Genomic DNA, 57,671 nt, shown 5'->3' on the forward strand with positions numbered 1-57,671 from the left:
GTCTATTGCTGCACATCACCCAAATATCCTTCATTACTTTGATAATAGGAGTACAAATGCTGCCGCGGAGTCTTTTAATGCTAAGCTGAAAGCTTTCAGAGCAATATTCAGAGGTGTTAGAGACACGAAGTTCTTCTTATACCGCGTAATGAAAGCGTATGATTTAGCGCTAGCATTGGGCGATATCTTTAATAAATGCAAGAGTAAAGAAGGTGCGTTAACCAAACTCGCGCTATGGCATCATCAAGCCGAGAATGCAGGGATAGAATCTTTTGAAAGTGTAGCAAGGTCTATTGCTGCACATCACCCAAATATCCTTCATTACTTTGATAATAGGAGTACAAATGCTGCCGCGGAGTCTTTTAATGCTAAGCTGAAAGCTTTCAGAGCAATATTCAGAGGTGTTAGAGACACGAAGTTCTTCTTATACCGCGTAATGAAATTGTATGCTTAAAAAAAGATGCCCCCCAAGAATTCAACTTGATCCCTATTTTCTCTCGACTCCCCAACTTTTGAACCTGAGCCAACCCAGCCCTGCCCTTCTGTTCTCATCCCGTGGGGAAACAAAAAAGCCTCAACTTTCGTTGAGGCTTTTTGTGAACCCACTGGTACAGAACTCGAACTCTTTATTAGAGGATTTACGGAGATTGAACCAATTGAAAGATAGTCCCTGTAAACATCATTTAGATTATAAGACGACTCATAGACATAAATCAAAATTGTGACTATTCATCTGGATGCCAACCCCAATCCTTGAAAACTGACCGATAATGTATTGTTCTGTATTCTATTTCTTCCTTTGGTTCTTTTCTCGAAATCCGTATTGGAATAGTATTATCCATTTTAGAAGCAACTATTCCATAATTGTTATTGATGGTACCTAACAGTTCGTGATATAGTGTATATAGAATTAACGTTTCGTGAAACCTTTCTATCCATTCTTCAAAGGATTGATTATGCAGTTGACTGTATGGGTCTTCTTTTACATAATTATTTAACAAAATGCTTCTACCCAATATCGAATATTGAGAATGAGCTATCGAGTTTCTGATTTGAAAACTGTAACAGTTTTTAAATGCGTTATATAGTTTTGGAATTGACTTCTTAAACCTGTCTCGAATTTTAGTGCGGATAATAACATCTCTCGTTCCTGTTGCCCCTTTTTCTCTACTGGTTGTTTGAAGCTTATAATGCCAATCGTAATCGGCTCCGACTGAAAGGCTAGCAAGTTGAAAAAATTTCTTAATAAATGTGTCCGATTCCCATATCTTCAAATAAATCAACATTTCTGTTTGTATAGATATCGCTTCATCAAAATTTAATCCGTCAATTTCCTCTCTTTTTTCTTCCCTATACTCTAAGTTTAATAAATGATTCTCTAAAGTTTCTAATGAGATATTATGTTTAATATATTGACCTATAAATGAATGGTGGGTGTTTTCTGAATGCCCCTCATGGTTAGGACCAAACATATAAGGACTCATTTTCTCTTCAAGATTATCCCAACTATATACGTCTGGATTATAAAATGCATTTAAATGGACAAGCAACAAATCACTATCATGTGTCTGCATCTTTAAAATAAGGTGATATAATTTTTCAAATTCTATTCGTAATTCCCTGTATTTGCTGTCTAACAGTTCCTTAAATAACATATCTATCTATGATTAAATATTAAATCAATTGAGTTCTTCTCCTTTCTAACACTTCTACAAGGGAGACGGTGAAAAATCCAGCCCAGAAAGTTCCGTTGCGAAATCTTTCGAAAATGATTCAAAATGATGAATAAGGGTTTCGTCTTTTAATTTACTTTGTATGTAGCTATCAAAAGACATCGAAGACATTAGGTAACTGTATATATCTTTTCCTGAATTATACTGTTGTTTCTGCCTACCTATCTCCTTGAAATAACTTTTCACTAAGTCTGTAAAGTTAGTTTTACTCCGTTTAAAATAATCATAGTATTCTATTAAAGTGTTTACATTTAGAATAAGCACAGGATTAACACTTTGAAATCTTTCCTTTATCTCTGTAAAATCAGTGGAACACTTCTCATTAACAAATGCATTTGTACCTAAAATATTATAATTGGTATCGGATGTAAGTAAGATTGGATAGATATTTAATCTTTTCACATTTTTAATTTTTAGAATGCCTGAAATTTCATCATAATTTTTATCGTCATAAAGCTGGTCTAATTGCTGTAGTATCTGATAAGCTCCTTTGTTTTTGCCAACTATTTCTTTTTTACTAAGCAAGTTCTCTTCTATTTTCTCCTTAAAACTTTCAAAATCGATATTTTCTAATGCTTTAACGTTTACATCAGTCATTTTTGATTCTATAACAAGCAGATTATCTGATGAGGTTTTTATGAGAAAATCTTGATATTTCTTGTCGCTATAAATTACTTGTTGTTTTTGGGAGAAGATTTTTTGGAGTAAGATTTTGCAAAGATAATTTTCAAAATACGCTGTGCCAATGTACGATTTAAAATTATTGAAGTTGCTTAATTTCCCACCAATTGGTTTGATATTTTTTTCGAAAATCCTATAAAAAAAGCCTTGGTCTACAGTGTATTGAAAAAAATTAAAATCAAGCATAATTAACTCATGCTCATTGCTTTCAAATAAAGGTCGTGGTATAATATCAAAATTCAGCGTTAATCTCCTTTTTTGTGTAATGTACTCTTTATTAATTGACCAATCTTTGAGGAAATAAGCTGGAACAGCTGTTTTTTCCAAAGCGAATTTAGCAACCTTTTTATCTGTATCAATGTACAATTCCATCAAGAATTTACTAATATTCCAAGGAGACGCCATCCCATAATCTTGACAAAATTTTATGGTTACATCCCTTAGTTGGACATCCTCGCTAAGAAATTTGCACATGAATGCAAATTTTATAAAATATGTTATTGGTCTTGTGGTTCTTATATAGTCTTGTTGTAATGCTCCTAATGCGAAAACATCTCTAAAACTCGTCAAATTACTTGCTGCTGCTGACTTATTATTATACTTTTCATTGAAAACCAGTATAGTTCTAAAAAGGTTGATAGCAAATTCTTCATATGATAAATCATCATCCTGGCTTTCGGAATAATTATTTAAAGCCTCTTTTATAAGTTCGGATAGATGTGGGGATGCAAAAAAACTACCTGTACTTAGTTTATAGTCAAGATTATTTACTGTTTTTCTAGCTAAAGACATTTGACCAAAAAGAACTTCCTCAAAAATCCTCCTATCATGTTCCTCACCCCCTAAATCATATATTATAGAATTTATATGAGCAATCTTTATAAGAATATTTTTAGTTGAATATTTTTGCAAAAATGAAAATGCATCATTGGGTAGTGATGATTTAAAAATATCCTGATAACCATATATAGCTTTTAAATTTTCCATTTCTTTCGTACCGTCTTAAAATTAACCAAGTTCCTTTGCGTTCTCAATGTCAAATATACCCACTTCTTATAATATACTAGAATATCTTCCATGACTTCGGTTCATCTCATGGAAGAAAATAATTATTAAGAATAATATTTGTATGCAGAATAGTTTTAGTGTAATTAAAATCCTTAGCTATGAGACATCCTTTGAACAATATCGTTGCCGAAATCCAAAAGCAGGAAAGGAAGTTGTCCATTGAGGCATCCAGCTTTATTGACGAGGCTTATAAAATGACGATTTACCTCCAAGAGTTATTGCGTGCTGTCAAAGAAGATATAATAAACGAGGGCTTTTCCAGTAAAGACGAAGAAATCATTTTCTTCAAACAGGTAAAACCAAATATTCTCGGCAAACTTATTTACTACAACAAGATATATCGGATTGAAACAGCTTGTCCCATAGACAATGGTGATTTGAACCAAAACTATTATGCTTTGCAGCTTCGGGGACTAACACTGGAATATAAGGAACATATATGCAATTCTGCTTTTTATCGGTATTGTCGTTCGGGAAGAACTGACAAAGACGAAGAATATTTTATACGTGGAAATATCAATTATTATGACGGTTTAAATAGTTACGTATTTGAAATCGACTCTAAATTTTCAACTTACTTTGATTACAAGGTGGCAAAAATAATAGCCAACGAATTAATCTATAATTATCTGACAACAAAGTTAAGTCCTGAACAAAATCCTGATGTCCTACTACAAAATGAAGAAACGAAAGATGTTTTTTGGACACAGTCAAAAAATGCCCTTATCGAATTAGTTTACGCACTCCATGCCTGCGATTCAATTTCGCATGGAAAAATAGGTATTCGGAAAATCAGCATGGTTTTCCAAATCTTGTTTCGTGTTTCTCTTAATGACATCCACAATAGTTTTCATCGAATGAAAACCCGTGCAGGCTCACGAACATTATTTTTAGACCAACTAAAATCCAGTTTAGAGGAATATATGGACAAAGAAGACAACCTCTAATCTTTACCTCTATTGAAGATAAAAAGAACAACATCACAGGTGCTGTTCTTTTTTTTGCCCATTAGCCTATATGTGTATATAGACAAATCCATTGCCTAAATGCCAAACTATCGAATTAGAAACATAAAGCCATTGAGAAACAGCGCTTTAAAACAATTGTAACAAAATGAAAAATCTGCCTTTGTGATAGACACACATCGGAAGACAGCCTCTGCCAAATGCTCCAACTTTGTCTGTAAGAAAACAATTAAAACATTATTGCTATGAATATCGACAGAATGGAGTTTATCGCATGGATGGAGCGTATCATGGAGCGTTTCGATATTTTGAAAGAGTATATTATCGACATACAGAAAGAGCGAAACAGCATTGACGGTGAAGAGTTACTGGATAACCAAGACTTACTTCAATTGCTTAAAATCAGTCACCGCTCTTTACAGCGATACCGCTCATCAGGCAAATTGCCGTACTACACCATTAGCGGAAAGTTATACTACAAACTATCAGATGTACATCAGTTCATCAGAGAAAGTTTCACCGCACCTCTACAACGAACAAAGGACAATCAATGACAAATTGCGCCATTCAATGACAGCTATTCTATAGCCGTACTTGCGTCAATTAGTTTTGGAAAATTATAACTTTTAAAAATCAATACGATGAGCGAACAGAACACAGAAAACCTGCAATATCCCGAACAACTGTCGGACGTATTGCTAGTGATGGATAAGGATAAAAAGAAAATCCAAGCCGTCACCGGCATTGGCAAAAATGGCGAATTGGAAACCGTGGATGCAAACAAGAAAAACCAAAGTCAATTCATGCGAGTGGATAAAAGTGGAGACATTTTCTCCAACTTCTTTTCCAACTTTTTGAGACAACTTAAAGACCCTACCCGCTTTTCCTTTTTCAAAGTTCCTGCACTGGAAGCTGTTGATACTGCCAAAGAAATACAGAAACAGGTTGAAGCTCCCACAAAAGAGGGTGAAAAGATTTTGGCAAAGCATGAGGTAAAAGAAGAGCCAAAGGAGCAACAACAGGAAGCCAAGAAAAACATGGAAACAGCTCAAGTAACACCTCAAACAAACGAATATCGTTTTAAGGTGGATGAACTTGATTGGGAAACTTTTAATAATTTGGGCTTGAGCAAGGAAAGGCTCGAAAAAACAGGCGTACTTGATACCTTATTAAAGGGATATAAGACTAATATATTGATGCCGATAAGTCTTAACCTCGGAACCGCCGTTACCCGTATGGATGCAAGGCTCGCTCTTCAAAGAAATGAAAATGGGACTGCCGTATTAACTATTCACGGTATTCGTAAAGAACCAAACCTTTCTACTCCTTTTTTTGGTCATGAGTTCACTAAAGAAGATAAAGAAAACCTGCACAACAATGGGAATATGGGACGTATAGTAGATTTAACTAACCCCAAAACGGGTGATAAAATACCATCCATCATTAGTATTGACAGCTTGACGAATGAGGTTATTGCGTTACGACAAGATTGGATGAAAATACCCAAAGAAATTAAAGGAATAAAGTTAAATGAAGAGCAAAAACAAATCTTGCTGGACGGGAAACCGCTTCCTTTGGAGGGTATGACATCTAAAAAGGGCGACACTTTTGATGCCACTGTTCAATATAATGCAGATAAACGTTTTATAGAATTCCTTTTTGACAGAAGCAATGCGAAGAAACAAAACCAAAACCAACAAACGAACCAACCACAGGAAGCATCGAAAACATTCAGAGGAAAAGAGCTTACCGACCAACAGTATGACAAGTTCAAAGCAGGACAAACCATTTTTGTAGATGGTCTTTTAGACAAAAAAGGGCAAAAGTATCAAGGCTATATCACCCTAGACAAAGAAACAGGCAAAACAGGTTTTTCCTTTAGCAATCCAAATAAGCTGAAAGACAAAATACAACCTGCGGAAGCCAACAAGACGCAAACTGCCGTCAATTCGGAAGGAAAAACCAACGAAGCTACCAAGAATATCAAAGAACCTTTGAGCCCTAAACAGCAAGAACCGAAAGACAAAATGCAACAGCAACAACAGGAAACCCCAAAAATTTCTGCTAAATCCAAAGGGATAAAAAGATAATCATTACAAAAGAGCATGTATTATGAAAGCAATAATTGCAGAAAAACCGAGTGTCGCCCGTGAAATAGCCGCCTTATTGGGAGCCACCGAAAAAAAGGACGGCTACCTGACAGGTAATGGCTATCAGGTTACATGGGCGTTGGGGCATTTAGTCGGATTGGCTATGCCCGAGGATTACGGACTATTGGGTTTCCAAAGAGAAAACTTGCCCATATTACCCAATCCTTTTCTACTGACGGTACGAAAGATAAAAAGAGACAAGAGCTATGTCCCCGATAGCGGGGCAGTAAGGCAGTTGAAGATTATCGAGCAGGTTATTAGTCGTTGCGATAGCATCATCGTAGCTACAGATGCTGGACGTGAGGGAGAACTCATCTTTAGGTATATTTATGACTACTTGAAATGTAGCAAACCCTTTCAACGTTTATGGATAAGTTCCTTAACGGAGAAAGCAATTAAGCAAGGCTTTGAAAACCTAAATGATGGAACCAATTTTGACGGTCTATATCATGCGGGACAAGGACGGAGCCAAGCGGATTGGATAGTAGGTATCAATGCTTCGCAGGCATTGAGTATTGCAGCTGGTCATGGCGTCTACTCGCTTGGTCGTGTACAAACTCCAACCCTTGCCCTAATTTGCAAACGATATTTAGAAAATAAAGAGTTTTCCATCAAAAAATATTGGCAAATACAGTTAGAACACCGCAAGGAGTTTGTGGACTTCAAGAGTCTTTCTAAAACCAAATGGGACGTCAAAAAAGAGGCTGAGGATAAACTTAAATCTGTTCAAAGAAACGCTGTGGCAATCGTCTCTGGAGTAGAACACAAAACTGTTTCGGAACCACCACCACTGCTGTTCGACCTTACTGGATTACAAAAAGAAGCAAATAAAAAGCTAGGGTTTTCCGCCGAAGAAACATTGAACGTTGCGCAAAGTTTGTACGAAAAGAAGTTTATTACTTATCCTCGAACTGGAAGTAAATATATTCCCGAAGACTTATGGTCAGAAATCCCTCCATTGGTAAGGGCATTGGAGACAAAGACGTCCTGCGAAGAAGCAGTCGGAAAAGTAAAATGGGGGCGTTTCAATAAGCGTATCGTAAACGATATAAAAGTAACTGACCATCACGGATTACTAATCACCGAAAAAATTCCGTCTGCATTACCTGCAAAGGAAGATGTCATATACGATATGATTGCCCTGCGATTACTAGAAGCAGTATCTCACACCTGTTCCAAAGAAATAACTGATATTACATTACAGGTTTCGCATTACGATTTTGCGTTGAAAGGATGTAAAATTGTTGAAGCTGGCTGGCGTGGTATCAGGGGAAATTTCACAGAAGAAGACAACGAGCCTATACAGGAATTACCCGAAATAAGAGTTGGTGATGAACTGAAAATAAAAACTGCGGAAGTATTGGAAAAGAAAACCAAGCCACCTATGCTTTACACCGAAGCTAGCTTATTGTCCGCAATGGAAAATGCTGGAAAGGAGATGGAAAACGAAGACGAACGGAAAGCTCTACAAAGTATTGGTATTGGTACACCAGCTACAAGAGCGTCAATAATAGAAACGCTTTTTAAAAGAGATTATATCAAACGTGAAAAGAAATCACTTGTTCCCACGCAAAAAGGAATACAGGTTTATGGGGCAATAAAGGACAAACGAATTGCTGATGTTGCCATGACAGCCGAATGGGAAGTGGCATTGCATAAAATTGAAAATAATGAGGCAGATGTCACTGTTTTTCACAAAGCTATGGAAGCATACACTTCATCCATTACACAGGAGCTTTTAAATGTGAATATTGCTAAAGAAGAACAGCCCGAATTGACCTGCCCAAAATGTAAAACGACCAACCTGGTCGTTAGAGAAAAGGTTGTCAAGTGTCCCAATGAGTCTTGTAACTGGCTTCAATTCCGAAATATTTGTGGGGTTAAGTTAGGTCTACCTGAAATAGATAGTCTAGTAAAAAAAGGAAAAACCAACCTTATCAAAGGAATGAAAAGCAAAGCAGGAAAAAAATTCGATGCCTACATCACTATGAACGATAAGGGAGAAACCTCTTTTGAATTTGAAAAAAACATTTATAAAAAGAAATGAATACCACTATTATAAACCGTAAAGAAATAGAATGTCTTATTTATACGGTACGAGATAAACAGGTCGTGATTGATAGAGACCTGGCTTCACTTTATCAGGTCGAGACCAAAATACTCAACAAAGCCGTAAAAAGAAATACCGAGCAGTTTCCTGATAGCTTTTGTTTTCAATTGGCCGAAAAAGAAAGTGAAACTTTGAGGTTCCAGATTGGAACCTCAAACACAGGTTGTGGTAGACGACGTCATTTAACCTATGTATTTACTGAACAAGGTATCGCTATGCTGTCTGCTGTATTGCGTAGCGAAGTTGCTGTAAAGGTTAGCATTGAAATTATGAACGCATTTGTAGAGATGCGGAAAATATTGATAGGCAACGCTGCGTTGCTTTCACGGGTGGATAAAATCGAATTGAAACAAGTTGAGGCTGATGGGAAATTTGAGGAAATCTTTAGGACATTGGATAGCGGTAAACTCCAGAGTGAAAAAGGAATATTCTATGATGGTCAAATATTCGATGCTTTTACGTTTATTTCCAATTTTATCCGAGGCTTATAAAAGTCAATTGTTTTTATTGATAACTATTTTGACGACAAGGTACTTACCTTACTTGAGAAACGTGAAAAAACAGTATGTGCGACCATCAACACCAAAATTATCAGCAAGAAATTGCATCTAAATGTGCAACGGTAAAACAGTCAATAGTAATCTATTGAAATGCATACTTTTGCCCACGCCCATGTTCGCTTCCTTATTATAGACGCTACGGAACTTTACCATATCGGAGCATCATTGAAAGATTTAGGTAAGAAATGGTTTGTCTTCTCCAAAATGGATGCAGAAGTAGGTAAAATGCTTAGCTTTTTTAATGACATATAATGTGAGGGATAGAAGCGGCATCCTTTTATGGTTCTTAAATATTAACATAAGATATAGCGAATAGCCTGAGCCGCTTGCATTTTTTAAACTGTCTATTAGAGCTTGAAAAATGCAAGCTGCGGCACACCCAAATAAAACTACATTCTACTTTTCATCCTGCTCGCCCATTCTCCTTAAAAGTTCCTCGCGAAGCGCATCAAGGAATTTTGTACGGTTAATCTTCCGGTTTCTCAATTCCAAATAAGTCTGATAGAAATTCCCTAGGTCAATCCCAAAAACTCTTTCAGAATATTTAGCTATCTTTCTTATGTCGTTTTTTCCGTTGTCAAGCGCACCTTGATAATGTAGAGCATAAATCAATTCAATCAAGGAAGCTTTGGTACCCGTCCAATTCAATCTTGGCATGTCTTTCGATAATTCTACTTGTTCTGTGTTTTTATATAGCTTGTCTTCAATATAGACTTGTATCAAATCGTTCGCCATTATCTTGGCGACCTTATAATCATGAGAAGTAGAAAAAGTCATATCAGACTGAAAATAAACGGTATCTACACATAGCTGAATGTCTTGTTTACCTCGCACGAAGTATTTTTCATCGAGGAAAGAATTATTGCTCCGGTAATACATGTAGAAATCGAGATTATTGTCAAAGAACCTTTTTAACTTTTTCAGTTCTTTTTTGAGGTATTTCCGAATGGGCTTTGCTCCATAAGGCTTTTTTGTTTCGATTTTGTAAATGGCATTGTGGTAAATCAGACTTGCTACGAAAACCGGTTTAACATGCTTGAAAAAATGTATTTCCTCCTTTTCGCTAATAAATCCCGTTTTCAATACGAAAACTTTAAGTTCTGCGGTTTTACGCAACACGACTTCAATAGCTTTTTCATAAAAAAGCAAAGAATTATCCTGCTCATAAGTCAGTTCTTTTATTTTATTTTCTAAATCTTCTCTCGCTTTTTTATAAAATTTATCCATTTTAAAAATACTTATATTTAGACTATTATGTTATTATTTATTTGGAGTCGAATAATGATATAACTACATAGAATTTATTGTCTTTTTTTATTCTTTTGCTCATATTGTGCATGTAGCTGTCCGCAAGCAGCTTCTATTCCCGAGCCGAATTGTGTTCTTCTCGAGGCATGAATACCTTGAGATTGTAATTGCTCAACAAATTTTGATACGCTTTCTATTGATGGTTGCTGATAAGCAGGATTAGCTCCAAAAGCATTATTATATCGAATAACGCTGATATGGTACAGTTCTGGACGATATTGAGACTTTACTAATTCAACAAGTGCGTTTAGATGTTCATTTGTGTCATTCAAATTTTTTATCAATAAATAAGCTAGGTAAACCTTGCGATTAAAAGTCTTAACATATTTGTCCAAAACAGTAAGATTATCAACTAAGGAGAACTTTTTTTCAAGAGGAATTAACTCTGCTCGTTGTTTTGAGAATGGTGAATGAACGGATAGTGTGATTGTAACATTAGGATACTCTTGGACCATTCGTTCTAAATTAGGAGCAAAGCCAACTGTTGAAACTGTAATCCTTCGTTGCGAAAGCCCGCCGTAACCCTTTGTTGTGAACGCCTCAATAGCAGTAAATATATTAGGGTTGGCAAGTGCTTCGCCCATTCCCATAAAAGCAATACTGTCGGGTAATTTTTGTTGCCAATGCGGGTGAAAAACCTGTGCGCAAATCTCATCAGCTGTAAGGTTTCTCATTAACCCCATTGCGGCAGTAGCACAAAAAGTACAACCTAGTCCACATCCACATTGCGATGAAATACACATTGATGTCCAACCTGTCTGATAATGGGAAAGTACAGTTTCTATTTTTGCTTTTGATTTCGTCTCAAATAGTACTTTTTGCACCTGTTTAGAACTGTGGCTTTCTATTATGGTAAGTGGTATGGGGGTTGCTCCAAATTGTGATATAAGTTGGTCACGTACAGGTTTAGGCAGTTCTTTTGCATCTTCAAAATTTAAACAACCTCGTTGCAATGAGTAAACTAATTGTTGGAAACGATATGACGGTATGCCACTATTTTTCAAATACGATTGTATATTTTCTAATATGCCTCCCGTTGGCGGATTGGGTAATAATCCAGATACATTCATTTTCATAATATTTAATTTCTATTTTTTTATAGTTGTATTGTGCGATTGATATTTATTTCCTCTAAAAAAGTTTCATCATGAGAAATGACAAGTAATGTCCCTTTATATTCGTTAATAGCATTAGATAATATTTCTAAATTCTGAATATCCAAATTATTCGTTGGTTCGTCTAAAACAATAACATCGGGCGACTGGTTACTAATATTTAAACAGCATAACATTAAACGCATTTTTTCTCCTCCGCTCAAAACACTGCAAGGTTTATCCCAATCATCTTTGGTAAATAAAAAGCGGTTTAATCTCATTTTAACTTCATGTTCCTTCAATGCAGAAATATTAGATTGTTGTGCCTGTTCGTAAATTTTTTGATTATTGTTTATTAAAGAATAATCTTGGTCAATATAAATTATTTTGCTTTTCGCAATAAAAATACTACCGATTTGTGGTATGAGATTTCCTATAATCAATTTTATTAAAGTCGTTTTACCAGAGCCATTGGCACCCTTTACACCAATACGTTCTCCACTAGAAATTTGAAAACTTTGGCTTTCATTCCATAAATATTTTTCGTTTTTATAAGCAAAATTAATGTTATCTGCTTTAAAAATATTTTTGCCTTTATGCAGCTTTGAATTATCAAAATCGAGTTTCATTTGCTCGGTTTCAGAAAGAGAAAAACGTAAGTTTTGGAGTTCTTGCTTTATATTTCCAATTTTTTCTGCATGAATACCTTTTAGTTTTGCAGTGCTATTTTCTGCATTGTTTCGCAAAGTGTTCATCATTATTCGTGCAACCCCCGATTTCTCTTGTTTACCTTTTCCTCTGCTGTCTAACTTTTGTTGTCGTTCCAAAGTTCCCCGTTCTTTCTCTTTGGCTTTCTTCAATTCTTTTTCTTTGCTTTGAATATCTTGGTTCAAAGCATTGGCATCAATCTTTTTCTGTTCCTTATAAAAATCATAATTACCACCATAAACTTTAATTCCATTTTTGTTCAATTCGCAAACAGTATCTAAAAGATTTAATAATTTTCTGTCATGGCTTATGATTATTAAAGAGTATTTAGTTGATTGTATGAAATCATACAACAACTGTCTTCCTAAAATATCCAAATGATTGCTTGGCTCATCAAGCAAAATCAATTCGGACTGATGAATGGTAATCCCAGCAAGGAAAACTTTTGTTTTCTGTCCACCACTCAATGTTCACATTTTTTGAGATAAGTCCAAGTCGGATAATTGCCAATACTGCAAAGCCTCAATACAACGGTCTTCTATAGTCCAATCATCGTTCAATATGTTGAAATTGTCTTCGTTTGTATTTCCATTTAGAATTTCTGCTAAAGCATTTAACTTATCTTCAATTCGTAAGGCTTGTGCAATCGTCAAATGATTGAATTGTCCGAAAATTTGAGGAACATAATAAGGTTCTGTATTAATAGCTATTTGTCCGTAAGACGGTTGAAGTTCTTTTGCAATAATTTTGAGCAACGTAGATTTTCCAACTCCGTTGTTTCCGATTAAAGCAATTTTACTGTGATTATTTACTGAAAGATTAATTTCGCTGAACAGTAAATCTTTATTAAGATGTGTATATGATATATTTTGGATAGTAAGCATGATTTCTTTCTTTAAAGATGAGAAAATAGAGCAACCGTTTTGCGGTTGTCACTCTTATTTGTCTGAAAGAAATAACTTATTACATATATTGCTTACTTTATGCTTGCAAATATAAAAAATAATTTTAAAATATCCATATGTAATAGTGTTTTTTTTATATTCATTTTTGATAAGTGATAAAAATGACTACATTTTGCGGAGCTTGATAAGTAAAAAAAGATACACTAGACTAATCTCAAAATTCTACAGAAAAGCTTAAAAAACCTCTTAAGTTATTGTTTCATTTCTCATGTTATTGTACCAAATGCTGCAAATCAGGGTCATTTTTGATACGTTCTAATTCGGTTTCCACGACCTGAACAATATCTATCTTGACTTGCCTGTAATTGGTTTCAATTTCCTGCTTCATATTGTCCGTTCCGTTTTCATCGGTAAAGGATAATATCTGCGGTATAATTTTGTAGGCTTTGGTTTCGGTTGCCAATTTTTCATTGTCCATCACGATTTCGGCATGAAAGATTTTCTGTTCGATGCGCTCATCAAAATTGTCAGCAACTGCTCCCACGAACAAACCCTGTGTTAAGGTGGATATTTTAGAGGCAGGTATCAGACTGTCTAATTGAGTAGATATAGAAGTAGATTTATCGTTACGGTTGATGGTCATACTTTGACGTTTCTGCAATACCTTGCCAAAACGTTCACTTAGGTTCTTTGCAGTTTCCCCTACCACTTGACCAGAGAATATATTACCAACAGTATTTTGAATTACTTTACTTTCCTTATCTCCGTAATCCCTTGTCAGTTGCGAATAATCTTGAAAGCCCAAACAAACAGCCACCTTATTGCTACGTGCAGTTGCGATAAGATTGTCCAACCCCCGAAAATATATAGTAGGTAATTCGTCTATGATAACAGAACTCTTTAGTTGTCCTTTTTTGTTGATAAGCTTTACAATTCTTGAATTGTATAATCCCAAAGCTGCGGAGTAAATATTCTGACGGTCGGGGTTATTTCCAACACATAGTATCTTCGGTTCTTTGGGGTTGTTGATGTCCAATGAAAAATCATCTCCTGTCATTACCCAATAAAGCTGTGGGCTTATCATTCTTGATAAAGGAATTTTAGCGGAAGCAATTTGTCCTTGTAGTTGGTCTTGCGCTCCACCTTGCCATGCATCCATAAACGGAGAAAGATAGTTTTCTAAATCGGGATAAGAAGTCAGAATGGTAAATACATCTGAATATTTTTTATTCAGTAATTCAATGGCGTGTGGAAATGTACAATATTTTCCATCCTCATAAATTTTCAGAAACCATATAATAGCAGCAAGCAATATAATAGGGCTTTCGACAAAGAAGTCGCCTTGCTTCTGTATCCAGCTTCTATTCAGATTTAGCATAATAGTATAAGCCGCTTCATAGGCATCGGATATATCGGTCATAAAGACGGGATTAAGCGGATTGCAACGGTGGCTTTGGCGCGGGTCGTCAAAGTTGATGACATAGAACTTGGGCTTTACTTTGTATTTATTCGTATGCTTCAATAAATGATTATAGGCGATGGTAGAAAGGTCATCGAATTTGAAATCGTATATATACATCGAAAAACCTTTTTCGATGTGTTGTTTGATATAGTTGTTTATAATGGCATACGATTTCCCTGAACCTGGAGTTCCTAATACTATGGATGCCCTAAAGGGATTCACTACATTAATCCAACCGTTGTTCCATTTACCTTTGTAATAAAACTTCGTGGGCAAGTTAACCGAGTATTCATTTTGCATCAGGTTAGTTTCCTGCTGGAAGCTCTCATTCTCATTATTAAAAACATCGTCCATCAGGTTGTTTCGGAGCAGTCTGCTCATCCACACGCCCGCCATTAGCAGAGTAATATATCCGATACTCGTCGTTAAGATGTAAAGTAATGTGGCGATTCCTGTGGATAATTTCAATAGTGGTGTGTTGAGAAAAAACAGAGCAACCCCGATGACTAAGGCTGTATAAATCTTAGACCATGTTATCTTCTCATTCTTTACACCTTTCGTACCCAAACAACTTAATGCTAGTAATGTTAATGCAAATATTTTGGTGTAAAATGTGTGTGCGAACAGCTCTGCGGTATGGTTGAAATTGATAAGTATCTTACCAAGTATTTCCAATGTCCAGCTACGTTCAGCGAAGAACCCGTAACAGAACCAATAAAAGTGCATCAGTACCAAAAGAATACTTACGGCACGCATAAAAGCCATTATTTTGGCTAAACCTCTCAAATCGTCTTCTCCTTGCATATTTAAAATTTTAGTGATGCAAGTGAATTTAGAGGCTATAACTATTCGTTACCTAGATACGAGGTTAGATGGCTCTTTGTGGCAGAATTTGGCTTCAATCTAGTCTTCAATAGTGAAAAAAAATCTTTATCACCTTCCTTGTCATTGTTTTTTTTATTCTTTTTCATGCGGTTGGTAAAGTCTTGTTACTCGTAATGTTCATTCTCTGTATTGGGTAACAAATTAGTCTGTATATTTTTATACTTTCGTATATTGGGGATTTGTGCATGATTATAAAAACCATATGAAGAAATTTATATACTATCCGAATTTAGAACCGCCAAATACTGAATGGCTAAAGTTTTCAATTCTTTATTTGGAAAAAATTGAGAGCATTGTACCATATGGTAGGCAACATTTAATTTCAGACGATTACAGAAGACTATCAAACGAAACTGATTTGGTCGAAATGTACTCACCTGAATTTTTGCAAGGAGAAAGAGCTTCTATTAAATCAATTGAGGAAGCTGAAAAATTCTTGCAAAATCCTTATGGAAGAGGTCCATTAATGAATCGAATCAATATTGAGAGAAGTTGGCGAGATGAAAGAAATTGGACGTATCAAATTTTCGCAGAGAAATTTTCTTATCAATTTGGGGAATTTTGCGAAAGAGAAAGAATTGGGAGAAGAAATGGAGAAGGTTTAATACTGCCCAAAGAATTGGCTTTTTTATTTATGACACATTTGGCCCAAGAAATTTCATATGAAAGAAATGGTTCAATTATAACTGACAATATTGAATTCGACAACTATTCAAATTTTTCAAGAGTCTACAATCCAGGAACGAGTAATAAAAATAAGTTTATGAAAGGAATAATAAACTTACTTGTTCCTGCAAATATTTCAGACATAGGATTTGACAGATTAATTGAGTTTAGAAATCAAAATAGAGAACGAATTACTACGTTTAATAATCAAATTAACCTCTTGGAGGAATCCATTGGAAATGGAATTACGGAAAGACAATTCATCGATAGTTTTAATGACATTTATTCTGACTTAACAAGAGAAATCGTACTAATGGGAATTGGACTTGCTTCAATACCGTTTGCAACATATATGCTAATTAACAACCCTCAAGCTTTATCAGCAGAATATTCAAAAGAAATATTGGGCGCTTTAGGATTAGGATTAGGAGGAACTTATGCTGTAAAAAGAGCACTTTTTGATACGAGAGAAAAAAGGCTCTGTAAAAAATATTTAACCAATCTCAAGCGATTAAAATAACAAACGGGCAACTTTATACAGGCGGATTTCGGATTTTATTGATAAAACGAACATCTTATCTTCAAAAATCCGTACTGCGCTTATATTTGAACTTAGTGTGCAATAATAAAGAAACTATGTCGTGTAAAAGAGGAAAAGCATCTCCAAGCAATCATGTTAAATTACAATTATTTGCAGATTCTGGTGGATATTGTCAGAATCCAAATTGTAATAAAAACCTGTTTATCACTGTTGGAGAAAGCGATTTCCACATAGCAGAAATGGCTCATATTTTTAGCGCAAGTGATGGAGGCCCCAGAAGTGACTCTAAACTTACCAAAGAAGCAAGGGGGGAATTTGAAAATTTAATTTTACTATGTCCTAATTGTCATACATCAATTGACAAAGCAGATACTGAATATCCAGATAGTCTAATCAAAACTTGGAAGAAAGAACACTCAAATAAAATAAATGAAATCTTTAATATTAAGCTTTGTAATGACAGAGAAGAGGTTTGGAAATTGATAAACCCTTTAATGTTAGAAAATAAATTTGTTTTTGAAACCTACGGACCAATGACCGATGAAAGGTTTAATCCCGAAAGTGAAATGCCAAAAGAATGGAATCGTAATATTCATAAAACAATTCTACCAAACAACAGGAAAATTTTAAATATTATTGACAAAAATTATAGCTTACTAGACAAAAACGAAAAAAATATTTTTGCAAAATTCAAAACACATGTTAAAGATTTTGAAGCTAAACACATAAATAAAGAAGACAGTAATGGAACTATGTTCCCAATTGAAATGAACAACATATTTTTATAACATGCTAAATAATGCACCAAATTGGTTAATAGAAAGTATTGGAAAACATGACCATGTTTTATCTGTGAATATAGGTCCTGATAATGTAATTAATATACAAAGAAAAGAAGGAATTCCATTAAGGGTCGCAGCGATTTCATCAAAAGTAACAAACTCTGCTACCGTTATTAAAGTTGTCAAAGAACATTCTTTCGAATTTTTACTTAATATTCCAAAAGATGCATATACAGCCGGCGAAATATTTGAGTATTTAGATTCAAAGCAAATTAGTTACGGCGGTTTAGGTGACTTATATAGGGTTTTATCAGAAGATGAAAATTGGCCATATCAACCCAAAGAGGTTTCTTTCATAATAAGAGGTCTTGAACAACATTCTAAAGTTTCATCTGTAAAACGCTTGGACGATAGAAGATATTTTATCACTAGAAACAGTCTACCACCCGTTATAATTGTAGCATTAAATGATTATGATTTAAACACTGAATCAGTGCGAAATGGAAAACAAGTTTATAAAGCTTTTGATGGTATACTTGCTTCAAATCCTAACGCAAGAATAACTGGAGGCGCAGAAAGTGTAGCAGAATCTTTAGGGGTTAAAATATATACTTGGAGACAATTATTAGGTGCATTAAATAATATATGGAAAACATCCTAACTTCTTTAATTTCAGTACTTAAAACATTACCAAACAACAAATGTTATTTGTTCGGTTCATCATTACAAGAAGATAAAAATTTAAAAAGTGATATTGATATACTTATTCTTTACAGAAATGAAAATGAACCTAAAATTATAAGAGAAAAACTAGACCCTATACTATTGTCATTCCCCATACATATTATATTTTTAACATATGAAGAAGAAGTTGAATTAAATTTTTCTCAAAGAGTAAATGCGATATTGATTTGAAGTAAATGATATATCATAAGCCCTTTCTTTTCTTCTTCTTTTTCATGCGGTTGGCAAACGCTTGTTCCTCGTAATCTTCACCTTGCGCGTCGGACAACAATCCACCGAGTCCGTCTATCAATCCGAAATCATCGGTCAGTTGCTGTTTATTCAGAAAATCAAAAAAACTATGTATTTCTTCGTTTTCATCTGCAATACTTTTACCAGTAGTTGGTAAATTAATATTAGTTGTTTCACTTCCATTTTGCCGTTGTTCAACAGACTGCTCTTTCCACCAGTCATTAAAGACATTAGCTGATAGGTTTTTGCCTAATTGCGAACCGTTCCAAACGGTACGGCTTTCGTGGTCTATAAAGGTCATCCCATAAATGCGCCCCTCATCGTTGCGACGCACAACGGTATTTATTCCTTGCTCCATCAACTGTTTTTTAAAAGCAGCTTCACCAGTAGCGGTGTGCATCGTTATCTTGATGGTGTTTTTAAGGATGGCTCTATTGGTGTCACCTTTCATCTTTTCTTTAGAATGCGCAAAATGTTTCTGTAAGGCTTCTAATCCAGCATACTTCCCAAAAAGTGATGCTTTAAAAGGATTACTGACTTTTTCTCCGTTTCCGTTCAGGGCAAAATATACAAGCCCGCCTTTGGGTTGTCCGTTTAGCTCTCCTTTTACTTCCTCTGCCGCAATATTGAAAAGCGAAAGCAAAGCATTGTAAGCTCCGAGGCTTGGGTATTGATAATACTTTGGTAAATGTCGCACCACCGAAGCAATTTGACTCTTGATATCTCCACCACTGTAATCGACAGGACGGAATACCAATTCGTTTACTTTGTCCTGTTTGTCAGTTGCTGGTATTAGATTATGTCTTTCTTCCAAATCCCGACAAATCGCCATTGACCGTGGATGGTCGTAACTATCAGGTATCTTTTTTCCGTCCAAGCCCACACAGACAGTTACGATATGGATGTGGCTTCGTTCAATATCAGTATGCTTGAAAATTATGTAAGGTTGGTTAACATACCCCATCCGTTCCATGTACTCCTGCGCCATTTCGACGAATTGTCCATCGCTGACCCTATCCGCAGGATCAGGGTTTAGCGAAATGTGGCGCACAGGTTTTTCCGTCCTTATGTTTGCAGACAGATATGGTTCAAAACACCGATATAAGTAATTAGTAGAGTAATTATTGTCCAAGGTTTCAGGTATTCTATTCAAGAGCAATAGCTGCCCATTTTCGCTGTCAATCTTCTGTTGATTATAAGAAATTGCACCATACAGATTTCCACCCTTTCCAATCTTCGCTATCATTTTACTTATCTTTTTGCAGGTGTTTTTTCTCAAACTCCTGTGTCAGTTCAATCACTTTTCGGCATAACTCCGCCATTTCTGCGGTCTGTTTTTCCAGTTTAAAGAGGTAAGCTGATGCCTTTTTCTCGGATAAATTGCGGTAAAGTATTTTTACAATTTGATTGTAGTTCACCCCAACGGCTCTGAACTGACTATAAAAATTGGTCAGCCTCGTGTGAAAATCGACAGCATCCATATTGATTTTCAACGTCTTGACTGTCTTCTGAAAGATGCAGGCAGTAATAAAATGTGCCATTACTTTCATTCCCGACTGTTCAAATAAGGTATGGAATTGTGCATTTTCCATATCATTTAAACTAATCGAATAACGGTGGATAGCAGGGTCTTTTTTAGCCTTGCGTCCACCTTTTCTTATTTGATTTCTCTTATTGTCTTCCATATCTAAATCCATTATAAAATCATAAACCCCGACTTCGGAGGGTGTTTTCCAGCCCCCTGCAAGGGCAAGTTGTTTTTAGCTGCGGAATTTATTTCGAGCAGATAAAAACATAACTTGCTCTGTTCGGGTGAACAGAAAATCCGCCCTGCGGGACGGATTGGATAAAGCGATAAAAAACGGCTTTGAGCCGTTCCATCTGTTGCATATATCAAGCAATGATTTCTCCATTCACCTATTGCATTAAAGCCATTACAAAGTAAAGACACCTTTTTCAAAGCATTATCCTATTGCACACTGCCAAGGACTGCCTGCAAGTGCCAAACCCTACATTAACAAAGTAATGGAATGAATTAACCTGCTTCTTTGTAATTGCAATCAGGCAAGCTTGTTGGCGAGCATTCGTTCCCGTTAGCAATTCTGAAAGACGGAATGCAAGATTGCTGGAAAGTTAGACTGCTTGATGGCGTCCAATCTGGCTGGCAGGAATAGCTGACCGATAGCACGACGGTTATCCTCTTGTTATGCCATCGAGCATGACAGCAAACATGCCATCAGAATTGTGGACTTGAAAGCAGGAAGGCTGGAACGATGGCAAAATAGAAGACCTGACCGCCTGAAAGAACACCTGCAATCTGGATTGACTTACAGCATGATGGCATTGCTTCATGCAGGACGGAAAACCTTATAAGAATTGAAACTTAAAATTAAATAATAATGGAAACAAAAAACAAAACAAAGTTCATTGCTTTCTCCAGCCAAAAAGGGGGCGTGGGGAAAAGTACCTTTACCACAATCATTGCAAGCATACTTCATTACCGCATGGGATACAATGTGGTTGTATTTGATTGCGATTACCCACAGTACAGCCTTTGCCAAATGCGGGAACGGGATTTGAAAGCAGTCATGCAAAACGAGGTAATAAAAAAGTTGGCACATCGTCAATTCTCTTCTATTAACAAGAAAGCGTACCCCGTACTGCAAAGCAGGGCTGATAATGCTTTAAATGATGCAGAAGCATATTTACAATCTTCGACTATTCCCGTGGATATGTTTTTTTTCGATTTACCAGGAACCGTCAACACTTCGGGTTTGCTGAATACATTGGCAGGTATGCATCATATTTTTTCTCCGATTACGGCAGACCGTGTTGTCATGGAAAGTACATTGAGCTTTAGTGATGTACTGACGAATGTCTTGATGAAGCAAGGACAAACTTCTATTGAAACCATTCGGCTATTTTGGAACCAAGTCGATGGTAGAGAGAAGTCACATCTGTACGAAACCTACGGAAATGTCATTAACGAGGTGGGGCTGCAAGTGATGGAAGGTCGAATTTCTGACAGCAAACGTTTTCGAAAAGAAAGCGAGGCTACTGCAAAAACTGTCTTTCGTTCCACTTTATTGCCTCCTGATAGAAGATTGATGAAAGTCTGTGGATTAGATTTATTTGTCATCGAATTTTTAAAAACTGTCAAATTATAATCGTTATGGAGAACAGGAAAAAACAGGATGCACCAATAAACGAAGATTACCTTATGTCTATCATAGCGGGGCAAAAAAAAAAACCTGAACAGGAGTTAGCAGCCCAAGAGCCAACAGCAGAGTCAATAAAGGAAACAACAGTAGAAAAGCCTGTAATCAAAGAACGTACCCGACAAAAACGGGCGTCCGATGTAGGTTATGGAGAGCGTTTTCTTAATAGCCACAACATGACCCGCCGTGGTGATAAAAGTATCTACATCCGACAGGAATATCATGAACGACTTTCCCGCATTGTACAGGTCATCGGTGATGATAAGATACCGTTATATGCCTATTTGGATAATATTCTCGAACATCATTTTGAACTGTTTGAGAAAGCTATCACGGAGGATTTTAATGAGAAATTTAAACCCATTTTTTAGCTATGGAAATATTGATTCTTGTGTGCCTTATAATTGTCATCATTCTTTTATTGAAAGACAAAGTGGTCATCTATAAAACGGTGCGAAAGCAGGTTAAGCCAAAAGAACGAATGTCCGACCTACCAGATATTATGGGACTTCCGAAACAGATAGAACGCCACACAGTGCCAATGAATACCACTAAAAGCCAATCTGATGAACGAAGCGATATACCTGATACTTTTGAAACAGAAACCTACGAGAAAGGTTTTGAGTGGGAAAATCCGCAGAGAGAGGAAGAGCTGGATGAAGTTTTTGGAAATATGCTCGATTTTGAAGATGAGGAAGAAGAATGGAGTGAATATGAGTATACGAACAGCGACAATGAGTTTGCCACAGGGGTTACCTTTGATGAACTGACTACCGTGGGGGCATTGTTACAGCAAGAAGTGCTGGAGCCTGCCTTGCAACAAAAAGCGGTGGATATAGTTCAGCGATTACAGGGAACTGAATTGTTTAGTCTGCTCGAAAACTCAATGGAGGGCGCTTCGCAAAGGATTGCAGCGTTGTTGGATAAGAGCTTCTCCGCCGAAACAGATTTCAATTCTTCCGATTTGCGGAAATATGATGTGGGTGATTTTGACATTGGGGAATTTGTCTGAAAAGGCAACTTCCCCTTATCTTTTAATCTAAACGGTAACTATTTCCCAAGCATTCTTATCAATTGTTTTTAATAAAGCGTTAAACCTTTCTTTATGAATAGCAATACAGAGTAAATCAGTTGGACGTGAAAAGCCCACATAAGCCATTTTAACAGAACTCTTGTGATGAACTCTATTATCTTGGAAATTGTTCCCTAAGAATTGATTAGTTAATCTTTCTGATTCGTAATTACTATGGTAATATGACTCTAAATATAAAGTAGCACAATGTGTTTGTCCTTTTACTGCGTGAATACTCGTGATTTCAATTTCAATTCCATTTTCCTTGTAATGATTCGTAACTTCTAGTTCTGTTGTATTAATAATTGGTATTCCAGTTGTGTCACTATTAATAAACGTTGAACTTTTCGAAAGTGCTAATTCAGAAAATATAGCAAAGAAATTAGAGGTATATACTTTAATTCCATTCCATACATCATCTATCTTCCCTTTGATTATCCCAATCGACCAGTTATAAAGATTTAAATTCAATTCCTCATATTTTAGAAAATCTCTTTCTCTAATGAAATCAATTAGCTTTTTCTTGGTATACGGTCGCCCGTCCAAGGTGTTGATGTTTTCCAATCTCAAGATTTTCAGGAAAGCGCTTAAAATATTTTTTCTTAAAGGTTCTAATGTTTTTTTGTTCTTATCATAGAATAATAAATAGCTTTTCAGGCAGTCATAATCCTGTTTTGGCTTACTTTTCTCTTTCTTATACCCTTTATGATAATCTTCTAGTCGTAATTTAGCTATATTTTGGCGGCTGATATTATCCTCTTTCCAATCTGTATTCCAACAAACAACCTTAACTAATTTATCGGGATTAGTAAAACTGTTATTTTCTTTATTTGTCTTCACGATTCGAGCAAAGTGGGGAATAAGATTGCTGATTGTATCATTTTCAAATATCAAGATATGGGGTTTTATAACACACTCATTAAGCCCGACAATATCAAAATTAGCATCGCTATACAAAGCAAATCTTTTCACCACGTCAGCTATTGGCTTACTAAGTCGTTGGCTACCACTTAATCTTAAAACATCTGCCCTATCTATCCAAACATCTGTTGCTTTAATTGAACTATAAATAGCCTGATTCTTGTCTCCAATTCGTTGGATTATCGAAATACTGCTACCGCCATCATGAAAAATCTTCTCTAATAAATTATATTGGTGAACGTCCATATCCTGCATTTCGTCTACAAAAGCAAAAGGGAAACGCTTTTGCAAAATTTCTTTAATCAATGGCTTCTTGTATAAATAGAGTTCCCCAAAATGATATGCATAGTCAAAGGAGATTATACCCTTTTTTAATGTTTCAAGAATTATTGCTTTTAATCCAATAAATTTTTTATTCTGATTGTTCTTTAACAGAACATCATTTTTACTGTTTTTGATTTCATCAGTTATGAAATCGTAATATAATCCGCGGACTTCATTTTCTATAAGCTGCTTACAAATTTCTTTTACAAGAGTGCTGTCACCATTTGCTTCAGCAGTAGCTCGATTGATATGTCTTTGATAAAACCATTTTGTGGGCTGCTCATAATTTTTATCCCAAGCAATGATATTAAATAGTTTTACTAATTCTTCTTGGTATCTTTCGGTATCAATCCAATTTAATTTCTTTTTAAACCCAAGATTATAAAACGGCACAGCTAAAAATTCATCAACAAAACCCTGTATTGTTCCAACAAAATTAGGATAGGAAAAGAGTTTTGGGCAATGTCTCTGTATTTTATCTTTTATCTCGTCAATTGCTGCATTAGTATGAGAAATAACGAGTATTCCTGAACCATCATAAAAAGGGAGCTTCTTCTCTAAAATTACTAATTTTGCTAATAACGCTGTTGTTTTACCACTTCCTGGAACAGCTTGTAAATCTATTGTGCTTAAATTTCGAATAAACGTTTTTCGTTCTTCGTCAAACTTTTTACCTATAGGCAGAAGTACACTTTCAGCATATCGAATATCCTCATCTGTTATGTTAATTTCCTGTGGCATATTGGATAGCTTTTATAAGGTAATTAACAGTATCATTCTCATCAGAGATTTTGATTGTTTTTTTTGAAATTTCTTTTTTTTCAAATCCGCTTAAATCTTCGTCAATTGCATTGGCAATTTGATAAGCAATTTCAGTCTTTTTAAGTCCTTTGTTTATCAATTTTTCAGCAAGTGATTTTTCAAAACTAGTATCCCAATCTGTTCCTGTGTGAATTGCTTTTACAGCGTTCTGAAAGGTCTTTGTTAGTCCTTTAGATTCAAATAATGAATATTCCAAAGTCCATTTTGGAGCAGGGAAATACTTTACTTGTTGTTCTGCTTTTCCAATTATATCCGCTAGTCTTTTATCGGTTTCTTCTTTAATAGTTTTTATTTCTCTCTTTAAATACTCGTACTCATTCTTACCTTTAGAATCCTTTACTGGCTTACCATTTTCATCTAATTTTAGCGTTTTTTTATACTCTCTAATATCGGAATCTGTAATAATAGCCACAGGAATTGTCATAAAAGGCTCTACATTTCTTAAATAAATATTAGCATAATGGTCAAAGCCAGTGTGTCCAATGTTGACAACAGAAACCCCTTTTTCAGTGAGATTAATTCCGATAGATTTCGCTATACTTGGAATAAGGATTTCTTCTGCCCAGCCCTCAACTAAGATTACCCCTTTAGCAAAAAACAAATTTGCCTTTGTGGTATCAAGAAATTTTTCCAAGAACTTATAGTTGTCTTTATCTAGTTTAGTGTATGTTGCACCCATTGGAAAGGCATAGCCATTGCTGCAAACTATCAGGTTTTCAAGTTTTAATTTGGAGGCTAAATTGGGACTATGAGTGGTTAGGATAAGTTGAATGGCATCTTGTTTTTGAAAAGCTTCTATCACTTGCATTTGTGCTTGAGGGTGTAAATGAGCCTCTAATTCTTCAACTAGCCCTAAGCGCAAACCGCTCCAGTTTGATTTGTTCAAATGAAGTAATTCTGCTGCCATAAATAATCTATTCAATGTTCCTAAACCTGGATTAGGTTCATCTTTAAGAAATAAAGTCAGTTTTTCAAGGATGCTTTTTATGTCATTTGAAGAAGCATTAAATTCAGTTTCATAATTATTACCGTAAAACCCTTTAATGTAACTATCAATTTTGTCTTTTATTTGTTTTCCATCCTGTGGCTTATTCGATTGTTCTACACCTATTTCATCAATGGTTTTAACTTCAAATTCACCCTTAAAATAATTTTCTAAATCTATTTTAAGGGTGGAAAAAATCTGTACCAATTCATTCGTATTTTCTTTCCCTTTAAATGCTTCATCACCCAAAAGAATTTGTGATAACCTCGAATTTCGTTTGGCAATCAGTTCATTTTCGGCATCTCTTAGCGGTTTTAAATATGTTGCTTTTAGATACTCTTTAGCTTCTGCTGTTAACAAATAACCGTCCTCATCTACACCTGCTTTTATATCAGCAGGAAGTATCTTTTTACCTTGCCTTTTTACATCATAATTAATTTTTAAAAAAGGTTCTGTGTCTTCTCCTGTACCTAGCCAACCTAACCATTCTGTAAAATTTTTTGCTTCGTCAGGTGTTAATTTCTCAAAAGTTAACTCAATTCTAAATCGACTTGCATCGTTATGGAAATCTTTATCCTCTACTCTGATATAATCATAACTATGAGTTTTAAGGACAAGCTTTATAGCATCAATAATTGCTGTTTTACCAGAATCATTTTCTCCAATAATTACATTCAAACCTTTGATAAGGTTCAAATTTAAATTCGGTTTTTCATGGTCAATTTCGCCCTCCGAACCGAATTTCCTAAAATTCCAAAGCTTTATGTTAGATAAATACACTCAATAATATTTTAATGGGTTTATATAGTTCTCTAATATAGAAATTAATTCTCTAGTGGAAGCCACCAACTGCCAAGTAATACCACTAAAAGACACATCGTAATTGTGCTTTCATTTCCATGACACCTTTGTTTTGAAGCCCGCAATAAGCGGGGAAATCTTAACAATAAATTCAGTTTAATCATGGAAAAACAAAGCAAAAAAATGTTGCTGACAAGCATTGCTTCGCTGTCGGCACTAGGTGTATTCGCACAGGGAAACGGTACAGCGGGTATCACCGAAGCCACACAAATGGTTACATCCTATTTCGACCCTGCAACCCAATTAATTTATGCCATCGGTGCGGTAGTTGGACTTATCGGCGGAGTAAAGGTGTATAACAAATTCAGTTCTGGTGACCCTGACACCTCGAAGACAGCAGCAAGTTGGTTCGGAGCCTGTATCTTCTTGATTGTAGCCGCAACAATCCTACGTTCATTCTTCCTTTAATCTATTGTTATATGAATAATTACAATATCAATAAAGGCATTGGAAGAACGGTGGAGTTCAAAGGGCTGAAAGCACAATATCTGTTCATTTTTGCAGGGGGCTTACTCGGCGTACTTATCCTCACCATGATACTGTACATGGCAAATGTAAACTCTTACATCTGTCTATTTATTGGGACTGGTGGTGCATCGCTCATCGTATGGCAGACATTCTCACTGAACGGTAAGTATGGAGAACATGGTTTGATGAAGTTTGGCGCAAAGAATAGGCATCCCAAATACATCATCTGTCGCAAAGCTGTACATCGCTATTTGAAGTTCACCACTAAACCCGATGTCGTATGAGAAATACAGGAAAAGCCACAACGCTAGAAAGCAAGTTTCCATTGCTGGCAGTAGAACACAATTGTATCATTTCAAAAGATGCGGACATTACGGCTTGCTTTCGGGTGCATCTGCCCGAACTATTTACAATTGCATCGGCAGAATATGATGCTATTCACTCGGCGTGGCACAAGGCTATTAAGACTTTACCCGATTACACTATCATCCACAAACAGGACTGGTACATCAAGGAAAATTACGCACCTGATATTGCACAGGACGAATTGAGTTTTCTCGCAAAATCCTATCAGCAACATTTTAACGAACGTCCTTTTCTAAACCATTACTGTTATCTGTTCCTCACCAAGACAACAAAGGAAAGGATGCGGATGCAGAGCAACTTTAGTTCACTTTGTAAAGGTGTCCTTATCCCGAAAGAAATAAGAGATAAAGAAACCATCCGCAAGTTTATGGAAGCAGTGGCGCAATTTGAGCGTATTATAAACGATAGCGGTTTTGTGAAATTGGAACGCCTTACCGAAGATGATATTATTGGTATAGAGGATAAACAGGGATTGCTGGAACAATACCTTACCCTTTCCAGAGAAGCGGGAACCGCTATGCAGGACATTGCTTTAGGCAGCGAGGATGTTCGTATCGGTAACAAAAGGCTGTGCTTGCATACCTTGTCCGATACGGACGACTTGCCCACGACAGTATCAGCGAATACCCGTTATGAAAAATTGTCCACCGACCGTAGCGATTGCTTGTTATCCTTTGCTGCTCCGGTAGGCTTACTCCTAAGCTGTAACCACATCTATAACCAATATTTATTTTTGGATAACAGCGATGAGAACCTCCGAAAGTTTGAGAAATCTACACGTAATATGCACTCTCTAGCAAGGTATAGCAGGGCTAATCAAATTAACAAAGAGTGGATAGAACGTTACCTCAATGAAGCCCATAGTTTCGGTTTTTCTTCCATTCGAGCGCACTTCAATGTGATGGCATGGTCGGATGACCCAACAGAGCTTAAACAGATAAAGAACGATACGGGTAGTGCATTGGCTTTAATGGAATGCAAGCCACGGCACAATACCGTCGATGTTGCCACGCTTTATTGGGCAGCAATGCCAGGCAATGCAGGTGACTTTCCGAGCGAAGAGAGTTTTTACACTTTCATTGAACCTGCTCTGTGCTTCTTTACGGAGGAAACCAATTATCAGAGTTCTCCATCACCGTTCGGCATTAAGATGGCTGACAGACTTACTGGCAAGCCCATCCATTTGGACATATCGGATTTACCCATGAAAAAGGGCATCATCACGAACCGCAACAAGTTTATCTTGGGGCCGTCAGGTTCGGGAAAATCTTTTTTCACCAATCACATGGTGCGTCAATATTATGAGCAAGGCGCACACGTGCTTCTTGTAGATACAGGAAACTCGTATCATGGATTGTGCGAATTGATTAAGGGAAAAACCAAAGGAGAAGACGGAGTTTACTTCACCTATACCGAAGACAACCCCATTGCATTCAATCCATTTTATACGGATGATGGTGTGTTTGACATTGAGAAACGGGAAAGTATCAAAACATTGATACTGACTTTATGGAAAAGAGATGATGAACCTCCAACACGTTCGGAAGAAGTGGCGTTGTCCAACGCTGTAAGCGGTTATATCGAACGTATCAGGCAAAGTGATGATTATCCCTCGTTTAACGGCTTCTATGAGTATGTGCGAGGCGACTACAGAAAGGTGCTGGAAGAAAAGCAGGTGCGTGAGAAAGACTTTGACCTTGCAAATTTCCTGAACGTACTGGAACCTTACTATAAAGGTGGCGAATACGATTACTTATTGAACTCCAATAAGCAACTCGACCTGCTTTCCAAACGCTTCATTGTGTTCGAAATTGATGCGATAAAAGACCACAAGATTTTATTCCCCATTGTGACCATAATCATTATGGAGGTTTTCATCAACAAGATGCGCAGGCTTAAAGGTGTGCGTAAACTGATATTAATCGAAGAAGCGTGGAAAGCCATCGCAAAAGAGGGCATGGCAGAGTACATTAAGTATCTGTTCAAAACGGTAAGGAAATTCTTTGGTGAGGCTATAGTCGTAACGCAGGAAGTGGACGACATTATCCAGTCACCCATCGTCAAAGAAAGCATCATCAATAATAGCGACTGCAAAATCCTCTTAGACCAACGCAAATACATGAACAAGTTCGATGACATTCAGGCAATGCTTGGACTTACTGAAAAGGAAAAGTCTCAAATCCTTTCCATCAACATGAACAATGATGCAAGCCGACTTTACAAAGAAGTGTGGATTGGACTAGGTGGTACACATTCCGCTGTATATGCTACGGAAGTGTCGCTTGAAGAGTACTTCGCCTATACCACGGAAGAAACCGAAAAAATGGAAGTCATGCAATTGGCATCTGAACTTGATGGCAATGTCGAACAGGCTATTAAACGTATTGCCCTCCAAAGGCGAGAAAAAACAAATAATTATTAATCATTAAAAAATCAGAACAATGAAGAAAGCAATGTTACTGGTGTATACGGCAATAATGATTGCCGTTACACCATCCGCTAAAGCCCAATTTGTGGTAACTGACCCTGTAAATCTTGCATCGGGCATTATCAACAGTGCCAACGAAATTATCCAAACCTCATCCACTGTATCGAATGTGGTTAAGAATTTTAACGAGGTAAAAAAGGTCTATGAACAGGGCAAGGAGTATTACGACAAACTACAAGCCGTAAACAATCTTGTGAAAGATGCCCGTAAGGTACAGCAAACTGTTTTACTTGTGGGCGATGTGTCCGAAATGTATGTGAAGAACTTCGGCAAGATGATGAATGACCCCAATTTCTCACCACAGGAATTATCAGCAATTGCCAATGGTTATTCAACGCTCCTTAACGAAAGTGCGGAGCTGTTGAAAGAGTTGAAACAGATTGTTTCCTCGACTTCTCTTTCACTGAATGATAAGGAACGTATGGACATCATCGACAAAGTTTACAAAGAGGTAAAAGATTATCATAGTCTTGTTCGCTATTATACCAACAAAAATATCTCCGTGAGCATTTTGAGGGCTAAAAAACAGAACAATACCAAAAGGGTGCTGGAGCTGTACGGTACTGCTGAACAAAAATACTGGTAGGCTATGGAATGGGATAATCTTCATGAACTCCTGCGCTCTTTGTACGATGAGATGATGCCTTTATCGGCAGAAATGGCGGCAGTGGCAAAAGGAATTGCTGGATTGGGGGCATTGTTCTACGTCGCCTTAAAAGTATGGGAGGCATTGAGCCGAGCAGAACCAATAGACGTATTCCCTTTGCTCCGTCCTTTCGCCATCGGGCTTTGCATTATGTTCTTCCCAACAATTGTATTGGGTACAATCAATGCGGTACTAAGCCCCGTTGTGAAAGGCACACATGGTATGCTCGAAAATCAGGTATTTGACCTAAACCAACTCCAAGTGCAGAAAGACCAATTGGAACGGGAAGCGATGCTTCGAAATCCTGAAACAGCTTACCTCATAAGCGATGAGGACTTTGATAAGAAACTGGAAGAATTGGGGTGGTCACCGTCTGATTTGGCTACGATGTCGGGAATGTACTTTGATAGGCAAGCCTACAAAATCGAGAAAGCAATAAAGGAATGGTTTCGCAATTTACTGGAAATACTTTTTCAGGCAGCTGCACTCGTCATAGATACAATACGTACATTTTTTCTCGTCGTGCTATCCATATTGGGTCCTATAGCTTTTGCGATAAGTGTATGGAATGGTTTTCAGTCCACACTTACGCAATGGCTGACCCGATATATCAGCGTTTATCTCTGGTTACCGATATCCGATATGTTCAGTTCCATATTAGCAAAAATACAATCGCTGATACTGGAACGGGATATTGAGATGCTTGTCGACCCGAGTTATATCCCTGACACGTCGAATACCGTGTATATCATTTTTATGATTATCGGTATTGTGGGCTACTTCACTATTCCTACCGTAGCGGGTTGGGTTATCCAAGCTGGTGGTGGTGGAAACTTCATGCGAAACGTAAATCAAACAGCATCCAAAACAGGCAACATTGCAGGTGCGGGAACTGGAGCTGCCGTAGGCAACATCGGTGGCAGATTAATGAACAAATAATAAACATTGATAAAAAATGGAATTTAAAACATTAAGAAATATAGAAAACAGCTTTAAGCAAATACGGCTGTATGCCATTGTATTTGCTGTACTCTGCATCGCAGTGGTAGGATATGCCCTTTGGCAATCCTACCGCTTTGCGGAGTTACAGCGGGAAAAGGTTTATGTACTGGACAACGGCAAATCGTTGATGTTGGCTCTTTCGCAAGATGCCTCCATTAATCGACCTGTTGAAGCAAGAGAGCATGTAAAACGTTTCCATGAACTCTTCTTTACGCTCGCACCTGATAAGAATGCCATTGAAAGCAACATGAAACGTGCGTTCAACCTTGCTGACAAAAGTGCCTTTGACTATTACAAAGACCTTTCGGAAAAGGGGTACTACAACCGTATTATTTCAGGGAACGTGCAACAACGTATTGAAGTAGACAGCGTGGTCTGTAATTTCGATACCTACCCTTATGCCGTAAAGACATATGCCAAACAATTTATTATTCGGTCAAGCAATGTAACGAAGCGTAACCTTATAACCTCCTGCTATCTCGTGAACTCTGTCCGTTCGGACAATAATCCACAGGGTTTCAATATCGAAAAATTCAGCGTATTGGAAAATAAGGACATAGAAGTCATCGACCGATAAAAAGATGAGCAATGAAAAACTTAGGCACAAGAATAAATAATTGGTTTGAAAAGCTAGATGGACAGTGGCGAGCGATGCCTGTTAAAAAACAACAACGCTATACGATACTGCTCTTTATAAGCTATGCGCTATTGTCCACTATCGTGATTCTTAAAGTATGTTATGACGTTAGCAAGTCCGATAGCAGCCTAATAATAGAGCATATCAAAAACCCTGTTATACAGAAAAATAAGTCTTTGGTTTATCCACTGGACAGTTTGTCAACAATTTTAAAACGTAGAAATTATGGAAGATAACGAAAACAAAAAAACAATTTTCCTGGTCAAAGACGACCAGAAAACTGGAACAGATGCACCCCTAGACGGTGCTGGAAACAAGAGCCAAAAACTAAAAAAGCCTATCATCTTTGCTCTTATGGGCGTGGTATTCTTTGGCTGTATGTACCTTATTTTTAAACCATCATCCGACAATAAAAAAGTTGAAGATATTGGTTTGAATGATGCCGTACCGCAGGCTACCAATGCAGTACTTCAATCCGATAAGCAAAAGGCTTACGAGCAGGAAATGCTCGAGCAGAAAGAGCAAGAAAGGCGTAACTCGCTGACGTCTCTTTCTGATTACTGGAACACGGAAAGTAGCATGGATGAAGAAGTTGATTATCCTGATGAGGATTACAAAAATGGTAGCGGTACACGCAGAACTAGCAATCCCGCTCTTAACAGTTACCGTAATGCCCAAAGTACGCTAACCACGTTCTATGACAACAACGATTACGAAACACAGGAACTCCGTAAACAGATTGAGGAACTGAAAGAGCAATTGGCAGAAAAAGAAGTACCGCCTAACACTACCGTTCAAGACCAGTTGGATTTGATGGAAAAATCATATGAGATAGCTGCGAAATATCTGCCGTCAGGCAATCAGGAGCAGCTCAATAATGTGGACACTACAACTGTTTTAACGAAGAGAGATTCCCAAAAAGAACACTTTGTAGCATTTGCGCCTGTAAGAAAAAATGCCGTATCTGCATTGTATAGGGAACCGACCGACAGTGTTTTTTTGGCAAGCTGGAAAGAAACCCGAAATCGAGGTTTTTATACGACAGGAGTATCAGAGCAGGTTATCCAACCAAAAAATAGTATCAGAGCGGTAGTACAGGAAACACAAATTGTGACTGGCGAGAGTGGTGTAAGATTACGTTTGTTGGAAACAGCAAGTACGGCGAGCAGAACCATTCCGACTGGAACGGTACTAACGGCGAATGCTAAGTTTCAAGCTGGCAGATTACAACTAAAGATAACATCCATCGAATTTGAAGGCAACATTTTTCCTGTTGATATAACCGTGCATGACACGGACGGACAACAAGGATTGTTTGTGCCATATTCACCTGAAATGAATGCCTTAACGGAAATCGCCTCTAATATGAGCCAAACATCGGGAACCAGTATCATGATGACCCGCTCCGCAGGACAGCAAATGGCGGGTGATTTGAGTCGTGGCGTGGTGCAAGGCGTTTCGGGGTTTTTCTCCAAAAAAATAAGAACCCCGAAAGTGACCGTCAAAGCTGGTCACCAATTATTCCTTGTTTCAAAAAAATAATGTTCAACAATAAAATAGAAAGAAAATGAAAGCACTATTTAAAAGTCTTTTGGCGGTGGTTTGTTTAATAGCCTTTAATGCCAATACAAATGCACAACAAATTGCATCCATTACAAGCAAGTTAACTATGGGCAAAGTAGAGCCATACGAAATGCAGGTAACGTATAACAAAACTTCGCACCTGATATTTCCATCTGCAATCCGTTATGTGGATTTGGGAAGTGACTATTTGATTGCGAGCAAAGCAGAAGATGCCGAAAATGTACTGCGTATAAAAGCTACTGTTAGGGATTTTGAAGAAGAAACCAATTTTTCGGTTATTACCGATGACGGTCGGTTTTACAATTTCAACATCTTTTACAGTGCTTATCCTGCCTCAATGAATTATGATTTGTTGACCATGCAAAAGGCATCGGACAGGGAAAACGGAAATGATGTGCTGTTTGAAGAATTGGGCAACAACTCGCCATCGCTGGCTGGGTTGTTATTGAAAACCATTTACAATCAGAATAAAAGAGTTATCAAACATATCGGTTCCAAAAGCTACGGCATACAGTTCTTATTAAAGGGTATATATGTTCAGGGCGGTAAGTTTTATTTACATACGGAATTGAGCAATAAAAGTAATGTGCCGTTCAATATCGACTTTGTGAATTTCAAGGTAGTGGATAAGAAAGTCGCTAAACGTACCGTTGTGCAGGAAAAAGCGATGACCCCATTGCGTATATATAAACCACTGGATGAAATCGGGGGCAATACGGTAGACCAAAACGTATTCCTGCTAGACCAATTTACCATCACTGACGACAAGGTTTTGATTATCGAAATCTTTGAGAAGAACGGTGGCAGACAGCAAGTCCTGCAAGTGGAAAACTCCGACCTCGTACATGCCAAACTGATAAACGATATGCACCTAAAGATTAATTAACCCTAACAGAAACAACAATGAGAAAATACATATTTGCCGTAATGCTTGCAATTCTAAGCATTACGGCTGTGCAAGCGCAAAGGATGTCTCCCAAACAAAAAGGGCTGGAAGTAAACGTTGGTATGTTGTCCAAAGAAATCAGCGACAATTACTATCTGAATTTGACCCTGACCGTGAACGGTAAGAACGGAAATCACTGGATTTGGGGTGTAGAATACACCCATCGGTTAGCAGATTACAGGGACTTACAAATACCGCTAGAAGTTTATACAGGTGAAATGGGTTACAGCCTCCAATTGTTGGGGGATGTAAGAAAGATAATTACCTTAAACGCTGGACTGACCGCCGTTGCAGGTTACGAAATCATTAATCACAACAAAGTAACGCTATACGACGGGGCAACAATCCTTAATAAAGAGAATTTTATTTATGGTGCAGGTGGACGGCTCTCGTTGGAAACCTATCTTTCCGACCGCTTTGTGCTACTCCTGCAAGAGCGTACAAAGTTAATCTGGGGTACAGATTTAAAACAGTTCCGCCCATCGGCAGGTGTGGGACTAAGGTTTAACTTTTAAATAACTAAATGATGAGAATTCTAATTAGAAGATACAAGCAACATTTACAATCAACGTTTATGTTTGCTGCTATGTTGATTTGCTCGGTGGTATTCACTTCATGCGAAAAAGATGAATTGGAAGTACAACAGAATTATCCTTTTGAGTTAAAGGTCATGCCTGTTCCTGGAGAAGTAAAAAACGGACAAACCGTTGAAATAAGGGTCACGATAGAGCGAAGCGGAAACTTCAATGACGCCAATTATTCTATCCGCTATTTCCAATTTGACGGACAAGGTACATTGCGGTATCACGATGAACTACCTTATCTGCCTAATGACCTTTATCAGTTATCAGCTATGCAGTTCAGGCTGTATTACACTTCCCAATCCATCGTGTCGCAGTCTTTTGATATATGGGTTTCGGACAATTTTGGAAATGAAAAGCAAGTGAGCTTTCAGTTTAACAGTAAAAATTAATGAAAAATCCTGCCACAATTCGGCAGGATTTTTCATTAAAGAAGCCTCTTATTACATCTTTTTTCGTAAATTCAAAAAGTAAAAATCTAATAGGTTATCGTTATGATTGCATCATTAGTTATAGGTATACTGTTTTTAGTTGTGGGATTGGGTCTTCGTTATTGGGTTAACCGCAGGAAGTTTTATAGGCGCAGTATCACGGGAGCCGAGGGCTTTTCGAGTTATGAAAAGTCGGTTGGCATTAAGTTTATAGAACGTGTTGGCAAATGGGTAGCTTATGCCCTGATTATATTTGGAGTATTGTCCTTGTGGGTCTATTCACGTGAGAAAAAAGAAATAGTTTCCCAAAACACGGAAGTACAAAAACCAAGATAAATAATAATATATATGTGAACGGAACGGGTCTTTATGGCTTGTACCGTTTTTTTGTACAAAATGCTCTCGCATTAAATCCATAATCAAAGACAGTTGTTGTATAAGAAAAACTACTTCGTTATCTTTGTTGTTGAAAATATAGAAAAAATCTTAAAGTGTTTTTACTTTAAGTCCCACATTGAAAACTGGTAATTTTTAAGACTACGGGACAGATAAGGAAGAACGCTCATGCCTATGGCGTGGGCGCTCGCTTATTCGTAGTCGGGTATACCAGTGCCTCAATGTCGGTAAGTGTAGTTGCCTGCGCTTTTTTTTATCGCAGCACTCCATAATAAATGAAAACAACCGTCAACATGGAGACTGAAAACATAAACCCAATTACTGCCGCTTTTATCAATGATAAAAGCCCCATCATGGATGCTATACATGATAATCTTATCACGTCAAGTATTGATGTTATATTTCGTTCTGATAATATTGCAAATGGAGTTAAGCTGTTATCTTCATTGAAAACAATTCCCGATGTTTGTATTATCGACCTCGACTTTTCTGATAAGGACATCGCCATGCAGCTACGAGAATTAAGAAGTCAATATTCAACAATGAAGTTTATCGCTCATAGTGATATTGATGATGAAAAAGTCATTAAAATGCTTTTTGAATTTGGTTTTTCAAAATACGTCCTGATTGGTGAGGATATGAAAAAAGCCATTGACGATGTGGTCAATGGCTAATTATCTCATGGGGACGCTTTGCTTTGTTAAAAATTATAACTCATCTTCTACATTTAAAATTTTTCGAAACTTTGTTTCAAGTTCATCAATTTTTTGAGGAAGACTATTTTTTAATTCGTCTGATATTTTTGACATATCTTTAAGATATTCCTTATAGGAGTCTCCTGTTAAACTACGACTCTTAAGTCTGTCTTGACGAAATCCAAAATCCCAACCTTTGTCCCAATACTCATTAAACACTGCATCAATATATGTACAGAGTGATTTTGGAAAAAAAAGTTTGTTAAGGAGATAGAAATTTCTAAAGTCATACAACGCTGCGCTTGCTCGTTTTGCCCTTTCTTCACTTTCTTTTTCCCCATCCTCAATTATAGGATGCATAAAATTCGTCCAGTTAACCATTGCCGAATGAAGTTCAACCAACTTTTTATAAAGTTCTATAATAATTTTTGCTCTTTCTTGGTGTAGAAAAGCGAATTGAACTTGATGTGTAATATTTGCTTTTGCAAGTTCAGATTTAATTGGCTCTATTTTCAAAGACAATTCTTCACTTAGTGAGCTTTTATACACTTCCATTTTTTCTTGAAAGTCTTTTTTCACATTTTCAGTCAATCGTGTTAACTCTTCTGCTGTTGATAGCTTAGCGGTCTCTTTCCCTAATTGATTAAGCCATGATTTGTAAAACAAGAAGTAGGATGCAATCAAAAATAATATTAGCTCGATTACTATTTCAATAAACTTTTCCATTATTATAATTTAGTACAAAGCGTCATATCCCTTTTCAGTTAATCTCAAACATTCTAATGAACCACTTTCGTATGTAATCATTTCTTTGTCAATAAGATTTTGTATAGCGTCATTAAATAGAGACTTCTCTTTAGGATTTAAATTTTGTAATAAACCAAAATTTAGCTTCTTTAACATTACAATACTACCTGCTCTTGAGTTCTGATCTTCAAATTCAGATAATATTTGTTTCTCAATATCATCAACAGACATACTTTTTTGATATAAAGCATCAAATCCTCCTTGAGTTAGTCTGATACACTCTATACCTTGTGTGCCATCTTCATAAGTAATATACTCTTTTGTAATTAAGCTATTTATTGCATCGGCTGCTTGGTCTTGTTGCTTCGGGTTCAGCTTAGATAATAGCCCGAATCTCAAATTTCTTAAAGGTATAATTTCATTAGTTTTTAATTTTCCTTTTTCGAATTCATTTAGTATTAGTTCTTCCATAAAATATTAGTTTAAGCTTAGGACTAAACAATTTTTGAGCCTCCAATTGAAATGCGTCTTTTTGGCAGACCGACACAACTTACGCATGTCACTATGGCGCATTAATCATCTTCAATGTAATTCTTATATGACTTTATTTCAATATTAACCCCTTTTTTAAAACTAGAATAATTGGGATAATGAATATCCCACAAACCAACTCGCAACCTGTTTGTAAAAATGCAAGTTTAAGGAATGGTGAAATGGCGGCATTTTGCAAAATGGTTGCTCCGTTATATTGCAAAAAGACAGTTCCGACCATAGGAATGGATCTGTCTTTTTGCCGACCGATTTTTCAATTATAAACAATGAGAACCTATTTTTACAAGCGACCGCCTGTAGCAGCCGCCTGTAGTTTAAAAAATATGTTTATGAGCTATAGAATACATAACCGCCATCACTCCAGTAATCGCCGCAAAACAAGTCTCTAGCGTAAGCCTGATAATCGAAGTAACGTTTTGCAAAATCTGGCAAGTCAATTTCTTCAACCAATTCCATTGCAAAATTTTCTTCACTATCATATTCACCGACATAGTCGTTTTCAAACAAGCTTATCAAGTCGTCTATATACTCTTCCGCTAAGTTGTGATGACCATTGTTACACCATATTAAAAACGGTTCTTTTTGGCTTTCGTCCATATTCTCGAAAGACTCCAAAACCTTAAATACATTATTACTTAACCAACATTCGTCAATCAATCCATTTGGAATATTTTCATAATCCTGAAACATAAATTCGGGGTCTTCTTCGTCTTGGTGGAGTTCCCTGCAAGCTGTATAAAATTCTTCCTTATCAGTATATTCGGATAGTTTTAACCACTTCCCGAAAATTGAACCCTCATTGTATTTTCGATATGTTCCGACATATACACTCGCTTCCGATATATTAATTTGCTGTATCATTTCTTTGCTGTTTAATTTTAATTTGTTTTTTGATTTATTCGGCAATGAGAGGGGGTGCTGTTTTGTTTCATTACCATTTCCAATGCTATTAATCTTCATACCTGACATTTTTTTTATTCGTTTAAAGGGTCGGAGTATGCTATGTTTCGTTTCATGAGCAAATCAAGGTTAGTGTTTAGCCGACACAAGGTTTTGGTAAAAGAATACTACCCAACGGGTGGAGATTTTTTGCCAAACTCGCCATGACCTTGAGACGGGGTTTAGAACACGGATTACCTTTGCTCTTGAAATGGGACAATAAAAGCATACAGGCTCTTTGGATAAAAATGTGGAAGCAATAAAGATGGCATTGTGTAAATGGTTCACAATGGATATAAAACACAATTCATTTCACTGATTTTTTGAAGAACAGAGATTTGAGGATGGAGTAAACAGGGAAGCGCATGGGACGATATTTTTAATTTTCTGTCCCAATAGTAGCTATAAGCTCTTTTACAGCGAGGGTATTGTAGGTGGTGTAAGTAAATGTGCTTAGGCTACAGAAAAATATCATGTGGCTATGAAAGCCACATGAACAGAGATTGGAAGCATGGAGCAAACGGCGAAACGCAAGGGCGACATTTTCAATTTTCTGTTCCAATAGTAGCTATAAGCTCTTTTACAGCGAGGGTATGTGGCTGGTGTAAGTAAATGTGCTTAGGCTACAATATAGATGTGTTCAAAGCCAATTAATGCCAAGTAGTTCTACTGAAAGACAGAGGCGAAAATCCTTTCCGACAAGTCTTTAAGTTTATCCGTTCAGGATAATCCTGTATGATAACAAGTAAAAAGAGTTGAAGATGGAGAGCGGAAAAAGTAAAGAATTAAGTCCTGAAAGGGTTATGGAAATCTTGAAAAAGAAAGGAACTCATGTAGATATTGAGGAAGCAAAAATAATTTTAGAGTTTATTAAAAAGATTGCTCACATAGCGGTTAATCAGTATCTTAGGGGATGTCTTTAATGTCGAACATGAAAAGCCTTTATAATGAGAAAAGCAGATTTATACATTCGTGTATCGACCGATGAACAGGCGGACAAGGGGTATTCGCAACGTGACCAAGAAGAACGTTTAAGGAAGTATTGCGAAATCAAAGGCATTCCAATAAGGAACGTTTATATAGAAGACCATTCCGCTAAGTCTTTCAAACGACCCGAATGGCAAAAATATTTATCGAACCTACGCAAGTCGAAGAACAGTAAGGCTGGGGCATTGTTGCTATTTACTAAATGGGACAGGTTCAGCCGAAATGCAGGTGATGCCTATCAGACGATTAACCAATTGCGTACATTCGGTGTAGAGCCAGGAGCTATCGAGCAACCCTTAGACTTGACTATTCCTGAAAACAAAATCATGTTAGCGTTCTATCTTGCTGCTCCAGAAGTTGAAAACGACAGAAGAGCACTCAATGTCTTTCACGGAATGCGTCGTGCAAAGAAAGAGGGAAGATATATGGGAACGGCTCCATTGGGATATATCAACAAAATATCGGAGGATAAAAGGAAACATATTGCCTTACATGAATTTGAGGCTCCTGTTTTGAAATGGGCATTTGACCAGATTCTTGCCAATAATTTTAACACGGAACAGATATGGAAAATGGTAGGAGAAAAAGTTAATGGAAAAGGTAGGTTTAGCAAGAACAACTTTTGGGTAGCCTTACGAAACCCCTTGTATTGTGGTAAGATTTTCATTCCTCCGTACAAAGAAGAGCAGGGACATTTTGTAGCTGGGCAACATCAACCACTAATCAGTGAAAAGATGTTTGCCGACGTTCAAGATATACTGGATGGAAGAAAAAGGGTAATTAAGCCTAAGATAGTGGCGATGGAAAACTTGCCTCTTAGAGGCTTTCTTAAATGCCCTAAATGTGAACGGATGTTGACAGGAAGTGCCTCAAAGGGGAAAATGGGGAACTATTACAATTACTACCATTGTAGTTCCTCATGCGGTACAAGATTTAAGGCAGAAGTCGCTAATGAAGCTTTTGTAAAACAACTACGGTATCTATCGCCAAAGGCTGGTATGGTAGATGTTTTTATTGAAGCCTTTATAAACGATTTCAATAAGCAAACGAAAGCTCAAAACAGTGATAGAGCTAATATCATAAAAGAGATTGATACGCTGAACAAACGCTACCAAAATGCACTTCTAAAGAATGCTGACGGAGAGATGGACTATGACGATTTTCAGGAAGTAAAGAAGTTAACTAAGGGTAGGATTGAGAAATTGGAGAAGCAATTGAATGACTTAGCTTCGGTAGGTACTGAAATTAGAGACTTGGTAGCTTCGGCTTTAAAAAAGGTCGCAAACATTGATAGACGCTATGAAAACGGCGATATTGAAGAAAAAAGGGTAGTATTGAGTTCGATGTTCCCCGATTTCTTGGTATTTGATGGAACACAACATCGAACCGCACGAATAAATTTGGGGATAACACTTATGTACCAGAATACCAGTAAATTACAAGGTAAAAAAAATGGGACAAGTCTATCGTTTTTAGACTTGTCCCAAGATGTGATCCCGCTGGGATTCGAACCCAGGACCCATACATTAAAAGTGTATTGCTCTACCAGCTGAGCTACAGAATCTTTTTACTCTTCGTTTCGAAATGTCTTTCGTTGTTTGGAGTGATGCAAAGGTAGATAAATCCTTTTAAATAGCAAACTATAGCGCATCTTTTTTTACGTATTTCCCCGAAACTATTCAGTTAGAAGGAATTAATTTTTCCTTACTAATTGAAAAAATTCACAAAAGCTTAAAATAGGAACATTGTTTTTATTCATATATTCGTTTAGTCATCCACAAAGACCATGATAAACGGCTCGACCATTACAAAAGTTGCCTTTGCAAGCCTCTTCCACACATGGAACAGGAAGGTCTATCACTATGCCCTAAGCAAAACAGGGTCTTCTTACATTGCTGAGGAAACCGTACAGCGCACCTTTATCAAACTTTGGGATAACCTACAGCATAAGAATATCGACGTTAAGGTCGAAGCACAGCTATTCATGATTACGCGTAGCGTGATGTTGGATATCATCAAAGAAGAGCGCAGACGTCAGCTAGCCATGAGCCGTCAGGAGACAAGAGAAGAGCTCAGCCCTACTCCATTCGACCACTACCGACTAAAAGAGTTGCAAGAGCAACTCGACCAACTTATCAATACCATGCCCGAAGGACGCAAGCGGGTCTTTCAGCTACACCGTCAACAGAACCTCAGCTACAAACAAATTGCCGAGCTACTTTCTATTTCACCAAAGACCGTAGAGAGCCACATCCACCTAGCCCTGAAAACCCTTAAAAAGAACTTTTTCTTCTTTTTCATTTTATTTATACTTTTTTTCACTTTGTCTTAAGGGTAGCTTTGATTAGCGTCGTATTCTGTACGTATGAAGATTACGAAACAACTGATAGACCGTTACCTAAAAGGCCAATGCTCGGAAGCCGAAGCGAATGCTGTAGAGCGCTACCTGCAAGAAAACCCAAAGGGGCTGGCAGAGTTTATTCCGGAGGAGGAATGGGACGCCATGTCGACGGACTACCCCTATGTTGAAGAACGTAAAGTATACCAAAAGCTGCAACACAAGCTGAAGCTTCCTAAACAAAAAGCAAACTACATATACCGCATCGGACAGGTAGCCGCTCTCCTACTTGTGGCCTTTGGCATTTACCAAATAGCAAGCCAGCGCCCAACTAAGCAAGTGGAGAAACAAACAGCCTTAGCCAAGCAACCAATCGTGGTCGACAAAACCTCCGATGATAGCAATTTGTACTACATCAACTCGGGCAATGACAACATGGTGTTAAAGGCCACTGACGGCTCTACGATCACCTTATACCCACAATCTGAAATTAGATATGCAGCATCTTTTGCTGGGCAGAAAGAGCGCTTATTATACCTAAAAGGGAAAGCCAAATTTGAAGTAGCGAAATATAAAACGAAGCCCTTCCGTGTACATTCCAAAGGAATAGTAACGACCGCCTTGGGTACTATTTTCATTGTAGACGAAGCAAAAAAATCTGAAACAAGCATCCAATTAATCGAAGGATCAATAGAAGTAAAAGCACATAACCAAATAAACAATAAAGTTTTAACAAGAACCATAAAACCACAGGAAGAACTAATCCTGAACCATGAACAAAACACCATCATCAAGGAGAAGAAGGTACAGATTGCAGGCATCGACCGCGAAGGATTCTTCGAGCAAAAGTCGCATAGCCTACAGTTTAAAAACTTAGCGCTACAGGATATCATCGCTATCCTAGAGCAGAATTACGACCTGAAAATCACCTACGCCCCAACCAGCCTGGAAGGGAAATTCTTTAGCGGTACATTTTCAAATTCCCCAACCGCCTATCAGGCCGTAATCAAGGAGCTAAACTACCTACACAACTTGAAATTAAACTATGTAAAAAACAAGTAAAAGCTTTACACTAAAAAATGAATTATGAAAAATCTTCTTGTAAACAAAAAGGAGCTATTTACCATGCTTCAGCTTCGATTTAGAAGACCGAAGACTTCATGGCAGCTACAAATGGGGATGCTGGGACTACTCAGCATGAGCTACCAAGTAGGGATGGCACAGTCCACCGCCCACGTAAACGGAGTGGTGCGCGATAGCCAAGGCAACAACCTATCATCCGTAACCGTGACCATCAATAATGCGAAAAGTGGTTTCCAGCAGGCCACCACCAGTCAGGCCGATGGAACATTCACCTTCGAACGTATTCCCGAAGGACAGGGCTACAACATCAAAATTACAGCACTAGGCTACAAAACAAAGGTATTAAGCGATTACCAGATTGATGCCAAAGACCGCGTAGCCATCTCCGTGACGCTCGAGCAAGATGTAGCAAACCTTGAGGAAGTAGTCGTTACCGCACTGGGTATCAAAAGAGATAAAAAAGCACTCGGTTACACGGTTGCTGAACTAAAAGGCAATGAGCTAACGCAAGGTAAAGAAGCCAATGTAGCCAATGCACTTTCCGGAAAAGTTGCCGGTGTGCAGGTTAGCCGTGCCGCTTCTGGCGCTGGAGGTTCCTCCAAGGTGGTTATCCGTGGTAACAACTCACTCATCGGAAACAGCCAGCCACTATACGTGGTAGATGGGGTACCCATTGATAATCAAAACGTATCTGCACCAAACCAATCAGGAGGTACCGACTATGGCGATGGTATCGGAAATATAAACCCCGATGATATCGAAAGCATGTCGATACTGAAAGGTCCCAATGCTGCTGCATTATATGGACAGCGTGGCAGTAATGGTGTTATCTTGATAACAACGAAGTCAGGAAAAGCTGGAAGAACGAATTTCAACTTCAGCAGCGACTATTCCATTGGAAACGCTTTAGTACTTCCTGATTTTCAGAATGAATATGGACAAGGCCTAAATGGTAACTTCACCCACTTTCGTAAAGATGACGGCACGATTGTGCCGATGAGCCAAGCCATCGCTAACGGCTTTTCGGGCATGCCAAAAGCATCGGCAGGCCGTGATCGTACTACCCGTGCTAGCTGGGGGGCTCGCATGGATGGACAGACTTATGAAGATATGTATGGCAATGTTTTACAATTTAATCCAGCGCCAGACACGTACTCATCTTTCTTCCAAACTGAAAAACAACGCATTAATAACCTCAGTGTAGACGGAGGTAACGAGAAGTTAAACTACCGGTTTTCTTTTGGAAATACACATGTAGATGGCTATATCCCTACAAATACCTTAGACCGTAACAACTTCGCTTTACGCACGCAAGGCAAGATTACAGACAAGCTACATATTGATGTTAAAGCCAATTACATCATGCAAGAGGCTAATAACAGGCCTACCTTGTCGGATGCATCCGACAATCCAGCATACCTCTTTATAAGTCAGCCGCGTAGTTTAAGCAACTCAATAGCTGCTCAATATAAATGGACCGCACAAGATATCAGCAGACAGCTCGGTTTCTCGGGTTTAACCGAAGGTTTAGAGAAAACTTACGCGACAAACAGCTCCACGGCAAACCCCTTTTGGACTATCTACGAAAACCATAATGAAGACCGTCGTGACCGTTTGATCGGGCTACTACGCTTAAGCTACGATGTAGCTCCATGGCTGAAGCTTTCCGCAACGGGAGGTACCGATTTCTATACTGACCAACGCTTCCGCTACAGGCCGATAAACACCTACCAGAGTTTAAACCGTAAGGGCGACATGCGTGAGGAACTCATCCGCTCGCGCGAAAATAACTACGACTTCTTGGCAAGTTCCAACTTTGCAGCATCCGATGACATCAAGCTTAGTTTCAATGTGGGAGCAAGTCATCAGAGTCGCTTCCTGCGCATAACAGGGAATACTGGAAATCAATTTATTGTTCCAGACCTTTTCGTCATCAACAATACAACCACCAATTCGTATATCTTCGACTTGGTAGAATCTAAAATCAATTCCATCTACGGATCGGGACAATTTGGCTACAAAGACTTCTGGTTTGTGGACTTCTCGGCAAGAAACGATTGGTCATCGACCCTATCGTTAAACAACAGCTCTTTCTTCTATCCTTCAGTAAGTAGTAGTTTGGTGTTGACGGAAGCTTTCAAGTGGAGCTCCCCTCTCCTATCCTACGCCAAAATAAGAGGATCATGGGCACAAGCAGGAAGCTCTGGAAACCCATATCAGCTAACAGGAGCATACAGCCTGAACCAGTTTACACATGGTGGTATCCCAATGGCGTCCTACACGGAGGTTATTCCTGATAAAAACTTAAAGAACGAGCTTACGACTTCTATCGAAGCAGGTGCCGATCTTCGTTTCCTCAGCAACAGATTGTCGCTATCCTTCACCTACTACCAAGCGAAAACGAAGAACCAAATCTTAGATGTTCCAATCTCGCCATCCAGCTTATATGTGAAAAACAGAATCAATGCGGGTGAAATATCCAACAAAGGTATTGAGTTTGTCATCAGCGGAACGCCCGTAAAAACAGAAAGCTTCGAATGGAGCAGCCAATTCAACTTCAACCGCAACCGCAATAAAGTAGAGTCGTTATATCCAGGTATTCCAACCTTCCTATTAGCGACCGACCGTGGTGTTAATGTTGTTGCTGAAGTAGGTAAACCATTCGGACAGCTAAAGGGTACACAGTTCGCGTGGGTTAAAGATGAGCAAGGAAACCGCCTAATAGACCCAAATACAGGGCTTCCTATACGTACGGCTGGTCGTGTGGAGACCGATTTAGGTAATGCACAGCCTAGCTGGATTGGAGGATTCTCCAATACGTTCAACTACAAAGGAATCAGCCTTTACGCCTTAGTAGATATTCGCCAAGGTGGCGTAATATTCTCACAGTCCAACCGCGAGCAAATTATCTACGGTACCAGCAAAAAGACATTAGAAGGACGTGATGGCACCTATGTAGCGCAAGGAATGGTCGCTAAACAAGATGGCAACGGACAGTGGACAAGCTCAGGCGTAGCAAACAGCAAACAGGTCAATGCACAAGATTACTGGAATATGGTCGCTAGCGACAAGGAGGTAATGGTGTCAGAAGAGATGATCAACGACATGAGCTATATCGCGATGCGTGAAATCAGCCTTTCCTACAGCCTTCCTAAGAAATACATGCCAGTCAATGCCATTCGTAACATCAAATTAGGCATCTACGGACGTAACCTCTTCTACTTCCAGCGCAAGACGGACGGTTTCTCTCCAGAAACATCAGCCTTCAACGTGAACAACTCATCCATCGGTATTGAGTCGACCTCTTTACCAATGATGCGTAATTTCGGTATCAACCTAAGTATTGGCTTATAATCTTTTGCAACATGAAAACAACTACACTAAAAAAAATAGCCTATCTAGCCACTGGAGCCTTCATCCTGATGCAGGGAAGTGCCTGCACGAAGGACTTTGAAAGGACAAATACACCGCCTACCTCCGTAACGAAGGTAGACCCAGCTTTACTAATCGCGCGCATCCTGCGTGATGGCACCTTCCAAGAATCAGGAGAGCTGCCAAACAACAAATTCGGATCTTGGGTTCAACATTGGGCAGGTGGCCCTGTAGTGCCTGTATCGCGCTATTTTGAAGGCCCAGAGAACCTAATCTGGTCGCAACACTTCCAGTTGCTGCGCAACATTATTCAGATTAAAGAAGAGCTCGCTGGATTAGAAAATGACCCTTCTGGCAGAAGTAGGCTCGCTATCGCTGAAATATATGAGGTTTACCTCTATCAGCGATTGACGGATTTATTTGGTGATATCCCTTATTCAGAGGTTACCAAATCGAACCAAGCCATCAACCGCACGCCAAAATTTGATAAACAAGAGGATATCTATCCGGCTTTGATTCAAAAGCTAGATGCTTCCTTAGCCAAATTAACTGTAGGCGATCAATCGTACGGAACGGCTGACTTCTTCTACAACGGAAATGTCGACAAATGGAAGAAGTTTGGCAATTCGCTAAAACTACGCTTAGGCATGCGCTTGCGCTATGCCAAACCAGACCTTGCTGAGCAAACGGTACGTGCTGCTATGGCGGCAAGCTATGGCCTACTAGCCAACAATGCGGATAATGCCGCTGTGCCAACCTACAACAACGCACAAGCGGAAAACCAAAACCCTATTTTACGCCAATCCACAACAGGAAGTGCCGATTTACGCTACCTAGCAAACACCCTAGTTGATAGGCTTAAAGCGGATAATGACCCACGTTTACCGCTATTAGCGCAGTCGGTAACCATCAATGGGGTAGCGACCTACCAAGGAATTGGTGTATCCTTAACCGACAATCAGCTATCACAATTAATCCGTGCCAACTACTCAACGCCAAATAGAGCGACTTGGTTTAGCTTAACGTTCAACCCTATACCGAGCTATGCGATGACCTATTCGGATATCTGCTTTTACAAAGCAGAGGCCGCACTATTGGGATGGGGAGCAAGCAGCCAAGATGCCTATGGGTTCTTCAGCGAAGGGGTTAAAGCAGCATTTGCTCTTCCTCCATACAATTTAACAAGCATACCGACCAGCTATGAGCAAAATGTAATGAGCTTCACCAACCTTACCGATGCACAAAAGATGGAGAAGATAGCTACACAAAAATGGATTCAACTCTTCGGTCGTAACATGGAGGCATTCGCCGAATGGCGCCGAACAGGCTATCCGGTGTTAACGCCTGGCCCTAACCTAGGTTCTACCAACGGGCAGATTCCGCGTAGAGGAATCTACTCTAGCGAAGAGGTTGAGCTCAATAGAGATAATTACAAAGAAGCCGTTGCTCGCATGACGAATGGCGACTCTTTCCTATCCAAAGTATGGTGGGATAAACGTTAAACGAATACAACCTATCGAAAAACAGGAGGCCGTAGCAACTTAAGCTGCGGCCTTTATTATGGAAGAGTAGTTGCTTAAACCTTATATCTTTTTAAAAGCCTCAAAGACGGACTCTCTTTCCAAAAACCACATCCCCAAACGTTCATCTGCTATACCTTCCTTCAACCGATAGGTAAAATCAACACCTTTTTCTTCATCAAGGGTAGTTTCCAAACAGCGTAAAGAAATAGAAGATTGCTTTTGGAATGTAGCAGCTAGCTCTGTGATATGGGAGGAGATAAAAAAGATGCTGTGCGAAATATGGCCGATACTATCTATGAGGCGTAAAGTCGCCGCATAAGTATCGTGATAATTCGTTCCCTTGAACAGCTCATCCAGCAGAATAACCATAGGCCCACTCTCCTGAATAGCCGTTGCTACCGCCTTAACGCGATGCACCTCATTGAAAAAATGGCTGTAGCCTGAAGCTATATTATCCCCGAGGTTAATCGTTGTCATCAATCCGTTAAACAAAGAAGTACACATAGAATCCGCAGGCACAGGAAATCCTAAATGAGCCAAATACAAACAGCTACCTACAGTTTTAAGTAACGTAGATTTCCCCGTCATATTCGCTCCCGTAAGAAACCAAATAGGTTGCGAACGACGTACTTTAATGTTATTCTTAACCGGCGTCTTCAAGGCCAAATTATAGGCCCCTTCTATGTCCAGCAATAACGGAGACTGAGGGTCACTATCGAAAGTAGGAAAGTGCAATTCCATACTTTGGTAAACACGAGCCACCGCACGTAAAGCATCCAACTCATAGCATATACGAAAAAGCCTAACCAAAGCTTCACGGTGCTCATCCCTAAAACGAGCATCATACTTTAAAGCCAAAGTGAGGCTATAATTCCTATCCTTAGCCACTAGTGCCAACTCTTGGAGGTCGAAGTGCGCTACAAATGTCAAAAACCATGCACACGGCCCTCTTAATTCACCTATATCCCTACCAGACTCAGCAGCAGCTTGAAAAAAATCATGTAGACGCACAATCAATAGGGCTACCTCACGAATAGACTGACGAATTAACAATTTATCACGCTGATAGCTAATCGACAAAAAATTATCAGAAAGCGCATTTAAGAAATATCCTGTTTTACTAGTCGTATGATTTCTTCGCGTCTGCCCTTGATAATGTTCCAGGTCGACCATCATGTACTTATCAAAAAAACAATCAATAGGCTGATCAACGAGGTATTGGATAGCTACTTGCCGCCCTTCGATTGCAGCAACATCTTTCAGAGGATATTGAAAATATTGATACAGCACATCTCTGCCACCAAGCGTAAAAGTTGTATCAAAAAGATAAAGCAAACTACCCTCCTCCCATTGGAGTGCATTCAAATCAGACAGGGTTTGTTTATCAATTTTAAACATGCTAATAATTGGTGAAAATCAAAAAATCCGAACCTAAAATCATCGCGTTTAGCGCTACTCTACCTTAGACACGATGAGATTAAGGTATAAAAAATATTACACAATCGATTGACAAAAACCAAACTAAAGAACTAAAAAACAAATATTTAACATTTTTTAATGCTTTAAAACACAGCAGAAGCAGTAAAAAGAAAAAATAAGCTTTTTTAATGATAACATAACAGCAAAAGGGATGGTGGATTCAAACATATTTCGGATATTAGCCAGAGCTACCTATAGCCTCATTTAACACATGGAGAGTAGAAGAGAATTTTTGAAAAAGGCCGGTCTATTAGCCGGATCCTTCGGGCTTTTTAATAGCCTTCCCGCATCTATCCAAGCAGCCTTAAGCATCAACCCTGCTGATGGCTCTACCTATTTAGATGCCGAACATATCGTTTTGCTGATGCAAGAAAACCGATCGTTTGACCATAGCTTCGGCAGCCTACGTGGCGTCCGTGGCTTCAACGATAGCCGACCGGTGGTGAGCCCCGACGGCCGACCTGTTTGGTTGCAATCCTACAAGAATGGTGACACCTACCTTCCATTCCGCTTAGACATCAAAAATTCTAATGCGGCATGGACGCGCGACCTTCCACACTCTTGGGAAAACCAAATCGGCGCCTGGAACAAGGGACAGTTCAACAATTGGTTAGAATGGAAACGTTCAGGCAATAAGAACTACCATAACATGCCCCTTACTTTAGGGCATTACAGACGTGAAGATATACCTTTCTATTATGCCTTTGCCGATGCATTTACCATCTGCGATCAGCACTTCTGTTCTTCAATTACAGGAACAACAACCAACCGTCATTTCTTCTGGACAGGCACTTGCGTACCCGAAAAAGGAGCTAAACCGCTTACGCGAAACTCTGATATCTACTTCAACCGCATGGCACATTGGAAAACATTCCCGGAACGCCTAGAAGAAGCCGGTATCTCGTGGCGCGTATACCAAAATGAAATCAGCCTGCAAAATGGTCTAGAGGGTGAAGCTGAAGCATGGTTAGGCAACTTTACAGACAACAACTTAGAGTGGTTCGACCAGTACCAAGTACGCTACAAAAAAAGTCATATAGACTTCTATAAAAAACGTATAGCCGAACTTCCAGCAGAGATAGAGCAACTCGAGCAATCGCTAAAAAGCAAGCACGACCAAAAAGCACAACAGCAGCTACAGCAGAAGAAAAATCAGCTGGAAAGCTTCCGCAAGGAATACGAACAATACAATCCACAGCGGTTTGAGAAGCTTGATGCACGTACAAAATCGCTGCATCAACGTGCCTTCCAAACGAATGAACGCGACCCAGACTACCATCAGGTAACGCAGGTAGCTATCGAGGGAGAAACAATCACCATCCCTAAAGGAGATATCCTACACCAATTCCGTGCGGATGTTAAAAATGGAAAGCTACCGACGGTTTCCTGGTTGGCAGCACCACAGCATTTCTCAGACCATCCAAGTGCTCCTATGTATGGCGCATGGTATGTATCTGAGGTGTTGAGCATTCTAACGGAGAACCCGGAAATATGGAAAAAAACGATCTTCATCTTAAACTACGATGAAAACGACGGTTACTTCGACCATGTACCTCCTTTTGTAGCGCCAAAACCGGGCGATAGCAGCACCGGAAGCACCTCCAAAGACCTAGACTACAGCAGCGAGTTCGTAACACGCGAGCAAGAACTAGCCTACGGCATTGAGGAGAAGAATGCAACAGAAGGACCTGTAGGCTTAGGCTACCGCGTACCACTTATCATTGCATCTCCATGGAGCAAGGGCGGATGGGTAAACTCGGAAGTGTGTGATATCACCTCCACCATCCAGTTTATGGAGCATTTCTTAACCAAGAAAAAAGGAGCTCACCTCGTTGAAGAAAATATAAGCAGCTGGCGCCGTGCTATTACTGGTGATTTAACCTCGGCATTCCGTCCTTATCAAGCGGACAACGCAGCCCTTCCCTCCTTCTTAGATCGCGACACACAGGTCGCACAAATCAATAAAGCAAAGGATAAGCCTGCACCAAACACGTTTACAAAGCTCACAGCTCAAGAAATTGATGCCGTTACACAAGGTAAGAAAGTCGGCAGCTCCCCACAGCAAGAGCAAGGTAGTAAGCCTTCAAATGCACTTTGCTACGAGCTAAACGTACATGAAAGCTGGACCAACGGACAGCTGAGCCTACGTATGGAAAGCGCAAACAAGCTATTTGGTAGCCGTGCTTTAGGTGGTGCTTTCAACGTATATGCCTACGGGTATCAGCCTGAACGTGCCAACTGGTCATTTGCCTGCTCCGCAGGAAATGCTGTTGAGCACAGCTGGAAGGCATCGGATTTCAACCAAGGCCAGTACCGTCTAGCGCTTCATGGGCCGAATGGTTTCTACCGTTTGCTACAAGGAGCAAACCAACAACCAAGCCTGCAAATCAGTGTACAATTCTTACCGAAAGAAGAGACTTTACGATTCTTCGTGCACAACACCAGTAAAAAGGCACTGACTTTAACCCTGAAGGATGCTTACCAAAAAGGGCAACAAAAAAATAAAAAAATCAACGCTGCAGAGCAGACAACGATCGATATATCGATAAAAGCGCAGCAGCGTTGGTACGACCTATCCTTCGGAATAGTAGAGGAACCATCCTTCATCCGACAGTTTGCTGGTCGACAAGAGAATGGGAAACCTAGCATCAGCGACCCACTGATGCGCTAACCCACAAAAGCCCAGGACCAACAAAAGGTGCTGGGCTTTTTTTACCGACAAATCACCCCTATTCACCTATTTTTCAACTAGCCTTACCTAATTCCCCTGTGCATAGCACCATATTAAGTTTTCTTTTGCCCAACAATTAAACAAAAGAAACATGGGAATATTTTCAATCTTCAGAAAAAAGAAGGAGGAACCAGTTGACAGCTTAGCCCAAGAAGCTCCTCTTTCACATGCAGAAACAAATCCAACAGCCTCCAGCAGCAGCATGGCCAATGAAGGTGCTGGCATCCACCGCATCTATACCTATCTACAGCAAGACTTCGAAAGCAAAGGCTACCAAGATGCACTCGTGAGTCCCGATGAAGGCTATAAAAACGATAACATACGACTCATCAAGTATGATCTTCAAATTTTAATTCACCAGGTAAAAACGTACCACGATTCGCTGATGAAGGATTTGGAATTTCATATCCACTCCAGAGAGCGTGCTGGTCTTATCGACCTTGTCGATGAACTAAAAATTAAACAAACAGACCTGCAAGATCATATCGAAAAAGTACAAGGTTTCGACCAGGAGCTTAAGCAAGATGTAGGACTCTATGAAAGAGCTATCCTAGCCTACAAAAGAGGATTTATGAAAGGCATGGCCTCAATTACACAAGCATATCTATTGAACAAAAAATTCTAGCACAATGAAAGATTGGTGGTTAAAATTTGGTTGTTACCTTACAGGCTTCAACTACAATCTCGTTAAAAACTCAAGTGAGCAGTCGGCCAAGAATGTCAAGAAATATACATCGGCCATGCTTATCATCGTATTGGTATGGTTCTTTATTGGTTATAGCTTCGCGACGCGCTACTTGCACCTCGCACAATGGGGTGGCTTGGTCGGCGGTCTTCTCATGAGCTTCATTATCATACAAATTGAACGCATCATCATTCTATCGACCAAAGTTAGTGCTTGGTCCAGCGCCTTCCGTGTGCTGCTCGCCTTGGTGATGTCTATATTAGGCGCTTTCATCATGGACCAAATAACCTTTAAGGATGATATCGAGCTACGTAAAGCGCAGGTTATGGATCAGCGTGTAAAAGAAGCTGTACAGGAATCCGAAAAGGATATACAACGGCAAATCAACGAGCTCGACACCATGATTGGGAAGGCCAACCTACGCTATGATGCCGTCAGCCTTGAACTTCGTAAAAACCCCGTTATCATCACGAGCTATACAAATAGTTCTGTTACGAAAGATCAGGAAGGAAAGGCCATCAACAGCACCCAATCGACAAATAAGTCGGTAATGGAGAATCCTAAAAAGCTGGAAATGGAACAGCTCCATAAGCAGATTGAAACCTTACAAAACAAGAAATTCGAACTGGCGCAATCCATTACGACACTGAAAGAACGTAAAGAAAAAGAACTTAAAGCAAGCACAGGCTTTCTGGATGAGCTCAACCTTCTACATGATGTGGTGACATCATCTCGTATTGGACTATTCGTTTACCTCCTATTCTTACTTTTCTTTTTAGCTATCGAGCTTTTCGTGTTAGTCATGAAACTGACGGATAAGGAATCGGACTACGATAAGTTGCTGCAACACCAAACACAGATACGCGTGCAAATGCTCGATAAACTGGGGAAAGGAGGATAATACCTCCCCACTTTTTATAGCATCTATGCACTCACGCCACCATAGCGTTTAGTTTATGCTGAGCTTGTCGAAGCATCATGTTGAGCGAGCGCAGGGCTCGTGGAATCTAGCGATTAGTAGAAACAGATAGTTAAATCTACTTGTCGCTAGATTTCTTTCTTCGTTCCAAATGATGCTTGAAGAGTCATGGCGCTAATCCCCAAATCCCCCTTATTTTGCTTCTTTATAAATTCTTTCTACCTTTGTCCTAACCCAACAACGACTATATGTAAGAGCAAATTTCTTCCGATACTAATGAAACGCTAAATCTTTAACAGAAAGATGAGGCCTATACAATCATTTCAAAACGAAAGAAATCATGCTTATTATAGACCAACTAAGCTATATCCATTCGGATAAAGAAACACTATTTCATAATTTACAATTCTCCCTGAGTACAGGAAAAAAAGCCGCTATTATTGGAAATAATGGAGCCGGCAAGTCTACGCTATTAAAGCTAATCGCAGGACAACAAAATCCAAATGCAGGACGCATAAACGTAGCAGAGAAACCCTATTACCTACCGCAGCTCTTTGATGCTTTCCACGGGGTGACCGTAGCGCAAGCCTTAGGTATAGCCCAAAAGCTATCCGCCTTCCACGCCATCCTGGAGGGCGATGCTACAGACGAAAATCTACTCTTACTGGACGACGACTGGACATTAGAAGAGCGCTGTGCCGAAGCTTTCGCCCGTTGGGAAATACAGCATATACAGCTCGACCAAGCCATGGCGACGCTAAGCGGCGGACAAAAGAGCAAGGTTTTTCTAGCTGGCATCACCATTCATCAAGCTAAGTTTGTACTGATGGATGAACCCAGCAACCACCTAGATACAGCAGGAAGGCAGTTGCTGTACGACTTCATTCAGCATAGCCCTTTAACCCTATTGGTTGTCAGCCATGACCGCACACTGCTCAACTTGCTAGACACCATGTATGAGCTCAGCAAAGTGGGTATTAAAACCTATGGGGGCAACTACGACTTCTACGCCGAGCAAAAGGGAATTGCCGAAGGAGCGCTCCACGACCATATCCATGCCCAAGAAAAAGAACTGCGCAAAGCACGAGAGAAAGAGAGACAGGTAAATGAGCGTCAACAGAAATTAGACAACAGAGGAAGCAAAAAACAGCTGAAGGCTGGTGTATCACGCATCATGATGAACACCCTACGCAATCAAGCAGAGCAAAGTTCGGCCAAAAATAAACAGGTACATCAAGATAAGATAGGTACCATCAGCAGGGAGCTCACAGAACTACGAGGACAGCGCCCAGAAATAGACAAGATGAAGTTTGATTTTACCACCACCACCCTACATCAGGGCAAGGTATTATTCAGCCTTCAAGCGGTCAACTACAGCTACGGAAGCGAAAGCCTATGGTCAGAAAACCATAGCCTACAAATAAATAGCGGCGAGCGCATAGCTTTAACGGGAGGCAATGGCTCTGGCAAAACAACACTTATTCAGCTGTTGCTTGGCCAATTGTCGCCTAGCACAGGAGTAATCACAAAAGCGGCTATACAGTCCGTTTACATTGACCAAGACTACTCCCTACTGGAAAATCAACTCAGCGTCTATGAGCAAGCCGAATATTTTAACAATGGCTCCTTAGCAGAGCACGATATCAAAATTAGGCTTGACAGGTTTCTGTTCAGCAAAGAAACATGGACCAAGCGTTGCGATGCCCTCAGTGGTGGCGAGCGTATGCGCCTAGCACTATGCTGCCTAACCATCAGCAGCCAAGCGCCAGACCTCATCGTTTTGGATGAACCCACGAATAACCTGGACCTACAAAACATAGGTATCCTAACTTCTGCCTTGCAGCAATACCAAGGAACGCTACTCGTTGTTTCCCACGATGCTACATTTTTAGCAGAAATAGGTATCAACCGCTGGATAAACCTTTAGCAAATAAGAAAATAACGAAGAAAAAATAAGCGATGTAATATCCGAAAAAACATATTTTTCGTAAAAATTAATATTTTATCAATTTTAATTTTGCAATTCAAAATTAATCTACTACATTTGTAGAGTATTCAGAATTGCCGAAGCAATACCAACCGAGTGAAGACACCGCGGTGGTAAAATAATACGGGTATCACACCAAAATAAACGTGCTATCACGCTTGTTTTCAAAACCCTTGATTTTCTGGATGCAATTTATGGTTAAACGTTTTTAATACTAAATTGTATGTCAACATCAACAAATCCATTAGCAAGTCACCTGTCTGAGCAGTTCAACCGCTACAGCATACATGAGCTTATTAGCATCAACAATGATATCGTGGAAAACAAAATATGGGGCGCCCAGCGCCCCATATTCCGCAACGCAGTACTTACTGCATTGGCCAAAAAAGGTATTGATTTATCTCCTATTATTTCTAAAGAAGATGGTTTCAGTGTCATTCAGATTGTGAAAGTAAAGCTGGAGAACAACAGCTTAATACCGGCTTAAGGGTTCGACAGAGCGAGCAAGGCAAAAGAGCCTAGCCAGTGGCTACCCATATAGTCGTCGTTACTGATATTTTTTAGGGAGAAGTCGATATGTTTATTTCCTAAATCGACCAAGTCGTTATGCAAGCGCGGTATCGCTTTTGCGATGCCATACAAGCAGTGCGCACGGCTGAAGTTTAAGCCATCCAGGTGCACCAACTTACCATCGGTACGGTCGCTCACCAAAGCAGGCTGCAAAAATCCAGCTCCTTTTTCAAAAAGAACAGGTAGAAAATCGGCTAGCCAAGGTTCATACTTATCTTGAGGCAAGATACGGCTCATCAGATAAGCCTCTTCCAAACATGGCGAAAGAAAATCAGAACCACTAGGCTCATAAGCAAGGTTACAATTTTCATCTTTAGCAAAGAAGCGTTCGCTATTCACTTTAATAGCGTTTAGCAAATCATGGTCGCCCACTTTCAGCGCATAATCATACATCAGCGATAAGCTAAAAGCCGTATTATCATGCTGACCAGTACGAATCGGATAAACCAATTTCGTCAGGTAAACCTGTGTGCGTTCCGAAAGTAAAGTCGCCAAAGGTTTTAAGGTCGTGGCCCAGGTCTTAGCATCCGCATCGTTCCAGCCCAACAGTTCCTCCTGAAGCTTCAACAGCCAAGCCCATCCATAGGTACGCTCGAAGCTCAGGTTATTTTTGTCTTGGAAAAAAGCAAGCTCCACCGCCAAGTTCTCCGGGGTGATATGTTCTTTTAGAAATTGACGCATCTTGCCATCACTATCCAACTGAGGGTAATTTTTCAGCAGATG

At 38.8% G+C, this 57,671-nt stretch carries 52 protein-coding genes, 1 tRNA gene, 1 pseudogene and 1 riboswitch (1 of these 55 running past the window's edge); of the genes and pseudogenes, 37 read left to right on the forward strand and 17 right to left on the reverse strand.

Annotated elements, in window-relative coordinates:
- On the forward strand, nt 1-454 hold a 454-nt coding region (locus tag WH223_RS05195), incomplete at its 5' end, for a transposase (RefSeq protein WP_340046479.1).
- Nucleotides 455-725: 271 nt separating this feature from the next.
- On the opposite strand, the gene WH223_RS05200 is transcribed toward WH223_RS05195, so the two are convergent.
- The gene (locus WH223_RS05200; RefSeq protein ID WP_340046480.1) at nt 726-1,655 is read right to left on the reverse strand and encodes a hypothetical protein; all 930 of its coding nucleotides are present in this window, start codon (nt 1,653-1,655) and stop codon (nt 726-728) included.
- A gap of 54 nt (nt 1,656-1,709) precedes the next feature.
- Nucleotides 1,710-3,401 (reverse strand): hypothetical protein, encoded by a 1,692-nt coding sequence (locus WH223_RS05205; protein ID WP_340046481.1) that lies wholly within the window; start codon nt 3,399-3,401, stop codon nt 1,710-1,712.
- Between the two features lie 179 nt (nt 3,402-3,580).
- On the opposite strand from WH223_RS05205, the gene WH223_RS05210 reads away from it, so the two are divergent.
- From WH223_RS05210 to WH223_RS05230, 5 genes are all read left to right on the forward strand, one after another.
- Nucleotides 3,581-4,429, forward strand: a complete 849-nt coding sequence (locus tag WH223_RS05210; RefSeq protein WP_340046482.1) for an RteC domain-containing protein — start codon at nt 3,581-3,583, stop codon at nt 4,427-4,429.
- A 263-nt stretch (nt 4,430-4,692) separates the two neighbouring features.
- A complete protein-coding gene (locus tag WH223_RS05215; protein WP_340046483.1) occupies nt 4,693-5,001 on the forward strand; it encodes a helix-turn-helix domain-containing protein in 309 nt (102 codons plus the stop codon).
- Nucleotides 5,002-5,088: 87 nt separating this feature from the next.
- Complete coding sequence (locus tag WH223_RS05220) at nt 5,089-6,537, forward strand: DUF3945 domain-containing protein (protein ID WP_340046484.1); 1,449 nt, start codon at nt 5,089-5,091, stop codon at nt 6,535-6,537.
- Between the two features lie 22 nt (nt 6,538-6,559).
- Nucleotides 6,560-8,644, forward strand: coding sequence for a type IA DNA topoisomerase (locus WH223_RS05225; RefSeq protein ID WP_340046485.1), 2,085 nt, complete (start codon nt 6,560-6,562; stop codon nt 8,642-8,644).
- On the forward strand, nt 8,641-9,198 hold the full coding sequence (locus WH223_RS05230; RefSeq protein WP_340046486.1) for an ORF6N domain-containing protein: 558 nt from the start codon (nt 8,641-8,643) through the stop codon (nt 9,196-9,198). Before WH223_RS05225 ends, WH223_RS05230 begins: the two co-directional genes overlap by 4 nt.
- A gap of 465 nt (nt 9,199-9,663) precedes the next feature.
- Here WH223_RS05230 and WH223_RS05235 read toward each other — a convergent pair whose 3' ends face one another.
- The 5 genes from WH223_RS05235 to mobC form a co-directional block, all read right to left on the reverse strand.
- A complete protein-coding gene (locus WH223_RS05235) occupies nt 9,664-10,494 on the reverse strand; it encodes an RteC domain-containing protein (protein WP_340046487.1) in 831 nt (276 codons plus the stop codon).
- A gap of 74 nt (nt 10,495-10,568) precedes the next feature.
- Nucleotides 10,569-11,651: a radical SAM protein gene (locus WH223_RS05240; protein WP_340046488.1), complete on the reverse strand. Its 1,083-nt coding sequence runs from the start codon at nt 11,649-11,651 to the stop codon at nt 10,569-10,571.
- Between the two features lie 20 nt (nt 11,652-11,671).
- Nucleotides 11,672-12,844 carry an ATP-binding cassette domain-containing protein gene (locus WH223_RS05245; RefSeq protein WP_340046489.1) on the reverse strand — a complete coding sequence of 391 codons (1,173 nt, stop codon included), beginning with the start codon at nt 12,842-12,844 and terminating at the stop codon, nt 11,672-11,674.
- A gap of 3 nt (nt 12,845-12,847) precedes the next feature.
- Nucleotides 12,848-13,261, reverse strand: coding sequence for an ATP-binding cassette domain-containing protein (locus WH223_RS05250; protein ID WP_340046490.1), 414 nt, complete (start codon nt 13,259-13,261; stop codon nt 12,848-12,850).
- Nucleotides 13,262-13,553: 292 nt separating this feature from the next.
- Entirely contained in the window at nt 13,554-15,548 is a 1,995-nt protein-coding gene (gene mobC / locus WH223_RS05255) for a conjugal transfer protein MobC (RefSeq protein ID WP_340046491.1), read from the reverse strand.
- Nucleotides 15,549-15,831: 283 nt separating this feature from the next.
- Between mobC and WH223_RS05260 the strand changes: the two genes are divergently transcribed.
- The 4 genes from WH223_RS05260 (at nt 15,832) to WH223_RS05275 (ending at nt 18,533) form a co-directional block, all read left to right on the forward strand.
- Nucleotides 15,832-16,815 (forward strand): hypothetical protein, encoded by a 984-nt coding sequence (locus WH223_RS05260; protein WP_340046492.1) that lies wholly within the window; start codon nt 15,832-15,834, stop codon nt 16,813-16,815.
- Between the two features lie 116 nt (nt 16,816-16,931).
- Nucleotides 16,932-17,624: an HNH endonuclease gene (locus WH223_RS05265; RefSeq protein ID WP_340046493.1), complete on the forward strand. Its 693-nt coding sequence runs from the start codon at nt 16,932-16,934 to the stop codon at nt 17,622-17,624.
- Nucleotide 17,625: 1 nt separating this feature from the next.
- The gene (locus WH223_RS05270) at nt 17,626-18,279 is read left to right on the forward strand and encodes a hypothetical protein (protein WP_340046494.1); all 654 of its coding nucleotides are present in this window, start codon (nt 17,626-17,628) and stop codon (nt 18,277-18,279) included.
- Nucleotides 18,264-18,533, forward strand: a complete 270-nt coding sequence (locus tag WH223_RS05275; protein ID WP_340046495.1) for a nucleotidyltransferase domain-containing protein — start codon at nt 18,264-18,266, stop codon at nt 18,531-18,533. The genes WH223_RS05270 and WH223_RS05275 overlap by 16 nt, the downstream gene beginning before the upstream one ends.
- Nucleotides 18,534-18,546: 13 nt before the next feature.
- Here the strand turns inward: WH223_RS05275 and mobB are convergent, their stop codons facing one another.
- Both mobB and mobA read right to left on the reverse strand, forming a co-directional pair.
- A complete protein-coding gene (gene mobB, locus WH223_RS05280) occupies nt 18,547-19,839 on the reverse strand; it encodes a conjugal transfer protein MobB (RefSeq protein ID WP_340046496.1) in 1,293 nt (430 codons plus the stop codon).
- A gap of 1 nt (nt 19,840) precedes the next feature.
- Nucleotides 19,841-20,278 (reverse strand): conjugal transfer protein MobA, encoded by a 438-nt coding sequence (mobA, locus tag WH223_RS05285; protein ID WP_340046497.1) that lies wholly within the window; start codon nt 20,276-20,278, stop codon nt 19,841-19,843.
- 714 nt (nt 20,279-20,992) lie between these two features.
- On the opposite strand from mobA, the gene WH223_RS05290 reads away from it, so the two are divergent.
- Genes WH223_RS05290 through WH223_RS05300 form a run of 3 tightly spaced genes read left to right on the forward strand, consistent with a single transcriptional unit; the run spans nt 20,993 to nt 22,823 of the window.
- A complete protein-coding gene (locus WH223_RS05290) occupies nt 20,993-21,760 on the forward strand; it encodes a ParA family protein (RefSeq protein WP_340046498.1) in 768 nt (255 codons plus the stop codon).
- A gap of 5 nt (nt 21,761-21,765) precedes the next feature.
- Nucleotides 21,766-22,182, forward strand: coding sequence for a DUF3408 domain-containing protein (locus tag WH223_RS05295; RefSeq protein ID WP_340046499.1), 417 nt, complete (start codon nt 21,766-21,768; stop codon nt 22,180-22,182).
- A 2-nt stretch (nt 22,183-22,184) separates the two neighbouring features.
- Complete coding sequence (locus WH223_RS05300; RefSeq protein ID WP_340046500.1) at nt 22,185-22,823, forward strand: conjugal transfer protein TraD; 639 nt, start codon at nt 22,185-22,187, stop codon at nt 22,821-22,823.
- A 27-nt stretch (nt 22,824-22,850) separates the two neighbouring features.
- On the opposite strand, the gene WH223_RS05305 is transcribed toward WH223_RS05300, so the two are convergent.
- Complete coding sequence (locus WH223_RS05305) at nt 22,851-24,869, reverse strand: UvrD-helicase domain-containing protein (protein WP_340046501.1); 2,019 nt, start codon at nt 24,867-24,869, stop codon at nt 22,851-22,853.
- Entirely contained in the window at nt 24,853-26,715 is a 1,863-nt protein-coding gene (locus WH223_RS05310) for an ATP-dependent nuclease (protein ID WP_340046502.1), read from the reverse strand. Before WH223_RS05310 ends, WH223_RS05305 begins: the two co-directional genes overlap by 17 nt.
- A 183-nt stretch (nt 26,716-26,898) precedes the next feature.
- On the opposite strand from WH223_RS05310, the gene WH223_RS05315 reads away from it, so the two are divergent.
- The 13 genes from WH223_RS05315 to WH223_RS05375 all read left to right on the forward strand — a co-directional run bounded on the left by WH223_RS05315 (nt 26,899) and on the right by WH223_RS05375 (nt 37,015).
- On the forward strand, nt 26,899-27,204 hold the full coding sequence (locus WH223_RS05315) for a DUF4134 domain-containing protein (protein WP_445265603.1): 306 nt from the start codon (nt 26,899-26,901) through the stop codon (nt 27,202-27,204).
- A gap of 11 nt (nt 27,205-27,215) precedes the next feature.
- Complete coding sequence (locus WH223_RS05320) at nt 27,216-27,548, forward strand: DUF4133 domain-containing protein (protein WP_340046503.1); 333 nt, start codon at nt 27,216-27,218, stop codon at nt 27,546-27,548.
- The gene (locus tag WH223_RS05325; protein ID WP_340046504.1) at nt 27,545-30,052 is read left to right on the forward strand and encodes a TraG family conjugative transposon ATPase; all 2,508 of its coding nucleotides are present in this window, start codon (nt 27,545-27,547) and stop codon (nt 30,050-30,052) included. Before WH223_RS05320 ends, WH223_RS05325 begins: the two co-directional genes overlap by 4 nt.
- 19 nt (nt 30,053-30,071) lie before the next feature.
- Nucleotides 30,072-30,704 (forward strand): DUF4141 domain-containing protein, encoded by a 633-nt coding sequence (locus WH223_RS05330; protein ID WP_340046505.1) that lies wholly within the window; start codon nt 30,072-30,074, stop codon nt 30,702-30,704.
- Between the two features lie 3 nt (nt 30,705-30,707).
- Nucleotides 30,708-31,703 (forward strand): conjugative transposon protein TraJ, encoded by a 996-nt coding sequence (traJ, locus tag WH223_RS05335; protein ID WP_246926198.1) that lies wholly within the window; start codon nt 30,708-30,710, stop codon nt 31,701-31,703.
- Nucleotides 31,704-31,719: 16 nt separating this feature from the next.
- On the forward strand, nt 31,720-32,343 hold the full coding sequence (gene traK / locus WH223_RS05340; protein WP_006261894.1) for a conjugative transposon protein TraK: 624 nt from the start codon (nt 31,720-31,722) through the stop codon (nt 32,341-32,343).
- Between the two features lie 11 nt (nt 32,344-32,354).
- Nucleotides 32,355-32,639 (forward strand): hypothetical protein, encoded by a 285-nt coding sequence (locus WH223_RS05345; RefSeq protein ID WP_006261896.1) that lies wholly within the window; start codon nt 32,355-32,357, stop codon nt 32,637-32,639.
- On the forward strand, nt 32,629-33,945 hold the full coding sequence (traM, locus tag WH223_RS05350; protein ID WP_340046506.1) for a conjugative transposon protein TraM: 1,317 nt from the start codon (nt 32,629-32,631) through the stop codon (nt 33,943-33,945). The genes WH223_RS05345 and traM overlap by 11 nt, the downstream gene beginning before the upstream one ends.
- 25 nt (nt 33,946-33,970) lie before the next feature.
- Nucleotides 33,971-34,873: a conjugative transposon protein TraN gene (gene traN / locus WH223_RS05355; protein WP_340046507.1), complete on the forward strand. Its 903-nt coding sequence runs from the start codon at nt 33,971-33,973 to the stop codon at nt 34,871-34,873.
- Nucleotides 34,874-34,890: 17 nt separating this feature from the next.
- Complete coding sequence (locus tag WH223_RS05360) at nt 34,891-35,448, forward strand: conjugal transfer protein TraO (protein WP_340046508.1); 558 nt, start codon at nt 34,891-34,893, stop codon at nt 35,446-35,448.
- 8 nt (nt 35,449-35,456) lie between these two features.
- Nucleotides 35,457-35,906, forward strand: a complete 450-nt coding sequence (locus tag WH223_RS05365) for a DUF3872 domain-containing protein (RefSeq protein WP_340046509.1) — start codon at nt 35,457-35,459, stop codon at nt 35,904-35,906.
- Between the two features lie 102 nt (nt 35,907-36,008).
- On the forward strand, nt 36,009-36,281 hold the full coding sequence (locus tag WH223_RS05370) for a molybdenum ABC transporter permease (protein WP_340046511.1): 273 nt from the start codon (nt 36,009-36,011) through the stop codon (nt 36,279-36,281).
- A 353-nt stretch (nt 36,282-36,634) separates the two neighbouring features.
- Nucleotides 36,635-37,015, forward strand: a complete 381-nt coding sequence (locus WH223_RS05375) for a DNA-binding response regulator (protein ID WP_340046513.1) — start codon at nt 36,635-36,637, stop codon at nt 37,013-37,015.
- Nucleotides 37,016-37,048: 33 nt separating this feature from the next.
- Here the strand turns inward: WH223_RS05375 and WH223_RS05380 are convergent, their stop codons facing one another.
- The 3 genes from WH223_RS05380 to WH223_RS05390 form a co-directional block, all read right to left on the reverse strand.
- On the reverse strand, nt 37,049-37,762 hold the full coding sequence (locus WH223_RS05380; RefSeq protein WP_340046514.1) for a hypothetical protein: 714 nt from the start codon (nt 37,760-37,762) through the stop codon (nt 37,049-37,051).
- A 9-nt stretch (nt 37,763-37,771) separates the two neighbouring features.
- On the reverse strand, nt 37,772-38,254 hold the full coding sequence (locus WH223_RS05385) for a hypothetical protein (RefSeq protein ID WP_340046515.1): 483 nt from the start codon (nt 38,252-38,254) through the stop codon (nt 37,772-37,774).
- A gap of 408 nt (nt 38,255-38,662) precedes the next feature.
- Complete coding sequence (locus tag WH223_RS05390) at nt 38,663-39,196, reverse strand: antirestriction protein ArdA (RefSeq protein WP_340046516.1); 534 nt, start codon at nt 39,194-39,196, stop codon at nt 38,663-38,665.
- An 839-nt stretch (nt 39,197-40,035) separates the two neighbouring features.
- Between WH223_RS05390 and WH223_RS05395 the strand changes: the two genes are divergently transcribed.
- Both WH223_RS05395 and WH223_RS05400 read left to right on the forward strand, forming a co-directional pair.
- Complete coding sequence (locus tag WH223_RS05395; protein ID WP_259637905.1) at nt 40,036-40,197, forward strand: hypothetical protein; 162 nt, start codon at nt 40,036-40,038, stop codon at nt 40,195-40,197.
- A 24-nt stretch (nt 40,198-40,221) separates the two neighbouring features.
- Nucleotides 40,222-41,226: pseudogene (locus WH223_RS05400) on the forward strand (recombinase family protein); the annotation flags it as partial.
- 526 nt (nt 41,227-41,752) lie between these two features.
- On the opposite strand, the gene WH223_RS05405 reads toward WH223_RS05400, so the two are convergent.
- Nucleotides 41,753-41,825, reverse strand: a tRNA-Lys gene (locus tag WH223_RS05405).
- Nucleotides 41,826-42,047: 222 nt separating this feature from the next.
- On the opposite strand from WH223_RS05405, the gene WH223_RS05410 reads away from it, so the two are divergent.
- From WH223_RS05410 to WH223_RS05425, 4 genes are read left to right on the forward strand one after another with little or no spacing between them, the layout of a single operon-like run.
- The gene (locus WH223_RS05410; RefSeq protein WP_340046517.1) at nt 42,048-42,593 is read left to right on the forward strand and encodes a sigma-70 family RNA polymerase sigma factor; all 546 of its coding nucleotides are present in this window, start codon (nt 42,048-42,050) and stop codon (nt 42,591-42,593) included.
- Between the two features lie 33 nt (nt 42,594-42,626).
- Nucleotides 42,627-43,661, forward strand: coding sequence for a FecR family protein (locus tag WH223_RS05415; protein WP_340046518.1), 1,035 nt, complete (start codon nt 42,627-42,629; stop codon nt 43,659-43,661).
- 24 nt (nt 43,662-43,685) lie between these two features.
- Nucleotides 43,686-47,036: a SusC/RagA family TonB-linked outer membrane protein gene (locus WH223_RS05420; protein ID WP_340046519.1), complete on the forward strand. Its 3,351-nt coding sequence runs from the start codon at nt 43,686-43,688 to the stop codon at nt 47,034-47,036.
- 11 nt (nt 47,037-47,047) lie between these two features.
- Nucleotides 47,048-48,556, forward strand: coding sequence for a SusD/RagB family nutrient-binding outer membrane lipoprotein (locus WH223_RS05425; protein WP_340046520.1), 1,509 nt, complete (start codon nt 47,048-47,050; stop codon nt 48,554-48,556).
- 81 nt (nt 48,557-48,637) lie between these two features.
- On the opposite strand, the gene WH223_RS05430 is transcribed toward WH223_RS05425, so the two are convergent.
- Entirely contained in the window at nt 48,638-49,975 is a 1,338-nt protein-coding gene (locus WH223_RS05430; RefSeq protein ID WP_340046521.1) for a MutS-related protein, read from the reverse strand.
- 292 nt (nt 49,976-50,267) lie between these two features.
- On the opposite strand from WH223_RS05430, the gene WH223_RS05435 reads away from it, so the two are divergent.
- The 5 genes from WH223_RS05435 (at nt 50,268) to WH223_RS05455 (ending at nt 56,865) form a co-directional block, all read left to right on the forward strand.
- Nucleotides 50,268-52,727: a phosphocholine-specific phospholipase C gene (locus tag WH223_RS05435; RefSeq protein WP_340046522.1), complete on the forward strand. Its 2,460-nt coding sequence runs from the start codon at nt 50,268-50,270 to the stop codon at nt 52,725-52,727.
- Nucleotides 52,728-52,878: 151 nt separating this feature from the next.
- Nucleotides 52,879-53,412, forward strand: a complete 534-nt coding sequence (locus tag WH223_RS05440) for a hypothetical protein (RefSeq protein ID WP_340046523.1) — start codon at nt 52,879-52,881, stop codon at nt 53,410-53,412.
- A 4-nt stretch (nt 53,413-53,416) separates the two neighbouring features.
- Nucleotides 53,417-54,373: a DUF4407 domain-containing protein gene (locus WH223_RS05445; protein WP_340046524.1), complete on the forward strand. Its 957-nt coding sequence runs from the start codon at nt 53,417-53,419 to the stop codon at nt 54,371-54,373.
- Between the two features lie 358 nt (nt 54,374-54,731).
- Complete coding sequence (locus WH223_RS05450) at nt 54,732-56,318, forward strand: ABC-F family ATP-binding cassette domain-containing protein (protein WP_340046525.1); 1,587 nt, start codon at nt 54,732-54,734, stop codon at nt 56,316-56,318.
- Between the two features lie 119 nt (nt 56,319-56,437).
- Nucleotides 56,438-56,531, forward strand: a riboswitch (SAM-I-IV-variant riboswitch).
- A gap of 70 nt (nt 56,532-56,601) precedes the next feature.
- The gene (locus WH223_RS05455; protein ID WP_340046526.1) at nt 56,602-56,865 is read left to right on the forward strand and encodes a 5-oxoprolinase; all 264 of its coding nucleotides are present in this window, start codon (nt 56,602-56,604) and stop codon (nt 56,863-56,865) included.
- On the opposite strand, the gene WH223_RS05460 is transcribed toward WH223_RS05455, so the two are convergent.
- Nucleotides 56,862-57,671: the 3' portion of a DUF2891 domain-containing protein gene (locus tag WH223_RS05460; protein ID WP_340046527.1), read on the reverse strand. The gene runs 291 nt beyond the window's last position; only the last 810 of its 1,101 coding nucleotides appear in the window; the start codon falls outside the window, past its right edge — the gene reads right to left on this strand; the stop codon is at nt 56,862-56,864. The genes WH223_RS05455 and WH223_RS05460 overlap by 4 nt on opposite strands.

This window comes from Sphingobacterium sp. MYb382 (assembly GCF_037572665.1).
GTDB lineage: Bacteria > Bacteroidota > Bacteroidia > Sphingobacteriales > Sphingobacteriaceae > Sphingobacterium.

Coding starts and splice junctions, on each gene's coding strand:
- mobB (WP_340046496.1), bottom strand. CDS start 19,839: ATGATAGCGAAGATTGGAAAGGGTGGAAATCTGTATGGTGCAATTTCT.
- WH223_RS05440 (WP_340046523.1), top strand. CDS start 52,879: ATGGGAATATTTTCAATCTTCAGAAAAAAGAAGGAGGAACCAGTTGAC.
- WH223_RS05315 (WP_445265603.1), top strand. CDS start 26,899: ATGGAAAAACAAAGCAAAAAAATGTTGCTGACAAGCATTGCTTCGCTG.
- WH223_RS05265 (WP_340046493.1), top strand. CDS start 16,932: ATGTCGTGTAAAAGAGGAAAAGCATCTCCAAGCAATCATGTTAAATTA.
- traN (WP_340046507.1), top strand. CDS start 33,971: ATGAAAGCACTATTTAAAAGTCTTTTGGCGGTGGTTTGTTTAATAGCC.
- WH223_RS05420 (WP_340046519.1), top strand. CDS start 43,686: ATGAAAAATCTTCTTGTAAACAAAAAGGAGCTATTTACCATGCTTCAG.
- WH223_RS05215 (WP_340046483.1), top strand. CDS start 4,693: ATGAATATCGACAGAATGGAGTTTATCGCATGGATGGAGCGTATCATG.
- WH223_RS05235 (WP_340046487.1), bottom strand. CDS start 10,494: ATGGATAAATTTTATAAAAAAGCGAGAGAAGATTTAGAAAATAAAATA.
- WH223_RS05435 (WP_340046522.1), top strand. CDS start 50,268: ATGGAGAGTAGAAGAGAATTTTTGAAAAAGGCCGGTCTATTAGCCGGA.
- WH223_RS05390 (WP_340046516.1), bottom strand. CDS start 39,196: ATGATACAGCAAATTAATATATCGGAAGCGAGTGTATATGTCGGAACA.
- WH223_RS05290 (WP_340046498.1), top strand. CDS start 20,993: ATGGAAACAAAAAACAAAACAAAGTTCATTGCTTTCTCCAGCCAAAAA.
- WH223_RS05225 (WP_340046485.1), top strand. CDS start 6,560: ATGAAAGCAATAATTGCAGAAAAACCGAGTGTCGCCCGTGAAATAGCC.
- WH223_RS05300 (WP_340046500.1), top strand. CDS start 22,185: ATGGAAATATTGATTCTTGTGTGCCTTATAATTGTCATCATTCTTTTA.
- WH223_RS05270 (WP_340046494.1), top strand. CDS start 17,626: ATGCTAAATAATGCACCAAATTGGTTAATAGAAAGTATTGGAAAACAT.
- WH223_RS05230 (WP_340046486.1), top strand. CDS start 8,641: ATGAATACCACTATTATAAACCGTAAAGAAATAGAATGTCTTATTTAT.
- WH223_RS05305 (WP_340046501.1), bottom strand. CDS start 24,869: ATGCCACAGGAAATTAACATAACAGATGAGGATATTCGATATGCTGAA.
- WH223_RS05240 (WP_340046488.1), bottom strand. CDS start 11,651: ATGAAAATGAATGTATCTGGATTATTACCCAATCCGCCAACGGGAGGC.
- WH223_RS05220 (WP_340046484.1), top strand. CDS start 5,089: ATGAGCGAACAGAACACAGAAAACCTGCAATATCCCGAACAACTGTCG.
- traM (WP_340046506.1), top strand. CDS start 32,629: ATGGAAGATAACGAAAACAAAAAAACAATTTTCCTGGTCAAAGACGAC.
- WH223_RS05250 (WP_340046490.1), bottom strand. CDS start 13,261: ATGCTTACTATCCAAAATATATCATATACACATCTTAATAAAGATTTA.
- WH223_RS05200 (WP_340046480.1), bottom strand. CDS start 1,655: ATGTTATTTAAGGAACTGTTAGACAGCAAATACAGGGAATTACGAATA.
- WH223_RS05410 (WP_340046517.1), top strand. CDS start 42,048: ATGATAAACGGCTCGACCATTACAAAAGTTGCCTTTGCAAGCCTCTTC.
- WH223_RS05380 (WP_340046514.1), bottom strand. CDS start 37,762: ATGGAAAAGTTTATTGAAATAGTAATCGAGCTAATATTATTTTTGATT.
- traJ (WP_246926198.1), top strand. CDS start 30,708: ATGGAATGGGATAATCTTCATGAACTCCTGCGCTCTTTGTACGATGAG.
- WH223_RS05210 (WP_340046482.1), top strand. CDS start 3,581: ATGAGACATCCTTTGAACAATATCGTTGCCGAAATCCAAAAGCAGGAA.
- WH223_RS05260 (WP_340046492.1), top strand. CDS start 15,832: ATGAAGAAATTTATATACTATCCGAATTTAGAACCGCCAAATACTGAA.
- mobA (WP_340046497.1), bottom strand. CDS start 20,278: ATGGAAGACAATAAGAGAAATCAAATAAGAAAAGGTGGACGCAAGGCT.
- traK (WP_006261894.1), top strand. CDS start 31,720: ATGGAATTTAAAACATTAAGAAATATAGAAAACAGCTTTAAGCAAATA.
- WH223_RS05415 (WP_340046518.1), top strand. CDS start 42,627: ATGAAGATTACGAAACAACTGATAGACCGTTACCTAAAAGGCCAATGC.
- WH223_RS05385 (WP_340046515.1), bottom strand. CDS start 38,254: ATGGAAGAACTAATACTAAATGAATTCGAAAAAGGAAAATTAAAAACT.
- WH223_RS05325 (WP_340046504.1), top strand. CDS start 27,545: ATGAGAAATACAGGAAAAGCCACAACGCTAGAAAGCAAGTTTCCATTG.
- WH223_RS05395 (WP_259637905.1), top strand. CDS start 40,036: ATGGAGAGCGGAAAAAGTAAAGAATTAAGTCCTGAAAGGGTTATGGAA.
- WH223_RS05425 (WP_340046520.1), top strand. CDS start 47,048: ATGAAAACAACTACACTAAAAAAAATAGCCTATCTAGCCACTGGAGCC.
- WH223_RS05445 (WP_340046524.1), top strand. CDS start 53,417: ATGAAAGATTGGTGGTTAAAATTTGGTTGTTACCTTACAGGCTTCAAC.
- WH223_RS05205 (WP_340046481.1), bottom strand. CDS start 3,401: ATGGAAAATTTAAAAGCTATATATGGTTATCAGGATATTTTTAAATCA.
- WH223_RS05430 (WP_340046521.1), bottom strand. CDS start 49,975: ATGTTTAAAATTGATAAACAAACCCTGTCTGATTTGAATGCACTCCAA.
- WH223_RS05375 (WP_340046513.1), top strand. CDS start 36,635: ATGGAGACTGAAAACATAAACCCAATTACTGCCGCTTTTATCAATGAT.
- WH223_RS05330 (WP_340046505.1), top strand. CDS start 30,072: ATGAAGAAAGCAATGTTACTGGTGTATACGGCAATAATGATTGCCGTT.
- WH223_RS05370 (WP_340046511.1), top strand. CDS start 36,009: ATGATTGCATCATTAGTTATAGGTATACTGTTTTTAGTTGTGGGATTG.
- WH223_RS05360 (WP_340046508.1), top strand. CDS start 34,891: ATGAGAAAATACATATTTGCCGTAATGCTTGCAATTCTAAGCATTACG.
- WH223_RS05450 (WP_340046525.1), top strand. CDS start 54,732: ATGCTTATTATAGACCAACTAAGCTATATCCATTCGGATAAAGAAACA.
- mobC (WP_340046491.1), bottom strand. CDS start 15,548: ATGCAAGGAGAAGACGATTTGAGAGGTTTAGCCAAAATAATGGCTTTT.
- WH223_RS05295 (WP_340046499.1), top strand. CDS start 21,766: ATGGAGAACAGGAAAAAACAGGATGCACCAATAAACGAAGATTACCTT.
- WH223_RS05455 (WP_340046526.1), top strand. CDS start 56,602: ATGTCAACATCAACAAATCCATTAGCAAGTCACCTGTCTGAGCAGTTC.
- WH223_RS05275 (WP_340046495.1), top strand. CDS start 18,264: ATGGAAAACATCCTAACTTCTTTAATTTCAGTACTTAAAACATTACCA.
- WH223_RS05345 (WP_006261896.1), top strand. CDS start 32,355: ATGAAAAACTTAGGCACAAGAATAAATAATTGGTTTGAAAAGCTAGAT.
- WH223_RS05320 (WP_340046503.1), top strand. CDS start 27,216: ATGAATAATTACAATATCAATAAAGGCATTGGAAGAACGGTGGAGTTC.
- WH223_RS05365 (WP_340046509.1), top strand. CDS start 35,457: ATGATGAGAATTCTAATTAGAAGATACAAGCAACATTTACAATCAACG.